Below are 54,893 nucleotides of genomic sequence, written 5' to 3' on the forward strand. Positions count from 1 at the left end.
GCGTCCAGTACGCGGCGGATGGCGCTGCAATGGTCTTTGACATAGAGCCAGTCACGGATTTGCCGGCCATCGCCGTATACGGGCAGGGGCTTGCCCGCCAGCGCATTGACGATCATCAGCGGGATGAGCTTTTCCGGGAAGTGGTAAGGGCCGTAGTTGTTGGAACAGTTAGTGGTGAGCACCGGCAAACCATAGGTGTGATGGTAAGCCCGCACCAGGTGATCACTGGCGGCTTTGCTCGCCGAGTAAGGACTGTTAGGCTCATAACGGTAGGTTTCGGTAAAAGCCGGATCGTCTTTAGCCAGAGAACCGTAGACTTCATCGGTGGAAACCTGCAGGAAGCGAAAGTTTTGCCCGGCTTCGTCCGGCAGGTTGCTCCAGTAGGCGCGCACCGCTTCCAGCAGCCGGAAGGTGCCGACGATGTTGGTTTGAATGAAGTCTTCCGGACCGTGAATGGAACGGTCTACATGGCTCTCTGCGGCGAAATTGATGATGGCGCGGGGCTGGTGTCTAGAGAGTAGACTGGCTACCAGATCAGAATCGCCGATGTCGCCCTGCACGAAAAGATGGCGCTCATCGCCTGCCAGTGAGGCCAGATTCTCGCGATTACCTGCGTAGGTGAGCACATCGAGATTAATGACCGTTTCGTCGAATTGTGCCAGCCATTCCAATACAAAATTCGCACCGATAAACCCGGCACCGCCCGTTACTAAAATCATTCACTATGCCTGAAATATCTGTTCTCTCCGCAAGGATGTTTGCCGAGACGCTTTTGCGTTTTTTATGACCTACCGAGAAGTCTGCTGCCAATCAACCACGTTAACGCTATGCCTGTTGGCGAACAGAAACATTGACACACTGACTGACCACACAGCGGGTTATTTTAACCGACGGTAAGAGAGATGGGCAAGTTTTTAAGGGTGATTGAGCTTAATGCTACAGCTTTGCAGCACATTGCCGAACAAATGCCTCAGTATTTGTTGCTACATGACTACAATGCAGCAATACCATTGAAAACAGCAACGATGATAGAAATCAAAGGTGCGGACTTAGGATTCATAGCTTTAACAATACAGGATCCATTTGCGTACCCTCTATCATCATGCGCACAACAGCGCGCATTTTAAACCTTGCCTGCCAAAGCTCTGTTGGCTGTTCAAAAGACAAGCCAACAGAGCTTTGGCAGGCAAGGTAATAAATTTCGTCGGGCTCACTGCGTGCAAGTGCCGTGAGTACGCTCCGAAAATCATTCGGAGCCATTGAAAGCAATTTCACCTGACTCTTAAACGCCAATCAAGCCTAATTACTAAATCCGGCAACTTGAGTATCTCTGGATGAGCCCCACACTTCATAGCCCTTATCCAGCAACAACCGGGCAAGATAGGCGCCATCTTGCCCACTTACGCCACAAATTAAAGCTCTTTTCACACCAGGCTCCTATAAACAGCCAGCGTTTCCTCTGCACAGCGCTTCCACGAAAACTGAGCGCTGCGTATAAACCCGGCGTCAATCAGCTCGACTCGTCTTGCCGTTGAATTTAATACGCACTCCATAGCTGCACGCATGGATTCAGTATCTTTTGGATCAAAATATTCGGCTGCGTTACCAGCCACTTCCGGAATAGAACTGTTGTTGCTACAGGCAACAGGACAACCTAGAGACATCGCCTCCAGCGGTGGGATGCCAAAGCCCTCGTAAAGAGAGGGATAAACAAACAACGCGGCACCACGATAGGCGTTAGCGAGATCACTGTCATCTCCATTCATCTGTCTCAACTGGTTATCAGAAAGCTTTAAATCATCAATCAGTTTTTTTTCAGCGTTTGAAAAAATGCCGCTACCGAAGCACACAACATTAAAATTATTACGTAACCACGGCGAACTGGCGTAAGCACGCAGGAACCCTTCAAAGTTCTTATAGTCGCTACGGTGTCCAACGTAGAGTAGATAAGGCTTTTCTTGAACAGTTTCCGAGATCGTTGGGAGCAAACTATCAAAGCCAAGATAAACTACCGACACCTTATCTTCCGGTAAATCGAAAAGCTCCAGCAAATCCCTGCGCGTGCTTTCAGAAATACAAATAACGTGATCCGCCCTTTGTGTCGCTATGCGCTTTCTCTCCGAGGTCCGATCATGTTGAGGAAACACGAAAGGAAATCGCTCGTGTATCATGTCGTAAACTGTCACTACCGTACGAGCACCCTTTGGAGCTATCGGAACTCCATTGTAGTAAGTCTCGTGCACGATCTGCGGTGCAAGTCTTGCGATAGCTCCGCGGGCTAACCACAAACCACTACGGTGAAAAACTGTCCCCATTCTCGGTATTTTGGGTATCCTGATTCCTGATACTATGCCTTTGGGTAGCTTTTCAAGGTGAGCATTGATATAGAAAGGTGCGATAATGTCAGCCTCTACCCCGTCAATACTCGCGAGTTGGGCAGCAAGACTACTGATATAACGGGAAATCCCGCCATACTCCTGCATGGTGAATATCTGTGAGTCGAAGGCGATTTTCATTTCTCTATTGCTCGTCTTTATCGATTTTATGCAATATTAAATGATGATCAGTCATCGTCTTGGAGCCCAAGCGTCTACGCACCCACCATGGGGCAACCCGTGAAATCCATCGCCCTGTAGCTATACCTAGCAATCGTTCATTTACTGCGGTTTTTGAAAGGATATGTATGCCATTCGCACTTGCAAAGTGCAACCCCAATCTGTCGGCTACTACCGCCAAAGTCCGCCGTTGAAAAAAACCGATATGCTGCCCGGTAGAAAATGCGTAATACCACCATGCCTCTGGTTCCGGGGGATCGCCTTCATACAGCTCCGTCGTAAACAGCAATGTGTTCGCACCTGAAAAGGCAAATATTTCCTCTATGAAAGAAACAGGATCCGTTACGTGCTCCAATACCTCCATTGCGGTAACTACACGACAGGTACCATACGATTGCCTATACTCAAAACCAAGAGCAAGCAAGTTATTGCAGTATTTGTCGTTCCAATAAAAATCAAAACCAATGTCACGCATCAGTCGGGTAAGCATCCCGTACCCGCCTGCTGCATCCAGATAACGACCGTTTCCTCGTTCATGCAATACCCAATACAATACACCTGCAAGTTTATTGGCAATCGTTATATTCCGCATGACCAATCCGGTATCGGCCTGAGCAATTGCGCTTGAGTAGGCTTCTTCAAGCCAATGTGGCTCATGGGCGCGCAAAAAGCCACATTTCTTACAGACTTCGTATTGAGCAAGATATTTATTAAGCACTTGTGCCGTAAAGCAGGCTTCCATTGCACTTGAACATATAGGGCATTCGATGCTTGCATCTACTCCATGAGTGGCTTCTTTCATCTAAGCGGTCCAGTATTGTTGAAAATGCGCTTCAATAAAGGCATTCGGGGGGCAGGTGTTTTCTGGAAATTCGTCAGCGCTTATACTTTCGAAAAAAATCAACGGATAAACCACAGGAAACTGAACGACATCTTTTGGCGGATTAGACAATCATTTTTCACTTCAGTTTTCATCAGGCTTTTTGTTTGTTATGCAATGTATGAAACAACATCCTGACTAACTTGTTTTTTACACGCCGAGGTAACGACGGCATAGAAAATTCTTTAAAGAATCGCCTATCCAGCGCATGACTGGCAAATATCCCCTCTGGATGATTCAGAGGAAAGTGCATTTCATCTACCTGTAGATTTGACAATGCCCCGGCCACAATGGTGTGAGTCGCATCAGGACCAAAGCCGATATTGGAGATAAGGTTGACGTTAGGCAATATAGACAATCGACCCTGCAATAGAACCGCAAATGACCACTGATAATCCCAGGTATCGACCTCGCCTTGGTACACCTTTTCAAAAATATTAGTCCAGCTTGTTTTTTCTGCCGGTGAATAAAACCAATCAGCCATCCGCCCCTGATCTCTAATACGCGGCCAGCGTTTCATCTCAACATCGTAATCATTTTGCCAACGATCGCGCCACGATGCCCAGCCCCAAATATGACTATTTTTTGAAAAATAATAGCTGTCGTCATTAATTCGATAACCTGATTGAAAATTCACGCCATTAATTTGCGAAATACGCTGATCGTGCCGATAACGCATCAGCAACTCTTCACAAAATCGAAAAAATGACGGATGCGGCAAGCAGTCATCTTCCAGAATAATCGCTTCTTCCACTTGCTCGAATATCCAGTCGATACCGCTAGATACGCGCCGCTTGCATCCGAGGTTAATGTCAGAATAATTGGTCAGTACTTCGCAATCCCAATCCACGCGATCGATAATGGAGCGGGTTGTTGCCACTTTCTCTGCTTCGCCATCTCGGTCGGCTCGTGGACCATCCCCCACCACCAACAACTTGGGTGGCTTGGCCTTGGCAATTTCGGCAAAAACTCGTTCAGTCGTATCAGGCCGATTGAAGATAATGAATGCAACAGGGGTTTTCAATTGAAACTCAGGCATTTAGTAATCTCCTGAAATATGCAATGGTTTCCTTAAGCCCATCTTCCAATTGCACCTCGGGAGTCCAGCCCAGTTTTTCTTTGGCAAGCTCGATATTGGGCTGTCGCTGTCTGGGATCGTCTGTCGGTAGCGAGTGATATGCGAGCTTTGATTTACCGCCGACCAAGCGCAATACGTTTTCGGCCAATTCCAGCATGGAAAATTCGTTTGGGTTACCCAGATTAACAGGTCCGGTGAAGCCCGCTTCAGTATTCATCATACGTACAAAGCCTTCAAGCAGATCATCTACATAGCAAAAACTACGCGTCTGGCTGCCATCGCCATAAATAGTGATATCTTCACCCTTCAGCGCCTGGACGATAAAGTTCGACACCACCCTGCCGTCATTCGGATGCATCCGAGGCCCGTAGGTATTGAATATTCGAACCACCTTAATATCCAAATTGTGTTGGGCGTGATAATCAAAAAAAAGCGTTTCAGCGCAACGCTTGCCTTCGTCATAACAAGACCGAGGGCCAATCGGATTGACATGACCCCAATAATTTTCCGGCTGCGGATGCACTGCTGGATCGCCATACACTTCGGAAGTAGACGCCTGAAAAATACGCGCTTTTACCCTTTTGGCGAGGCCCAGCATATTGATAGCACCATGCACACTGGTCTTGGTCGTCTGCACAGGGTCAAATTGGTAATGAACGGGAGATGCCGGGCAAGCCAGGTTGTATATTTGATCGACCTCCACATACAGCGGGAAAGTAACATCATGCCGCATCAATTCGAAGTAAGGGTTGCCTATCAAGTGAGCAATATTCGTTTTACTTCCGGTAAAGAAGTTGTCCACGCACAAGACGTCATGACCTTCTTTGATCAGCCGGTCGCAGAGGTGCGAGCCAAGGAAGCCTGCACCGCCGGTTACCAATATTCTTTTTTTCATGAATTTATTATTATGGCTTGAAATTATTTTGAACAAAAAAAACTGTATTCACTGATTTTGCAAACACCCTATAACTGTATTTTTCCAAGAAAAGTGCAATTTTACTGTTTTCAATCTCAAACAAACCGCTTTCTAGAATCTCGACGAGAATAATCTTCGGTTTGTATTTATTCCAATCGATTGAATGCAAAATATCCAGATCCAACCCCTCAACATCGATACTTAAAAAATCTATTTCCGTTCCGATCGGCAAATGTTTATCCAGCACTGTCGAGAGCTTTGACGTTTGCATCTTTATCTCTTGCTGAATGAAATATCCATTCGTCCCATTCCGCTCTTGCGAAAGATCTTTTGAGAAACCGTTCAATGCCGGCTCATTGAACGCATAATAAGTCAGGACTTGATCGCTATTACTGATGGGTATCTCTAAATTTATATCTCTTTGTCTAAATTTCCTAAACAGTTCCATGCTGCCCGGCATGGCATCAATATTAATACCTTTCCAACCTTGTTTATAAAAATAGTAAGTGTTTGAGAATCTGAACGGATGATGAGCGCCGACATCTACATAAAAGCCGAACTGTTGCTTCTCAAGCATTCGCCTGAGTATCATGTCCTCGCCTTCTTGCGAGTACGACTTGAGACAATATCCGCCCAAGAAATTATTTCGAATATCCCTGATAGACTTGAGAAGCCCTTTGGGGATAAACCTTTTAAATAAATCTTTCATCGTTGCCGTTCTTTATTGCGGCTACTGAATAATGCGGTTGCACGCTGTTAACCGGCTGAAGTCTAGCGCCTCTCTTAAAAAAAATACTTGTCGTCCATGTGTAAGCGTTTATTGGCCCAAAACCATGAAAATCCACCTCAAGTAGATCCAATTTCTCTCTCAGAAATTTTGAAGTTTCTTTATACCAGTCTGCATTGTCTAAAATAACAATTCCATCTTCAGCAAGATGATCTTGAACTAATTGGGCACATTTCTCCCGGTAAATTCCATCAATAATGATGACATCTATTTTTTCTGAAATTTTACTCATTGCATCAAGGTAGTGCACCTCATTTTCACACAATTCAATTGCCTGATTCTGCGCCATCTCATGCTTAACTTTTTCATACCACTCTTTATTGTGTTCGACCGAATATACAAACTTTGACTTCCTCGCCCAATAAGCGGAAGAGTTTCCGCTGCCGAACTCAAAAACCACCTTATCGCTAAAATCCATATTATTAAGATACTCAATTATTGGGTATGTATACCAAGGCAACTTGGTATTTACATGGTCAACACAATTCCACTGACTAATAGTTTTGTACTGCCCGTAATCTACAGCAAGGATAATAAAGTTCCGCAACTGTTTCTTGATGGCCTCAGGAAGCAATTTTGATCCAACTCTTTTTAATAATCGCTTAACTTCCAACTTTTACTCCTTTGAAAAAAATTGCGTTAATTTTCATAAAAAACATCTTTCTTGTTCTGACAGTTAACAAATCAAATAATAGACCGGCGACCATGTAGCTGATTACTGTTGCGATTGCAGCACCTATTAATCCAAAATCTGGAATCAGGACCAGATTTAATGCGACATTAATGATCGCACCCAATAACGTTCTATAAAATGCATACCGTTGAAGATTTTCACTGGTATACCAACTCCCGCTGGCCACGCCTAATGAAACGAAAATACCTGCCCATATATGTATCATCAGCACTTGACCGGCATCATTATAAGCTTCGCCATAAAGGAGAGTTATCAGCCAATTACTCATAAAGGTCATTGGCAAAGCAACCGCCACACCCATCCACAGCAGAAAGGTATACAACCTTTGAAGTCTTGCGAGATAAAGTGTTTCGCTCACTTTTTTTGCATTAACTATGGATGGAAATAAAGAGTTGGTAAGAAGCATTGGAATGAAGTACCAGGCTTCGCTTATCCGAGTGGCTGCTGAATATAGCCCGACTGCTTTCTCTCCCAGCATTTCTTTGATCATGATCTGGTCAATGCGCATATAAATCATGATCACTAACCCACTAAAAATAAGCGGCCAACTATTTTGAAGAAGTTGTTTGGCGGTGGTCAGATCAAAGTGACTATAAAAGCCGCCGAGTTTTTGATAGCGATAAGCCAAGTAAAGCGATAACCCAAGAATCATTTGGTCAATTAAACTAACCAACACAAACCAAAATAAATCCGCCTCTGTAAATATCAGATAAAGCTTCAGCAACGAGGAAAGCACAAGTTGCATCAACTTGCAGATTGAGACGAACTTTGAAAGAACCTGTGACTGAAAATAAAAATCGACTACCTCAAATGACTGAAAGATCGTCCCGCTCGCGATAATAAGGATATATAGATTTGTGGTGCGATCATTTGAAAAAAGTTGTGTGGAAATCGCAATAACAACAAGCGTGACAATTGCTCCAACCAACTTTAACCAAAATGCCGACCCCAAATACACATCTCTCCGACTTGGCTCACGCACCAAATCCCGAACCACAATACCATCCAACCCCAACTTTGCAATGGCGCTGAATATAGCAGCAAAAGCAATGGCATAGCTAAACACACCGAATTGCCCAGGCCCCAGATAACGCGCCACCCAAATGCCTACAAGCAGTCCGGCGATAAGGCGTAATATTTGCTCTGCAAACATCCACGAAGTATTGGCAAAATAGCGACGAAAACCTTGATGAATTAAGACGCTGCTAATAGTGTGCTTTAAGTTCGTTAGCACGATAGATTACAAACTTGGGCGCTAAGTACGGAAGTCTTCTTCGGGTCAATGTCCATGCATTGCATGTGCATTACACAAACTTACCAAACACCAAGCTGATATCGCTGCAACCGATGATGGTGATAATCATAGAGACAGGCTCTCTAAATAACTGTTATAAGCCAAAGCAATTCCTTCTTTTAAATCTATCTTTGGCACCCATCCTTGATTGCGGATTTTCGATACATCCAATACTTTGCGCATCGTGCCATCGGGTTTGGATGTGTCTTGCACGAACTTGCCATTGTAGCCTGCCACTTCGGCACACATTTCCGCCAGTGCCCGAATGGTTAAGTCTTGACCGGTACCCACATTAATCAATGGACATTGGTCGGGGTTAGTCAACACGTTATATCGCTGATCATCCAATGATGCCAAAAATACCAGCGCATTCGCCAGATCATCCACATACAAAAACTCGCGCTTGGGTGTGCCGCTGCCCCACAGTACTACCTCTGCATCACCGGTAACTTTTGCTTCGTGTATTTTACGGATCAAGGCGGGCACTACATGCGAATTGTTCAGGTCATAATTATCGCCGGGGCCATACAAATTGGTGGGCATGGCCGCCAGCCATTTGGTGCCGTATTGACGATTGTACGACCAGCACATTTCAATGCCGGCAATCTTGGCCAGTGCATAGGCGCGGTTGGTTGATTCGAGCGGTCCGGTAAGTAAATATTCTTCTTTGATCGGTTGCGGACAATCACGCGGATAGATACAGGAGCTACCTAAAAATATCAACCGATTCACGCCTGTGGCATAAGCAGCACGGCAAACATTGGATTCAACCAACAGATTGCTCATCAGGAATTCCACCGGATAACTGTTATTGGCATGTATGCCGCCGACTTTGGCAGCGGCCAAAAATACAACCTCGGGGCGCTCCTGGTCAAAAAAGTGCTGTGTGGACGTGGCATCTTCCAAATCAAGTTCGGCATGGGCGCGCCCTATCAGATTGGTGTAACCTTGTCGCTGCAACTCACGCACAATGGCGCTACCCGCTAAGCCCCGGTGTCCGGCAATATATATTTTTGTGTGCTTATTCATTACTGATTACTTATTCGTGATAATCGTAAGCAGCAAAGCCGTGCTTTTTGACCAACTCGTCGCGCTCGGCGCTTTTAAGGTCTTCTCGCACCATTTCTGCTACCAATTCATGGAAAGTGATTTTCGGTGTCCAACCGAGTTTTTCTTTTGCTTTGCCCGGATCGCCCAGCAATGTCTCGACTTCCGTAGGGCGGAAGTAACGAGCATCAACCTGAACAATGCATCGTCCTTGCGCGTCATATCCTTTTTCTTCTACGCCGCTACCTTGCCAAGTGATGGTAATACCCAGTTCTTTTGCTGCAATATCAACGAACTGGCGCACACTGTATTGCACGCCTGTCGCAATAACAAAATCCTCTGCCAGCTCTTGTTGGAGCATCAACCATTGCATTTCGACATAGTCTTTGGCATGCCCCCAATCGCGCAGGGCATCAAGATTGCCGAGGTAAAGACAATCCTGCAAGCCAAGTTTGATGCGCGCCAAAGCGCGGGTAATTTTGCGGGTAACGAAGGTCTCGCCGCGTACCGGGCTTTCATGATTAAACAGGATGCCGTTACAGGCATACATGCCATAAGCCTCGCGATAATTGACGGTGATCCAGTAGGCGTAAAGCTTGGCAACGGCATAAGGAGAGCGCGGATAAAACGGCGTGGTCTCTTTCTGCGGCGTTTCCTGAACCAGTCCGTAAAGTTCGGAAGTAGAAGCCTGATAAAAACGGGTCTTCTTTTCCATGCCGAGAATGCGGATAGCCTCAAGTAGTCGTAAGGTGCCGATACCGTCGGCATTGGCCGTATACTCGGGAGTATCAAAACTCACCGCGACATGGCTCATGGCGGCGAGATTATAAATCTCGTCCGGTTGAACTTGCTGGATGATGCGGATCAGGTTGGTCGCATCGGTTAAATCGCCAAAATGCAAAAAAAAACGCGCATTCTTGACGTGCGGGTCCTGATAGAGATGATCGATACGGTCGGTATTGAACAGCGATGAGCGCCGCTTGAGGCCATGTACCACGTAGCCTTTTTGGAGTAAAAATTCGGCCAGATAGGCGCCGTCTTGCCCGGTAATGCCGGTAATTAATGCTGTTTTATTCATTTGGATTACGTTCTGTCGTAGGTGTCATCGAAACGCACAATATCGTCTTCCCCTACATACTCGCCACATTGCACCTCGATAATTTGCAACGGAAGATGACCGGGATTTTCCAAACGATGCCGGTGAGTCTTGGGGATATAAGTTGATTGGTTGGCCTCCAATTGGATTTCCTGCGTACCATTGGTGATTTTAGCCGTACCGGATACCACCACCCAGTGCTCGGAGCGGTGTTTATGCATTTGCATGGAGAGCTTGGCGCCGGGATTGACGATAATGCACTTGATCTTGAAATTAGGGCCTTCTTCCAACACTCTGTAAATTCCCCATGGACGATGCACCGTCAAATGCGTTTCAGTCAGGTGGGGATGGGTTTTTTGTACTTGCGCGACCAGTTGCTTGATGTCCTCTGTGCGACTGCGATCGCAAATCAGCGTAGCATCCGCCGTCTGAATCACCGCAATATTTCGTACGCCCAACGTAGCCAGAAGCCCATTCGAGCTCCATAACAAGCTGTCTTGCGTATCCAACTGCAAAACATCGCCTTGCGTGATATTTCCCGATTCATCTTTGGCGCGATGCTGATAAATAGATTCCCAACTGCCGAGATCGCTCCAATCCATAGAAACAGGTACCACCGCCACTTTTTTTGCTTTTTCCGCCAGCCCGTAATCAATGGACAGATTCGGCATCTGGTCATAAGACGCTTCCACGTCGGTCTTTTCCTGCATTGAGGTCATTGCCAGATGAATTTCAGGCTGATGGCACTCCAGCATTTGCATAAAGTCATTTGCACGAAATACAAACATGCCGCTGTTCCACAAATAGCCGCTTTCGACAAAACGTTTTGCGTTTTCCAAAATCGGTTTTTCAACAAAACTGGACACATTCAAAATCGGGTCGGCTGCAGCATCAAGCGTTAGGGATGCGCCAGGCTGAATATAGCCGTAACCCGTCGCCGGCTCGGATGGCTTGATGCCCAGCAATACTAGATAACCCTCCGCCGCCGCCAGCTCGGCTGAGCGCCAGGCTGAAAGAAAACTTTGTTCGTCACCAATCGCGTGATCGGAAGGAAAAACGCCGACCATCGCCTCAGGATCCTGCTTAAAAATCTCCCAAACAGCCCATGCAATCGCAGGCAGGGTGTTGCGGGCACAAGGTTCGGCCAATACCGCAGCAGGAAGCAGGGCATCAATTTCGGCCAACTGTCCTTTTACCTCAAACTTGTGGTCCTGATGCGTCACCGTTAACAAACATCCGGCATCCACATGCTTGAGCAAGCGACATGCCGTTTGTTGCAGCAACGTTTGCTCGCCGTCGAGCGGAAGCAATTGTTTTGGGCGTAATGTACGCGAAAGCGGCCAGAGGCGACTGCCGCTACCGCCCGCAAGAATAATTGCATAACTGTTACTCATAATATTCTCAGACATGACGACTACGCGGATACAGGAGGCATGCCTCCCAAAGATGAGGTAGAGAAAGCAACGCATGGAGCGGTTGCCGTGAACAACGCATGAAGTAGACTGGCAAGGTATCGAAAGGCCAACCGCAACAGCTTCGATTGGGCAACTCGAATCGCTAAAACGCCTCTCAAAACTGTTCTCTTACATACAAGCATAATTTTGTCTTTATCAAGCTCTATTAATCTATTAATTGTTTCATACACAAGCCAATTTAGCTAGGCCTTAACACCATTGGACCGGTCTGAAACCAGTACCATCGTGAGTTTCATTAGCACAATGGTTCATCTAACCGGAATGAGAATTGCAAACTTACTCGTATGGTTATCTGCATGAATATAGGCGTAAAGTGATACAGGGAACGGACGCTTTTTAGCTATTGCCGCCGCTAAATTTAACCTTAAACGCCTCCTGCTTTACTCCAGTGAAAGAATAAACTCCCACTGATCTTTACTCACCGGCATTATGGACAATCGGTTACCGCGCCTTACCAGCGCAAGATCTGCCAACGCTTCCTTGTGCTTTAATTCTTTAAGGGTGATGGTGCGAGACAGGGTTCTGACATACTTAACGTCAACCATTATCCAGCGAGGATGTTCAGGATCGCTTTTGGGATCGAAATGCTTGTCATCCGGGTCGAAAGCAAAAAAGTCGGGATAGCCTTCTTTGACGACTTCCATGATGCCCACTACGCCCGGCAGCTCGCAATTGGAATGATAGAAGAAAACCCGGTCGCCCAACTTCATGTCATCCCGCATCATATTTCTGGCCTGATAATTACGCACACCATCCCAATGTTCGGTCTGGTTGGGCTTGCTGCACAGATCATTAATCCCGAACGTATCGGGTTCGGATTTCATTAGCCAGTAGTTCATGGGAATTTCTTTATGAGAAGCGATTGTTATGGTGCATCTCCCGCCTGCGCCGTAATGTGCTTTCGTCCTTGAACCGGAGGTTCAAGTGGGGACATGGCCGGTAAATCAGGCTTCCCGTATAAAACGGGCATGCTCACCAATACTGGTATCCGCCCCCGGGGTAAAAACAGGTTCAGGAAACACCCAGCACACTCTCGAACGCCGCAGGAGATGCAGGACAATAGTTTAGCGTGTTTACTGATTTTCTAAAACGTTTTCTATCTTGTGGGTCATTTTCGACAGACATTCGCTCAGGGTTTGATTGAGTATGGCGTTTTGACTTTTCATCAATTGTAACTCATGGGCCAAATTGAGCGCCGCCATAACCGCAATTCTGTCAGCGCCGGCTACTTTACCGGAATCCCTCATTTGACGCATTTGAGCATCGAGCTGTTGCGCCGATTGGATCAGGTCGTTTTGCTCGTCAGGTGCACAGGCAATTTTATATTCTTTACCCATAATGATCAGCGATACAGCCTGGAGTTTCTTGTTCATGATCCATTCTCCATTGCTTTAAGACGGGTAATCATGGCTTCAACCCGGGTTCTGGCCAGCGTGGTTTTTTCCAACAGCTTGGCTTTTTCCCGGACCAATGAATCCTGTTTGGTTTTAAGCGAACTGTTTTCATTTTTTACGTTAGTATACTGCTCGATGAGCTGATCCAGCTTGTGTTCGAGGTCTTTTAGCTCTAAAGATTGATTTGATTGTGTCATGGTGGTAACTAGTACTCAGTCAGTCTTGTTATGTCGTGTAAAAATTGTTTAGCTCAGCGTAAATCCGCTCATCTCATTCGACAAGCTCATGACAGGCTCAGGCCGAACGGATTTACTTTTACCCGTCAAAATAGAATTGACTGAGTACGAGGTTGTTGCAAGCAAGTAAACACGTGATATTTTGCGTCTTTACCCAGCAATTCAATATTAACAAATATTATCCAAGTTAATGATCAATGGTAGCATAAGCGATATTTTTAGTCCGCGATAGTGAAATTATTATGTGGAATTTATGACTTACCAAGTAATTAATGCAATAGTTGTACAAAGTGATGCCGAACTTTCGGCGGGGCAAGCCCACGGCATGGCGACGGGCATGTTGTGCGCCAATGAGCAGGCGCAGAGTGCCGAGTGGCTAACCGAGCTGTTTCGGCATGGCGCGCCACTGGCTGATGAAAACCGGACTACGTTGGTGCATTTGTTCGAGGATACGCGAAGCTTATTGGCTAGCGATGAATTTGAATTTGACTTACTTTTACCCAGTGATGACGCATTGTTGAGTGAGCAGGTTGAAGCACTTACTGACTGGTGCCAAGGATTTTTATTGGGCGTGGGTTTTACCCATACCGTTTCCGATTTGTCCAAGGAAGCAAGCGAAATACTAAAAGACATTGTCGAATTCACCAAGCTGGACACCGAGGCTGAAGGCGAAGAAGATGAGAGTGATTTTATGGAAATTACTGAATATATGAGATCGGCTGTTTTATTGCTGCGGAGCGAATTAAGCGACAAAGGCGAAAGGCTCTGAATCTTTTGCCCTTAGCCCTTAGCCTTTAACCTTTTACCTGATTTTAAAATGAAACAAAGCGAATTCAAAAAACGCCGCAAGCAACTAATGCAGCACATCGGCAAAGGCAATATTGCGATTATAGGCAGCGCAGCAGTGCGGGCTCGCAACCGGGATGTCAATTACCCGTTCAGGCAGGATAGCGATTTTTATTATTTGACCGGCTTTAATGAGCCGGATTCTCTGGCTGTCTTTATCCCCGGACGCAAACAAGGTGAATACATTTTATTTTGCCGCGAATTCGATGAGAAAAAAGCCTTATGGGAAGGTGCACACGCAGGTCTTGAAGGCGCTACCATTCATTATAAGGCTGATGATTCCTTTCCGATCGACGATCTGGATGATATTTTGCCGGGCATGCTGGAAGACAAAGGCAAGGTCTACTATCCGATAGGGCGGAATTCCGATCTCGATCACAACTTATTGGTCTGGATAAACCATATCCGCAGCCAGTCCAGAAGCGGCGTTACTGCGCCGGGTGAGCTGGCTTCACTGGAACATATCCTGCATGAAATGCGGCTGTTCAAAAGCCCTGAAGAACTCAAGCTGATGCGACGCGCCGCCGACGTTTCCGCCAACGCTCATGTCAAAGCCATGCAAAAATGCAAACCCGGACTGCATGAGTATCAGATAGAAGCGGAAATCATTTATCACTTTATACAGGGCGGCTTACGCGCGGTGGCTTATCCTTCAATCGTCGCAGGAGGGAAAAATGCCTGCGTACTGCATTACACCGAAAATGCCGATAAATTAAAAAGCGGCGATTTACTATTGATTGATGCCGGCGCGGAGTGTGACCATTACGCCGCCGATATTACCCGCACTTTCCCGGTTTCCGGGCGTTTTAGCGAACCGCAAAAACAGCTTTATCAACTGGTTCTGGATGCACAGACAGCGGCAATTGCACAGGTCAAGCCGGGGTTGCCCTGGCATCTGGCGCATGATGCTTCGGTTGAAGTGCTCACCAAAGGACTGGTCTCGCTGGGTCTGCTCAAAGGCAAGGTGGCCAAGCTGATCAAGGATGAAAAATACAAACAGTTTTATATGCACAGGATTGGCCACTGGCTAGGCATGGATGTGCATGATGTCGGCGACTATAAACTGGATAAGGAATGGCGCTTGCTGGAACCCGGCATGGTGCTGACCATAGAGCCGGGCTTGTATATCCCTGCGGATTGCCTGACCGTTGACGAGCAATGGCGCGGTATAGGCATACGCATTGAAGATGATGTTCTGGTCACTGCTCTGGGCCATGAGATTTTGACCGGCGGCGTGCCCAAAACCATTGCGGAAATTGAAAGCTTAATGCAGGCGAGCTGATGCAACATGATTATGACTTATTGATTGTCGGCGGCGGTCTGGCAGGTAACTGTCTGGCGCTGGCGTTACAAAAAACCGGGCTGAAGATTGCGATAGTTGAAGCCAGCACTCGCGAACAGCACCATGACTCTCCCGCCGGCGACAGGGCCTTGGCTTTGGCCGCCGGTACCGTAAAGATGCTTGAAGCGATGGGTATTTGGCAAGGAATCAGCCAGGCTGCCACCGCAATCAAAGACATCCACATTTCCGACCAAGGCCATTTCGGTAAAGTCAGGCTTTCGGCGCAAAAAGAAAATGTAGCGGCACTGGGTTATGTCATTACCGCAAGAGACATTGAAGCGCATGTCGCCAAACTAGTTAATGAAACGGATATAGAACTGATTTGCCCTACCCGACTGGTCGGTTTGATGGCCGGTAATAACGCAATCAATGTCAGCCTGAAGCGCGGTGATGAACCGTTAAACGTTTCGGTCAAACTGCTGGTCGGCGCAGACGGCGGCAACTCTTCAGTTCGTAACTTGCTGGAAATAGCCCAGCACATCACGGAGTACGGACAGACGGCGCTAGTCACTACAGTTAAATCATCCCTTCCCCATAAAAATGTCGCATTCGAGCGTTTTACAGCGTCAGGGCCGCTGGCCATGCTGCCTGTCGACAATAATCATTGCGCCGTTGTCTGGACGCGCATCAGCGAAGATGCGAATGCGCTGATGTCCGGCAGCGAAACGGACTTTTTGGCCGAACTTCAGCAGTGTTTCGGTTATAGGCTGGGCGAGCTTAGTTTGGCGGCTCCTCGGCGGGCATTTCCGTTATCCCTGATACGCGCCGAAAAAATGACAGCGGCTCGAACCGTTGTCATCGGCAATGCAGTACATCAACTGCACCCGGTCGCCGGACAGGGATTTAACCTGGGTCTGCGCGATGTGATGCAGCTGGCCGAAATGATCATCAAACAGCATCAGGCAAATCAGGACATTGGCGCTACCGATTTTTTAGCGGCTTACGCTGACTCCAGGCAGAAAGATCATGACCGCACTATCGGCTTTACCAATAGCGTGGTGCGAATTTTTTCCAATGACTGGCTGGCACTGGCTGCCGCCAGAAATATCGGCCTGGCAATGCTGGATCATATTCCTGCGGCAAAAACATGGCTCGCCCTTCACGCCATGGGACTGGCCGGGCGTTTGCCCCGCCTGCTATGATCCTGTGCAGCAGGAGATAAGATAATGACTGAACATTATGAAGTAATTGTCGTCGGCGGCGGCATGGTGGGTGCGGCAACGGCTTGCGCTCTGGCGCATGGCGGCATCAAGGTCGCGTTGCTGGAAAGGTTTAACCCGGAACGACAGTGGCCGCCGGAACCTGTTGATATTCGCGTCTCCGCTTTAACCAAGGCCTCCGAGAACATCCTGGAAATGTTGGGCGCTTGGCCGGGCATGACGCAGCGCGGCGTTTGCGCTTACCGGGATATGCGGGTGTGGGATGTCCGCGCTGGCGGAGAATTGCATTTTGATTGCGCCGATACCGTCTTCTCCGAGCTGGGACATTTGGTCGAAAACAGAGTCACCATTGCAGCTTTATGGGATGTGCTGGACACCTTGCCCTCGGCCACCTGCATTACACCGGCAAAGGTTGTCGATATGCAGCTTAACGAAAGCAGTAGGCAATTGCGACTGGACGACGGTCGAATCCTTGACGCTGATCTGGTTATTGCCGCCGACGGGCGCGATTCCGCATTAAGAGCGATGGCAGGCATTGACGTTACCGGCTGGGACTATCATCAGGATGGCCTGGTCGCTACAGTAAGTACTGAAATGAGTCATCAGTTCACCGCATGGCAACGTTTTCTGGATGAAGGGCCGTTAGCTTTTTTGCCGCTGAAAAACGGACAATGCTCAATCGTTTGGACCCTGAACTCGGAAACATCAAAAAGCCATCTGGCGCTTGCCGATCAAGACTTCCTGCAAGTTCTGGAACAAGCCTCGGGCGGCATTCTGGGCAAAATGCTGGCTGTAGGTCCGCGCGCCGCATTTCCATTGCGCTTTCAATACGCAAACCGCTATACCGATCAACGTTTCGCCGTATGCGGCGATGCCGCTCATGCCATGCATCCTCTGGCCGGACAAGGCGTAAATGCAGGGTTGTTGGATGCCGCAGCGATTGCGGAGCTGGTAATCCAGACCCGACAGGAAAAAAGACCGTTATCCAGCTCACGCTTCCTGCGTCGTTATGAGCGCTGGCGTAAAGGCGATAACCTGATGATGATGTCGAGCATGGACGTGCTCAACAGGACCTATGGCGTGACCGCGCAGCCCTTGGTCGGCTTGCGCTCGGCGGGAATGAACATGGTTAATAACTCGGCATGGGTCAAGGCTTACTTTAACCGTTACGCCATGGGCTTGCGTGATGATTTACCTAAACTGGCAAAAAGGCAGACCTGCTGGTAATCGCCGGACTTAATCTCTAAGTATCGGGCAGATTTGCGGTTTTTTCGAATTAGAGTTTTCCCTACCCACCCGCTTCTGGTATATTCCGGCACTAGCGATACGGTTTACCTGCTGACCAGCGACGCTTAATTTCCAGGCAGCGATGAAAAATTAACTTTTAAAGAGGTGGAGAGCCATTATGACTGAAGGGTTGTTTATATTAACTACTATTTTTGTTGCCTACGTTGTTTATGTGATTATCGGCGAACAAAAAGCAACTGCTAAATCCAAAACGCCGACAGCAAAACCTGAAACACAGGCCGCCGCCGTGGAACAACCAAAGCCCCAAGTTGCCGTCGCAAAAGAAAAACCTGCCGCAATAATTCCACCGGCTGCGGCTAAAACCGTTGCACCCAAAGCTGCGGCAACCAAGGCAGCCGCGCCTAAACCGGCGGCTGCTAAACCGGTAGCAGCCAAACCAGCTGCGCCTAAGGTAGCGGCTAAACCAACAGCCGCCAAGGCAACTACAACCAAACCGGCAGCCGCTAAAAAAACCGCTGTTGTCGAAGCAAAGAGCGCCGGATTAAAGGATCCAAAAACCGGAGAAGTTACCACTGCTTACAGCAATTACCGATTCACCAAACGCTGGATAAAAGACGCCTTGGTTGCAGAAGGCTTGCTGGAAAAGGTCTATACCGCTAATGAGTTGAATGCCGAAACTGACACGAAAATAAAAGAAGCCATAGGAAAACTGGAAGCCATGGATAAATATAAGGCATAAGACCTGGGTCATTGAAAATGCAAAGGGAGGCCGGATGGCCTCCCTTTTTTAATGCCCTTCAAAGCGTTATCATCTTAGCCGCTTCGTAACTCGCAGGATGGCAACTGCCTATCGGCAAACTTACCTTACGGTTATTTTTGATGGCGTTTATCTAACTTAATGACACCATGATGCGTTGCGTCACAAAGCGCAATGACTGGACCGCAGATTAATTATGCGGGCAGTTTACTCGGCATGGACTGAGATAAAGCCCGAACAACTACGCTACTACAACCGCGTTGAAATCAATCCAGGTAAAGTCTTCCTGGACATCCTGACCCAACTCTAAAATCGTATCGTCTTCTTCATCATGATGCCAGTTCAATAAAACACAATTTGGATGAGCTTTGGCATATTCGTTTAATAATTCAAACATGCTATAAAAAATTTTAGTGCTGACACTATTGAAATAAGTGAGCTGAAAATTAAATTCAATAGCATCGCCATTGAGCGCTTTTAAATGGTTTTGCAATTGCCGAAGAATAGGACGGAAAAATTCGACACCGTTTTCAGGATACGCTTCACCGGACATGCTCAGCGTATTGCTTGAAAACTTAAAGTTGATTTCAGGTGTGTCGGAAGTGGCTGGGATGTAGATGTCGGTCATGATAGCTCCTTAGATAGTAGCTTTGAGATAAAAGCAAGACAGTTCATTTTCATATCCTATTGCATCTTGGATAGCGTATTGGATAGGTTCGACTGAATCTCTTGCCAGTGTTAAAAATCCAAGACCTGCACCTTTGCTGATCGTATCGTCGCTGTGCTGATCATTTTTTAATTGGGTGCGATAAGCTTGCCTGATTTCGTCGGCGCTCATTTCCAGAATCGGATCGATTTTGTCGCGTATGCGCATTTCATGCTGTTTTTGAATAAAATTTGCACAGATAATAAAATATTTATCTTCTTTTTTGCCGACAATGATAGAGCCTTCCTTGGTGTCGTCAGAATCAAGCGTACCGGGTGAGTAATGCAGCGCATTTTGTATCATTTCGATAAAAGTGGAAAACACCTTGCGGGATCTGGCTCCCTTTTCATCCTGAATTTGCAGTTTTTGTTTTAAAGAGTCACTCATGGTTATGATGACATTCTGTGAAAGAATACCGCTGTAATAAAAAACAATCCCATTGGCATCAGCCTCTTCGCGGAAGACGGTAAACAGATCGATAAGCATAAAATTTCCCGGTTAATTAAAATCTGAATCCCATCAGGCAGACGTCGTCACGCCGTTTTTGTTTGCCCTGATAGTCATAATAGGCTTGCATGAAAATAGATTCCTGCTCCGGCATCGGTTTGAGGTAATTTTCATGGAGCAGCGTCGAAAAACGTTTTTTGCCGAAAGCGATTTTCTTTAATCCGCCAATTTGATCGATGATCCCGTCAGTGGTCAGATAAAGGCACATCCCTTTCGTTAACGGGAGTTGTTGATTGGTCCACTGATAATCCATCGGCGTGTCAATATAACCTACGCCTTTACGATCGGGGTCCAGTAAAAGTACGTCAGATGATGCGTTGCCTATATAAAATAACGGGGTTTTGGCGCCGGCATAAGTGAGCGTACCGTTTTGCGTATTGACCCAGCAGAAAGCCGTATCCATGCCGTCATCGGATTGTCCGCTCTGCGCTGAAGAAAACCTGTCTGCATCAACCTCGTCAGTGCCTGTCTCATTTATCTGACCAAGCGCCATCTTGACCTTTTTATTCATTATCGCCAGCGCACCGGCAGGGTCGTGACGGTTATCTTCGACCAGAACGTGGTCGAGGAAGGAAGCCATGATCAGTGTCATAAATGCGCCGGGAACGCCATGTCCGGTACAATCGATCAACGCAAGAAAGAAACCGTCATCGAATTTCTTGCAGAAATAATAATCGCCACCTACTTTGTCGCGCGGTTCCCAGTGCATGAAATAGTCCTGCAATACTGCGCTCATGTCTTCTCTTGACGAACGCATGAAGGATTTTTGGATGATACTTGCATAATTAATGCTTTCTGTTACCAGCCGGTTTTTTTCCGCTTGTAAGAAAGAAACCACCCTGACCAAATCCTCGCCGTTACCAAGACCCAGATAATCGCCATTTTCGTCGGTGATAATAAATCCGTCGTTAAGCGTTTTGCGGCCGGAACCCAGCACCTTAAAACTGAGCGTTTGAATGCTCATGTTTTGATCGACAATGAGAGGATCTTTGTCCATGAAGGCAATACAGCTTTTTCGGTCGAATAAATCATGGTGAAAGGGTTTGGCCATGCCTTCCATAAAAATATTACGACTAATCAACCCGATCGGCTTGCCATTTTCTACCACAGCAATAGAAATCAGATCGCGATGCTCGTCCAGCAGCGCGGTCACTTCACTATTGGTTTGTTGCGGCGATACCGTAGAACAGACTTTTAGAAGACTGCCGGCAATATATTCTGCCTCGATTTCGGACAGTCCCGCTTTCGATTGATTTAATAAGGATTGATCAAACATTGATTTGCCTTTGTGCTGGAAATTAGGCAACGATAAATTACTTTTATTACAGTATGATGAATCAGAACGTTGTTACAGCTATCCGATCAAACACCCGGTCATTATCATTTCTTACTGATATTGAAAATCAATAGGTTGCGGAAACATGCAGTGCCTGTTTGCTGAGTAAACACGTCCGGTCAAGACCTGGTATTTCGACAAAAAAGAAAAAGTGTAAATGGAATACTTGCCAACGCACTTTCAGAGGGAGGCTTATCGGTGAGGTTTTGAGGTTTTTACATTGATCCGCTATTAATTGTCCATCTTAAGCTGTTTCAATCGATAGCGTAACGATCTGAAAGACAGCCCCAGTTGCTTTGCGGTGGCTGTTTGGTTCCAATTATTGTCTTCCAGAGCAAGTGAGATGGCTTTTCTTTCAATGCTTTCCAGATGATCTTCCAATGATCCCAAGATTGGATCATATTCCGGCGATTTAGCCGTATTATGCGCATCTATCGGCAGGTTCAAATCATCACTCTCTATGCTGTTGCCGTCATACAGCGCAAGCGCTCTTTCCATGATATTTTCAAGCTCGCGCACATTGCCCGGAAAATGATACCGTTGCAATGCCGTTAATGCGGATAGCGATAAGATCGGCCTATCCTGTTTGTTGGCGCCCGTCAGTTTGGCCAATATATGCCCGACAAGGATGGGTATATCGCCCGGCCGCTCTCGCAAGGGTGGAACATGAAGATCGATGACATTGATCCGGTAATATAAATCCTGCCTGAAGCTGCCGTCCCGAACCATGTCGTTGAGGTTTCGATGGGTAGCGCTGAGCAAACGAATATCGACCGGAATTTCCTGCTGGTCACCGACCGGACGAATTTTCTTTTCCTGTATGGCGCGCAGTAGTTTGACTTGCAGGGACAGGGGCAAATCGGCAACTTCATCAAGAAATAAGGTGCCGCCTTCTGCGGCCTGGAATAAGCCCTTTTTGTCGCTGACGGCACCGGTAAAACTGCCTTTTTTATGACCGAAGAATTCACTTTCCATCAGGTCGTGCGGGATCGCACCGCAGTTAATCGCTACAAAAGCATGATCGCTACGGGAGCTTTGCTGATGAATCAGCTTTGCAACCAGCTCCTTGCCTGAACCTGACTCGCCGCTGATATAGACCGGCGCCTGACTGCGCGCGAGTTTATCTATTTTTGCCCTGATCTCCTGCATGATTATCGATTCGCCCAGCAGCGTGTGCCGGGTTCGTCTTTCTTTGCCGGCGCTTGTATCGGAAAGCTTTAAAGCATTGTTAACCAGCAGCCTCAGCGCAGGTAAATCAACCGGTTTGGAAACAAAATCGAAGGCGCCTTTTTTCATCGCCAAAATTGCCGATTCCATGTTTCCGTGTGCGGTAATAACGGCAACCGGTATCGATGCGGACAGCGTTTGTATAAAATCAACCAGCTCCAGGCCGTTGCCATCCGGCAGTTTCATGTCGGTGAGGCAAAGATCGAAGGACTTTTGCTTCAATAACGCCTTGGCTTGAGTAATATTTTCGGCGCAGCAGCTCTGGATATTCATCCTGTTAAGGGTGATCTCCAACAGCTCACGGATGTCGGGTTCGTCATCTACAATCAAGGCCAGTGGTTTATTCATAGTTCAATTAGGGTCTGTTCCGCATTCAGCAAGCAGAGCCGAAAACAGCTCCTATTATTGTCGGTTAAATAATAGCTCAATTTTGCCTGATTTAACTCGGCTAATTCTCTTGAGATATAAAGCCCTAATCCCGTGCCGCTGGAAGAGGTGGTAAAAAAGGGCTCGAACAAGTGACTCTGGTGTTCGCTGCTGATGCCGAAACCGTTATCAATGACTTCTATGCAGGCGGCCTGCTGCAGGGCAAAAGCGCGTAAAATTATTGGCCCGGCCTCAGGCTTGCCGTATTTGAGTGCATTCCGGCACAGGTTGTCGGTAATCTGCCTTAAATGACCGGGATCTATAAACGCGCAGAGGGATTCGTCAGGGCACGAAAGCTTGAATACATCCATATTGACAGCATGTTCAAGCGTGAAATTTTTCAGGTAATTGTCCAGCCAGGGCTTTAGACGAATCTTTTCCCGCCTTGAATCGGTTCGTCTGGACAACTGTAAAATATCTTCAATGATATGGTTGACCCGGACTGAGTGGGTCTGGATGATTTCTGTCAGCCGCCGATCCTGGGCAGATAACAGCGGATTTTCCGACAGTAACTGGCCTGCGTGACTGATAGCGCCTAACGGGTTGCGTATTTCGTGGGCGATACTGGCGGTGAGCCGCCCCAACGATGCGAGCTTACTTTGCTGGACCTGCTGATTATAAAACGCAATATCCTCAAGAATAATCATGTAAAAAAACTCATGCCCGGTCGGCAGGAGCATGAACCGGCTATGAATTTCGGACTGATTCGGCAGTTGCAACAATACAAGATTCTGTTCGGGATCAGCCAGCCAGGTTTGAAAAGCTTCAGCTAAATATGCCGAAATATCACCCAGCTTGACCGGCAGTGTCGATAAATTTGCCAGCCGCAATGCAGACTCATTGGCCATCTGAATGGCCTGCTGCTTGTTGGCGATAATAATGCCCGATTGCAAATGCTGGATAATGTATTTGTTGAGATCTTCCAGTTTAATGATGGTTTGTTTTTGCTGATCGGCAAGCTGGAATATTTGTTCACTGCGTTTTGCAAGGATATATGACAGTAACGCAATGGTAAAAAATGCGGCGCCGAGCATTCCTGCGTTGGCGTAAGAGGTTGAGTTAAAACTGTATCTGTAATTGGCCACAACTTGTTCGGTCAACACGGCCAAGCTGGCCATGGCGGCAAAAAGCATGGCGCAACGGCCACCGATCAATAATCCGCCTGCTGCGATGGATACGGCAAGCAAGGTACCCATGCCGCTGTTAATCCCCCCGGAGGCATGCATGATCAAGGTGAGAATGAGTATGTCCGTAAAAATCAGCAATTGCGCTTGCGTGGTGTAGCTTGTCAGTCGCCAAACTATGCAGATACCGGATATGATTGACAGTATCAAGTAGCTTTGGCTGCTGTAAACGAACAATCGGCTGTCGTAGGTACCCAGTAATGAAGAATCCGTATAACTGTAGAACAAAGCGATAAACAGGCCGGCCAGGATAAGTCGATAACCTAAAAAAACTTTTAGCAGTATCCAGGCTTGTTGAGCGGGAATGCCGTAACCTTTAGAAAAAGGACAGGGAAAGATGGTCTCGTTGGTATTTGGCGGCATGTTTATTTTTAAAATGGCGTTTTGCGGGGACTTCGTTAAAATGCTCAATAAAGCCTTTAATCGTAGCATTTAGTTGTCATCTGTGTATGAAAAATACCCCCGCCGGACTGTGCCGGTTAATCCAAGGAGTCATTAATGAATATTCATGAATATCAGGCTAAACAGTTGTTTTTGCATTACTCCATACCTGTGCCTGATGGAAAGCAGGCGACAACGCCGGAAAGCGCCGAGCAGGTTGCCAAAGAACTGGGCGGCGACGGTTGGGTGGTTAAAGCCCAGGTTCATGCCGGTGGCCGAGGCAAAGTCGGCGGCGTAAAACTGGCCAAAACTCTGGCTGAAGTAGTTGAGTTTAGCCGGGAGATGCTCGGAAAACGACTGGTTACCAAACAGACCGGCGCGGAAGGCTTGCCGATTAATTCACTGCTGATAGAAAAAACTTACCCGATCAAGCGCGAGTTATACCTGAGCGTTCTGGTTGACCGGGGCAGCGAGCGCATCATTTTTATCGCCTCGGCCGCGGGTGGCATGGACATAGAAACCGTCGCCCACGAAACGCCTGAACAGATTATCTCGGTGCCCGTGCATCCGGCTGCTGGGTTGCAAGGCTATCAATGCCGGAAGGTTGCCTACGCATTGGGACTCAAAGGAGCGCAGATCAAGGCCTTGGGAAAAATCATGCAAGGCTTGTACGACCTGTTTTTAGCCAAGGACGCCAGCCAGATTGAAATTAATCCCTTGATAGAAACCGACAGCGGTGAGTTGATGGCGCTGGATGCCAAGATCAATTTCGACGATAACGCGGTAGAAGCCCATCCCGATATTTTAGCCATGAAAGACCCCGCTCAGGAAGATGAAAAAGAAAACAAGGCCGAGCAATTCGGGCTGAACTACATTACGCTGGAAGGCAACATCGGCTGCATGGTCAACGGCGCAGGACTGGCGATGGCGACGATGGATCTGGTTAAACTCAAAGGCGGGCTTCCGGCCAATTTTCTCGATGTCGGCGGCGGCACCAGTGTTGACAAGGTCTGCGAGGCGTTCAAGCTGATCCTGTCCGATCATAGCGTAAAGGCGGTACTGGTGAATATTTTCGGCGGCATCGTCCAGTGCGACATTATCGCGGCGGGCATTTTAGCCGCTGTCGAACAGGTTCACGTTACCCTACCTGTAGTAGTGCGCCTGGAAGGCACCAATGCCGAACAGGGCCGGGCCTTGTTAAGCAACACCGGACTTAATCTTTATGCAGCGGATGATTTAGCACACGCGGCAGAACAAGTCGTAGCATTGGCGGAGGCCGCATGAGCATTTTAATCGACAAAGACACCAAAGTAATTTGCCAGGGCTTTACCGGCAAACAAGGCACTTTTCATTCCCAGCAAGCGCTGGATTACGGCACCTTATTAGTCGGCGGCGTCACCCCGGAACGCGGCGGCGAAACTCATTTGGGTTTGCCGGTGTTCAACACCGTACAGGATGCCGTCAGCGGCACCGGAGCGACCGCCAGCGTCATTTACGTGCCGCCTTTTTATGCAGCTGACGCCATTCTGGAAGCGGTCGATGCCGGAATTAAACTGATCGTCTGCATCACCGAAGGCATCCCGATATTGCAAATGCTGCGCGTTAAGGCGGCGATGGCCGGTACCGGCGCATTGCTAATCGGGCCGAACTGCCCCGGCGTGATCACCCCCGGCGCATGCAAAATCGGCATCATGCCCGGCCATATTCACCTGCCCGGATCTATCGGCATCGTGTCGCGCTCCGGCACCTTGACCTATGAATCGGTGCATCAAACCACCGCGCAAGGCTTGGGGCAAAGCACCTGCGTCGGTATCGGCGGCGACCCGATACACGGCATGAACTTCGTCGATGTCCTAAGTCGTTTTCAAGCCGACGAGCAAACCAAAGGCATCGTGATGGTCGGTGAAATCGGCGGCGGCGAAGAAGAAGATGCCGCCGAATATATTAAAGCGCACGTCACCAAACCCGTGGTTGCTTATATCGCAGGACAAACCGCGCCTCCCGGAAAGCGCATGGGGCATGCCGGTGCGATAGTCACCGGCGGCAAAGGCACTGCTGAAGGTAAAGTCGCCGCGCTTAAAGCGGCGGGGATTGAAGTGGTGAGCTCACCTACGGATATTGGCGTGGCGATGAAGGGGTGTTTGTAGAGACGCGATTTATCGCGTCTTAATCCAGCATAACTCGACCTTTCTACCTTCATCATCAAAATAGAATGAAAATAGTTACATGGAATTGTAATGGTGCATTACGCAAAAAATATCAGGTATTAACGGAATTCGATGCGGATTTATTAATTATTCAAGAATGCGAAGATCCTGATAGGTCAACGCCCGAATATAAAAAATGGGCGGATAACTTTTTATGGATTGGGGAAAATAAAAATAAAGGCATAGGTATTTTCTCAAGGAAGGCAATTAGCATTAAGGCACTGAATTGGAATCCTGAAGGACTTCAATCTTTTTTACCTTGCATTGTAAATGACTCGTTTATTTTAGTAGCGGTTTGGACTAAGCAAGCCAATTCCCCAACGTTTAAATATATCGGTCAGTTATGGAAGTATCTACAGTTACACAAAGAAAAATTTGTCGGTAATGATGTCTTGCTATGCGGCGATTTTAATAGCAACAGCATTTGGGATGTTTGGGATAGATGGTGGAACCATGCTGATGTCGTAAATGAACTGGAAGGCCACAATATAAAGAGCATTTACCATACTCTGTTAGAAGAAGATCAAGGCAAGGAAACTCAGCCAACGTTTTTTCTTCATAGAAGAAAAGAAAAACCGTATCACATTGACTATGCTTTTGTTTCAAAACACCTGATTAATCATGAAGATAGTTTTTTTATTGGTGAGCCTGAAAACTGGCTTGAATATAGCGATCATATGCCAATAGTCTTTGGAGTAAATGTTTCTTAGCCCATAAAGACAATTCCCTGCAAGGCAATGATTTAATGAGCTTAATACCAACAGGAGAACCATCATGCACATTGACGTTGAATTAGACGAAATCCATTCAGAACGTCTAATGAGATTACAGCAACGCTTGAATAAACCGCTAACCGAAATCGCCGCGGAAATTTTGGCGAGAGCGGTCGACGAAACGATCTTACCGAATGAAACAGAAGGCTCCAAGATACTGAAAATAATGGAAAAGCATGGGATTCTTGGGTGTATGGAAGGTGAAGGCACACTGTCTGTGGACTACAAAAAACATTTATGGGGTACAGATGATTAGTGCCGATACTGGCTGTTACCGCTGGAAAAACCATCTTCCATTTGTCAATTTACTGGAGGACTTATAGTTTAATAAGTCCGCATTTCCTCCAAATCGCACCTTTAAATTCATACCGTTCCTAAATGACCCTAAAAATAGCCCTAGCCCAAACCAACTTCCTGGTCGGCGACATCGCCGCCAATGTCGACAACATCGCTCAAGCCGCGATCCATGCCCGAGATGAATTAGGCGCGGATATGATCGTCTTTCCTGAACTGGCCATTACCGGCTATCCGGCGGAAGACTTGTTGTTGCGCGCCGATTTTATTACGGCTGCCAATAACGCGCTTTATCAACTGGCCGATCGCGTTGCCGGTATTGCACTGGTGGTCGGCTTTCCCGAACGCGATGGCGACAAGCTTTACAACAGTGCGGCAGTATTGCATCAGGGCGCGATACTGGCCTGCTACCGCAAACGGGCGCTACCCAATTACGGTGTGTTTGATGAGCAGCGTTATTTTACGGCAGGCAGCCAGCCGTGCGTATTTGAGTTCAACGGCACGTTTATAGGGCTGACCATTTGCGAAGATGTCTGGAGGCAAGGCATTATTGAAGACAACAAACAGGCGGGAGCTGAGTTGCTGTTGACCCTTAACGCCTCGCCATTCAATTCGGGAAAAATCCATCAACGCGAAGCTGTTATTTGCAGCCAGGTTAAAGCCGCGCAAATTCCGTTGGTTTATGTCAATCAGATCGGCGGCCAGGATGAATTGATTTTCGACGGCTCGTCTTTCGTCGTTGATACAGACGGCGACATCGTCTTCCGTGCTGCGGAATTTAAAGAGCAGATCAGCGTAGTCGAGTTTGACGGCAATAAGCCCGTAAAAACTACCTGTGCGCCGTCCTACAATGAAGTCTCCAGCGAATATCAGGCCCTCGTGCTGGGCATTAAAGATTATGTGCGCAAAAACGGTTTCCAGGGCGCCATTTTGGGCTTGTCCGGCGGCATCGATTCGGCGCTGGTTCTGGCTTTGGCCGTCGATGCGTTGGGCGCTGATAAAGTCGAAGCCGTGCTGCTGCCGTCGCGCTACACCCAAGATATGAGCAACGAAGATGCGGTACTGGAAGCGGAAGCCTTGGGCGTCAAATACCATATTATTCCGATAGAACCCGCCGTTAACGCCTTTACCGGCATGTTGGCCGATATTTTTTCCGGTACGGCTAAAGACGCTACCGAAGAAAATATTCAGGCGCGTTGCCGTGGCGTGGTTTTAATGGCGCTGTCGAACAAGCAGGGCAAGCTGTTGCTGACCACCGGCAACAAGAGCGAAATGAGCGTCGGTTACGCGACTTTGTACGGCGACATGTCCGGCGGTTTTGCGCCGATCAAAGACGTACCCAAGATGCTGGTTTACCGGTTGGCGCGTTATCGTAATTTATTATCGCCGGTGATACCGGAACGGGTTATTATTCGCCCGCCATCGGCCGAACTTGCGCCCGATCAGGTTGATGCCGACTCTTTGCCGCCTTACGACGTATTAGACCCGATACTGGAGCGCTATATCGAGAAAGACCAATCCGCCGATGAAATTATCGCCGCCGGCTTCAGGCCGGAAGATGTAGCGAGAGCCATCAGCCTGGTAGACCGCAACGAATATAAACGCAGGCAATCCCCGCCGGGAATCAGAATTACCGGCAGGGCGTTCGGTCGCGACCGACGCTATCCGATCACTTCCGGCTATAAGGGTATTTAATTATCCGCTTGAAAGCGCTTCTCCATATCTTGAAGGAATGGATTACCCTTTCTCAATTCCTGACTATTTGTAATACAATAGGCAGGTTTACAACCGTTTGTTTCGATCACCCAATGTTCCTGCCGGCGGATTATAAAAACAAAGCTATAGCTGTGTTGGCTGTCGACATTACCTATTGATCTTTTCAATAGCGATATACCGCTCTAACAATCCGCATAGCCAATAAAACATTACTGCAGCTCACAGAGTTGTTCATGAGTAGACAGTATTTAATAATTTAAAAAAGGTCAGTTATATGTGTTGGAGTGGTGAAGCGTCAGGCGTTTTAGCCGTCGCAGGTCTTAGTACCGCAGCTTATGTTGCGATTAAACAAGGGGAGTCGAAAGAACTCTGGATTCCGCTAACTTATTTTGCCTTAATGGAGTTATTACAGGCAGTCACTTACGTCTATATCGACTTATGTGACAATCCGAGCAACCAGATACTCACGCTTCTGGGCTATTTGCACGTCTCGTTCCAGCCGTTTTTCGTCAACATGGTTGCGATGTACTTCATTCCGGAAAGCGTTAAACTCAAAATCCGGACAACGGTCTATACCCTTTGTGCGATTGGCACGCTTTTCATGCTGATCAAGATGTATCCTTTTGTCTGGGCGGGTTCCTGCAACATCGGCATAGAAGGTTTTTGCGGACCGAGCGTCTGTTCCACTTCCGGCTCCTGGCATATCGCCTGGCAAATGCCGCTGAACGGCCTGATGTCAGACCCGGTCGGCTGGCTGTTCGGCTTTAACTGGGGCTTGCATGCGTTTACCTATATTGTCGTTGCCTTTTACCTGCCGCTTATGTACGGCTCATGGCGTTTCGTGGGTTTCCATTATTTAATCGGCCCGTTTATTTCCGACATTACCACTACCGATCCCAACGAATATGCCGCGGTTTGGTGTTTGTTTTCGATCGCGTTATGCGTATCGGTTATTAAATCCCCGATCAGAAAACATCTGCACGTTAAAACCTGGCCTTTTTATAAAAAATATATTGGCGATTCGCTTTGATTCAAGTGCGCAGGTCGAGTTACGCTGAAGCTAACCCGACCTGCGCAGCGTTTCGCAGCCCAACCTGCGAATTTCATTTAACATTACCCGTCCCGCTCACCCCATAACAACCGCTTTTCGCTTTGCCCCCCAGTTTCCCGGCTTTGCATTGAACACCCCCGCACACCGCTCGCCGCAAAAACGGCAATTTCCCGACGCATCCAGATTCCAGTCGGACAATTCGTACCAGTCGCGGCCTATCACTAGCTTTTTACAGCGGTGGCAATAGGTGCTCTGTTCGGACTTGTCATGTACATTGCCCACATAGGCATAATGCACACCGTTTTTTAAAGCGATTTGGCGTGCTTTTAATAAAGATGAAAGCGGCGTAGGGGACTTATTACGCATCTTCCAATCAGGGTGAAACGCGGTGAAATGCATTGGCACATCCGGTCCCAGATTCTCGACCACCCATTGGGTCATGGCTTCCAGTTCCGCTTGCGAATCATTTTCATCAGGAATAATCAGGGTGGTCAGCTCCAGCCAGACCGATGTTTCATGCTTGATATATTTAATCGTTTCCAATACCGGTTCCAGATGCCCGCCGACAATTTTGTAATAAAACTGCTCGGAAAAGGCTTTTAAATCAATATTGGCGGCATCCATCCATTGATAAAATTCGGCTCTGGGCTCCGCGCAAACATAACCTGCGGATACCGCAACCGATTTTATGCCCAGACTCCTGCAGGCTTGGGCTGTATCAATCGCATATTCATGAAAAACCACCGGATCGTTATAGGTATAAGCAACGCTGTGGCAGCCGTTATCCCGTGCCGCCTGTGCAATTGCATCGGGCGATGCCTTGCTCATCAGGGTATCCATTTCCCGCGATTTGCTGATGTCCCAATTCTGACAGAAATTGCAGGCCAAGTTGCAACCGGCGGTGCCGAAAGAAAATACCGAGGTGCCAGGCAAAAAATGGTTCAGCGGTTTCTTTTCGATAGGATCAATGGCAAAACCGCTGGAGCGTCCGTAACTGGTCATCACAATCTGGTCGTCCAGATTCTGTCTGACAAAACACAGGCCGCGCTGGCCTTTGTGCATCTTACAAAACCGCGGGCAAAGGTCGCATTGCACACGATCATCCTCAAGAGCATGCCAGTAGTGAGTTCTTACGGTATCTTTGGTAACAAAATCAGTCATGATTGTTCTCCTGTTTCTACTAATAAATAGTAAAAAGACGACACTTTATTCGTGCAACAATAGTGAATTGAGGCTTATTTAATAACTCAACCATTTTGCAGGGCGAACTGTGATGATTACAATTTGCTTTGTTCAAGTTATAAAATTTCCATTCTTTAGCATGACTTATCAACAGGGTAAAATAAATGATTTTCGCATCCTTAAGTAATGATACTTATAGATGTCAGATGGCTTTGACTCTATCATCCCATGCCATTGATAGAGTATCGATTTACGCTGCAGAACACTTGCACGTGAAGGGTTTGGTAATAACTCGTTACCAATAAGTGTTACTGCCTTGCGGACCGAGACTCCGAAACCGCCACCAGGATTTCCTCAGCAAGAGCTGCCCGCAGAGGGTATCTCCAATCTGCTCCTACTCCATGCCGTTGTATAGATCACATAAAAGGACAAGCTAATGAATAGACAGCCCGCCGTAGCAGGCTCTTTTTATCCTGCAAATCCGGAACAACTCCATCTGATGCTGGATCAGTTTTTGAGTAATGCGGCGACCGGCGAAAGAGCTCCCAAAGCCATCATCGTGCCGCATGCCGGTTATATTTATTCCGGCCCGATCGCCGCAAGCGCCTATACCCGCTTAAAAAAAGCCCATGATCGGATAACCCGTGTGGTGCTTATCGGCCCCTCTCATCGCGTAGCTTTCAGGGGGCTTGCCGTGAGCAGAGCGGAAACATTTACCACGCCTTTGGGGCGCGTCTTTGTCGATCAGGCGGCAGTGCGGACTATCGTCCAACTGCCCTTTGTCGAGTACATTGAGCAGGCCCACACCTATGAACACAGCCTGGAAGTGCATCTGCCTTTTTTACAGGAAGTGCTGGATAACTTTGAAATCGTGCCCATTGTTGCCGGCGAATCATCCGCGGAACAAGTCAGTCAGGTGCTTGATGTATTGTGGGGTGGAGATGAAACGCTGATTGTGATCAGTTCAGACCTGAGTCATTATCATGATTATGCAACCGCTCAGCAGATGGATAAATCAACCAGCCAAACCATAGAACAGCTGCAATATGAGCAACTCGCCTCAGAATCCGCCTGCGGCAAAGTGCCTGTCAGCGGCTTATTAAAACTGGCACGGAAAAAGTCATTGTCCGTTACAAACATTGATCTGCGCAACTCCGGCGACACCGCAGGGGATAAAATCAGCGTGGTCGGCTACGGTGCTTATGTCATTGAATGAGACGAGCCGTCAACTTCTGCTGGAGCTGGCAAAGCACTCCATTCGATACGGCTTGCAAACAGGTCGCCCCCTGAAAATCAACTTGGGCGATTATCCCAAAGAATTGTCAGAGCTGTGCGCCACCTTTGTTACCTTGCAGATCAATCATCACACAGCCATATTGCGCGGCTGTATAGGTACGCTGAAAGCGGCCAGACCGCTGGCCGAAGACATTGCCGAAAATGCATTTTCCGCCGCCTTTAGAGATCCTCGCTTTCCACCGCTGGAAGCCCATGAACTGGACGACCTGGAAATACATTTGTCCATACTCGCTCCCGCTGAGCTCGTATCATTTAGCTCTGAACAGGATTTGCTATCCCAATTACAGCCCAATATTGACGGCCTGATTTTAGAAGAGGGCCATTGGCGTGGCACTTTTTTGCCATCGGTATGGGAGTTACTGCCGGAGCCTCAGCAATTTTTGCGTAATTTGAAACAAAAAGCCGGGTTGCCGCCCGACTACTGGTCCCAAAATATTCGAATTTACCGCTACTATGTCGAGACAATTGACTGAGTGTAAAACGTTATACTTTACGTCGACAAATGGCGATCAGCATCCGCAAGAGACTTTCCCGTTATTGGATACTGAATTATTTTTTTAAAGCACGATCCAACTATTAACAGCTTACAAGGCTGGATTACCAGCGCGCCAGGATTTTTCGCGAAAGCTAAAACGGACTCCATACGATTTTAGCAGCGAAAAATCCTGACAGTTATTGCTTTCGGTGATCCGTATTTGTTCTGTGCCCATTACGCCGCGTACTTTGCTTCACTCGTACTCGACATAACTCCCACAATGATTTAGCGCTGTATCGGATGGTCTTGTATTTGACTACACTTCCTGCCCTTCTTCAAAGTGAATCATTAAGCCCCCACCGTGAACGGATGAAACAAGGATGATGTCGCCGTATGCAGGATGTTTGGCGCACTTGGCGGCAATCATTCCGGCGTACTCAACCCTGTCAACTTCGTGGTAGATATGTTCGGAGATCTCTGCGTATTGCTGTATTGTGAGAGGCGTTATCTTTGCGTCTTTCATTCAGATAGCCTCCAATACATAAAAAAAAGACGAGCATAATGAGTAGCCCTTATTTTGTTGTTGTTAATACCCTATTCCTTTTTCATTATTGAAATTCGAATCTAACACGCATAAATGTAAACTGTCCTTTATGATATTGAGATCCTACATTTGTAAGCCTGTTGCCAATCCCTGAAAAAGCCAGGGACCGGCTTAGCTGTATTCATAAAAAATCCAAAAATCGTGCCATCCTCTGTTAATTAGCTGTCAAGGTCAACGCAATGTAAATAAATCTTACGGTTAAAGAGCAGCACTACCATTAATGTGAGTTGAACTATGATGTTAAACATCCATACTATGTTTTTCATGATGATTTCCTCAAAGCGAATTTATTAAATTTATGCTTGCGTCAGTCATGTCGGCTATGTCGATCTAACGTTCTTGATCTCGTTATCGACTGACATTTTTATTATTAAAGGCAAAATATTAAATCCCAACCAGTCATCGCCCGATAACACCATTTTGAAAAGTTTTGTAGCGGCAAAAAGGCGTTTTGCATTTTGCCGGGCTATGTCTGCATTCCCGGACACACCCCTACGCTTACCCTTGCATTTCTCTATCTCCTGCGTCCGTGCAGTCGTCAAAAACAAGTTGGTGTTATACAAGCATCTATAGGGTAGAGCATCCAACTTATTCAATCAATAAGCCCTTTTACCTATCAGATGAGCGCTGGATGCCTTATATCACCGAGCCTCAGGTATTTTTTAATTCCGGGTGATGCCAAAAATCAAAGCATAAAAAATACCATCTATTTAATTTTCTTATAAACCAATAAATTATATTTTGTTGATATTTACCACGACTTTTTTACTTTTAAAAAGCCGGCTATTTCTTTAGGAAAGGGGAATTATTTTTCCTATTTCGGCAATACATTAAGCATATTTCTATCGGAACGCCGGCTAATAACAAGCCTCGTTTTCGGAGATTTATTTATTACTACCACCATTGCCACGCCATAATTTTCTCCGCCTTACAACAAACCATGCTCTGCAAATGAATAAGGCTGCCCGTCACCGATAATAAAATGATCCAGAACCCTTATATCGAACAAGGCCAAGGCCTGCTTAAGTTTCTCGGTGATATGTTTATCGGCCTGGCTGGGTTCGGAAATACCGGACGGATGGTTATGGGCAAAAATGACCGCCGCCGCATTATGGCGTAATGCCTGCTTGGCGACTTCCCGTGGATAAACGCTGGCACCGTCTATGGTGCCTCTGAATAATTCATCCAGCTGTATGACCCGGTGCTGGTTATCAAGAAATAAACAGGCAAACACTTCGTAGCTGTAGCCACGCAGTTGCGCGCTGAGATAGGAACGGGTGATTTCCGGACTGGTTAGCGCATCGCCGCGCTGCAAGGCTTCCTTAAAATGTCGTCGGGCCATTTCCAATACGGCCTGGAGTTGGGCATAAGTGGCCTCGCCCAAGCCTTTGCCCTCGCAAAAGCGTTGCTGGTCGGCGCCTAATAAGGCGTTCAGGGAGCCGAAATCGCTCAACAGCTCACGTGCCAAATCAACTGCGGATTTGCCGGGCGAGCCGGTGCGCAGAAAAATAGCCAGCAGTTCCGCGTCGGTTAAAGCGGCTGAGCCGCGTCGCAACAGTTTTTCTCTGGGCCGATCTTCTGCCGACCAATCTTTAATGGACATAAGCTTCTCTCTATACGATTGAAATTTAAGCATAGAAGAATTTCTTCATACTTGCCATAATGTCATTTTTGTTCAAGCGTCCGGGCATTACTATTAACAAGCATATTTTATTGGCTGTCAGCGGCGGTATTGCCGCTTACAAGTCGGCCGAATTGGTCAGGCTGTTGCGAAAACGAGGCGCCAAAGTGCGTGTGGTGATGACCCGCTCAGCCATGCAGTTTGTTAGTCCGCTGACCTTTCAGGCGCTTTCCGGCAATCCGGTGCATAGCGAATTGCTTGATGCGGATGAAGAGCATGCGATGGGGCATATCAATCTGGCGCGCTGGGCTGATGTATTGATTATTGCTCCGGCAACGGCCAATACCCTTGCAAAATGCAGTCACGGTCTGGCTGATGACTTATTGTCAACACTCTACCTGGCTGCAACCTGCCCTGTTTATGTTGCCCCGGCCATGAATCAGGCCATGTGGCATAAAACGGTCACTCAGGAAAACATTCAAAAACTCAAAAGCCACGGCGTTATTGTTATCGGCCCGGAACAGGGCGATCAGGCTTGCGGCGAAACCGGCTTCGGCAGAATGTCCGAACCTCTGGACATTTGCAACCGTTTAATGGATGAACCGGCAACACAGTGTTTAAGCGGGCTTAAGGTTTTAATCAGCGCCGGTCCCACTCGCGAACCTTTAGATCCGGTACGCTACATCACCAATCGCAGTTCAGGAAAAATGGGCTATGCGCTTGCCAACGCCGCATTAAAAGCGGGCGCCAAAGTTACGCTGGTCAGCGGCCCGGTTATGCTTTCCGCTCCTGATAATACAGACTTTTTCAGCGTAGAAACAGCGGCGCAAATGCATGCGGCGGTTATCGCCAAAGCCCCGGATCATGATATTTACATCGGTGCGGCGGCGGTTGCCGATTACAGTCCCATGCACATGGAAAAAGAAAAAATAAAAAAACAGGCCGACCAAACCACGCTGACGCTGCAAAAAACCAGAGATATTCTAGCGGAAGTTGCGCAACTCACTACCCGCCCGTTCACGGTCGGATTCGCAGCAGAAACGCATGATCTTGAAAAATACGCCCAAGACAAATTGACACAAAAAAATCTGGATATGATAGCGGCAAACTGGGTCGGTCGTGATCTGGGCGGCTTTGATAGCGAGCAAAATGCATTGCAGGTATTCTGGAAAAACGGTCAAAAAGCCCTGGCAATGACTGACAAAAATCAACTAGCCGAACAACTAATCGGTTTAATCGCAGAGAGAATGGACTATGAAAGGCACCACAAAAATACAGCTTAAAATTCTGGACGGTCGTTTAGGCAAAGACATTCCGCTACCTGAATATGCAACATCAGGATCGGCGGGTTTGGATTTACGCGCCTGCCTGGATGAGCCGGTCGAGTTAAAACCGGGAGAAACGCTGTTAATTCCAACCGGTCTGGCTATCCATATCGATGACCATCAGTTAGCTGCCGTTTTATTGCCCAGATCCGGTCTGGGGCATAAACACGGCATCGTGTTGGGTAACCTGGTCGGGCTGATCGATTCGGATTATCAAGGGCAGGTCTTCGTCTCCTGCTGGAACCGGGGCGACACCGCTTTTACCATTAATATCGGCGAGCGCATCGCCCAAATGATTTTTGTGCCGGTGGTGCAGGTGGAATTCGAACAAGTCGCCGAGTTTGATCAAAGTTTGCGCGGCTCCGGCGGCTTTGGTCATACGGGTCGCCATTAAGCCGTTTTTCTTTTATAGAGACATAAACATGATACGACTATTTTCTTTACTGTCAGCGTTTGCTGTTTTAATGGTTTTAACTGCCGGCGCCGGTGTTTACTGGATCAGTGCGACCCAAATCACGCAATCAAAGCAGGACTCAACAGCGGCTGTTGCAAAAAGCGTCGCATTGGGCATAACGGCACAGGTAAATCTGCTAATCGACACCTTGGAGAAAATGAGCCGGGATCCCGAGGTGTTGGCTGCAGTTACCAGTGCGGATACGGCTCAATTAACCACCGTGTCCGCAAAGCTTGAAAAGCATTTGTCCGGCATTCTGAAGGTCAGACTGTTATTACCCGGTGTCAGCGAACTTGATGACAAAAGCGTACCCAAAATGGGTTATGCCGATCTGGACATGGTACGGGAGACATTTACCAAAAACCAACTACCGGCAATACAAGGCGATACCGGACCTGACAGACATCTGGCGATAACCCGTAGAATTATGCAGAATGATCAGGTGGTCGGCGTTATTCTGGCCAGCTTAAACTATGATTTTATTAGTAAAATCGTACAGGCAGCGGAGCTAAAAGGCGGGCATCTTGAATTGAGACAAGCGGCATTGGTGTTAGGCGCTGCCGGTGAACCGGCCGGTGCAGAACAGCAAAACGATGATACGCAAGTACAAGTAGCCAATACCGGCTGGCAACTGCATTACCGGTATGGCGACAGTGCAAATTTCGGCGGACTGGCTGTCATTATCGGCATAGTTGTTCTCCCCGCCTTGCTGACGCTGCTGGCTTTTTTTATGGGATACCGGAAGCTTTCAACTCTGCTGTCGCAAGACCTGGGCAGTGTGCTAAAAGCCTGCAAGGACATGATGACTAATAAACGACAGGCGACCTACCCTGTTAAGTTATCTGAAATAAACCGCGTTATTTCAACGCTGGTGCAGTTTAAACGGGTTATGGATAATCAGGACAGCGACATAACCAGCGATAATGACAGTGTCGGAATGGGCGGTTTTTTTGATGACTTCGATGACGCCGTGACCACGGCTGCTCCCGACAGCCTTGCGGTATTTCCTTCATCCCTGGCGGTTAAACCAACAGCTACGCCTCCCGGAACGGAAGAAGTTATGACCCCAAGAATGGGGGAAAAAGCAGGTGCCGAGGTCGAGCGGCCGCCTAAAGCACAAACCGGCAGCGTTAATTTTAATAAACCGGCTATCATAACCAGTAAACCGGAAGTCGTTGAAAAAACCGTACCGGATTTTTTTGACATGCCCATTTCCATAAAAAAAACGGCTGACACAGGCATTATCTTCAGGGCTTATGACATCCGGGGCATAGTCGGCAAAACGCTGACTAAGGAGGTGGTTTACGATATTGGCCGTGCGCTGGGCACTCAGGCTAAAGAGTATGGCTGTAAAACAATGGTAGTCGGCCGTGATGGAAGAACCTCCAGCCCTGCGCTGGCGGAAGCCCTGTCTAAAGGAGTTATTGCAACCGGACTCAATGTGCTGGATATAGGCATGGTGCCTACGCCGGTGCTTTATTTTGTGGCAAGACACACCGAAGGGCGTTCCGGGGTGATGATTACCGGCAGCCATAACCCCCCCGATTATAACGGCCTGAAAATGGTCATCAACGGCGAAACGCTGGCCGACGAAAGAATCCAGCAACTTAAGACCTGCATTGATAATCAGGCCTATGCCGCAAGCAAACCCGGCAGTATCGAACAGAACAGCCACTTCAGCAATGAATACATCGGCGTTATTTCTGAGGATATACATATCGCCAGACCGATGACCGTTGTGCTGGACTGCGGCAACGGCGTTGCCGGCGAACTGGGGCCCATGCTGCTGAAAACACTGGGCTGCGAAGTCAAGGAACTGTTCTGCGACATCGACGGCACGTTTCCTAATCACCATCCTGATCCCAGTAATCCGAAGAACCTGAGCGAATTGATTGCAACGGTCAAACATTACAAGGCTGACATAGGCATCGCTTTTGACGGCGATGGCGACCGTTTGGGCGTTGTCGATTCAAACGGAAAAATCATCTGGCCGGACAGACAAATGATGCTGTTTGCCAAAGATGTGCTGACAGGAAAACCCGGCTCGGAAATCATTTACGATGTGAAATGTACCCGTCATCTACCCGATCAAATCATAAAATACGGCGGCAGGCCGACCCTATGGAAAACCGGGCATTCGTTGATGAAAGCAAAGCTTAAGGAAACCGGCGCCAAGTTGGCCGGCGAGATGAGCGGACATATTTTCTTTAATGATCGCTGGTTCGGTTTTGATGATGCCTTATATTCGGCTGCGCGTTTACTTGAAATACTGTCCCGCGACGCGCGCACCAGCGCCGAAATATTTGCCGATTTTCCCGATAGCATCAACACCCCGGAACTGAATGTCGCACTGGAAGACGGCGAAAATTTCGCTTTTATGGACGGCCTGTTTGCTGCCGCCCATTTTAGCGACGGCAAAATCACCGATATAGACGGAATGCGCGTCGACTTCCCGGACGGCTGGGGACTGGTGAGGGCATCAAACACAACACCGTCACTGGTTATTCGTTTTGAGGCCGATTCGGAAGCCGCAATGAACCGTATTCAGGAGCAATTCAGACAACTTATGAAAAAAATCAAACCTGACATTGTTTTGCCTTTTTAATAAACAGGCAAAATTGTATCGCCGGAAAAACCCTATAAAGACAAAGTTAAATACCGTGCCGCCCGGTTTCTTGTACAATGGTATTACTATAATAAAATAGTGGTTTATATATCCAGCTTCTTACTCCAGGAAAAAATAATGAAAAAAACAAAACTATTGCTTTCGCTATCCTTGTTGTTTGGCTTGTCAAGCACGGCCTTATTTGCCGCCCCCCTGACTTCCAATAAAGACATCATCGGCAGTTGGTTTCTGGAATATACAAAAAAATCGCCGGAAGATGCCGAGACAAAACTTATGGGCATGACTTGGGTGCTTGATAACAGCCAAGTGACCCAAAAGGACATTCCTCAAGTTAGAGGCAATCCCTATAATGCGCCCGCAGTTGACTATGTTGTTGAAGATGGCACCTTAAAAATCAGCATACTGGGCAGAGCAGGCAAATTCGATGTTTATTCGTTAGTGGAAAAAACCGATACGGCTATGGTACTTAAAGATAATAAATACGGCACCTACATGTATTTTACCAAAAAATAAGTACCTCTTCCGCCTGTCGGGACTTACGCGTCTAAGCAGACCTGTAAGTCCCGACACATCGCTACGCTGCTCCATACATTGCTCTACCTCGGCAACTGTCGCCTTCCTTTCTTATAGTCGTAACTGCTGCATTCACGCAATTGTCGGTACATCACACACTCCGTTTTCATCACGGACAGCACAGGCAAAAAGCCGCGTTGATCACTGCGTTAGCCGGCGAATTGGCATTGATTTTGTTTGGATGGATAATCGAATGATTTTAATGGATAATGCACGTCTGTTTACTTGATCTAACCTACGCAGTGAAGCAATGAAAAAAAAGATAGAGGAACTTATCCTGCAAGCCGTTGAAACACTCAAATCAGACGGTGTTCTCGCTCAGGAAATTATCCCAAATATTACTATTGACCGCACCCGTGACGCACAACACGGCGATTTCGCGTCGAATCTGGCATTAATGCTGGCGAAACAGGTCAATACAAACCCGCGCCAGCTGGCTGAAAAGCTGATTGCCGCACTGCCCCAAGACGCCGCAATTATTAAAGTTGAACTGGCCGGCCCCGGCTTTATCAATTTCTTTATCGATCCCAACTCCCAATATCGGATTATCAAGCAAATTCACGACGAAGGCCGGAAGTTTGGCTTAAGCAATATCGGTGCCGGTAAAAAAGTTCAGGTCGAGTTCGTTTCCGCCAATCCTACCGGGCCTTTGCATGTGGGCCATGGCCGTGGAGCCGCCTACGGCTCTGCGGTTGCCGATTTATTGCAGGCAGTCGGCTTTGACGTGTATCGCGAATATTATGTCAATGATGCCGGTCGGCAGATGGATATACTCGCCACTAGTATCTGGCTGAGATACCTGGAAGAATGCGGCGAAGTCGTGCATTTTCCCTGCAACGGTTATCGAGGCGAATATGTACGCGAAATTGCCAACGACATTCATAACAACGCCAACAATGAATATCGCAGACCGGTAGAGCTGGTATTTGAAGACATTCCGCTCGATGAACCCGTGGGCGGCGATAAGGAAGAACATATCGATGCGCTGATAGCTCGCGCCAAGACCTTGCTGGGAGCCTCGTTATATCAGGACTTTTTTCAAATCGGCTTGAACAACATCCTGGAAGACATCAAGATCGACTTAAGCGAGTTTGGCGTTGACTATCAGGAATGGTTTTCAGAACGCCGGCTGATGGACGACGGGTCGGTGGAAAAAGCCCTGGAACGCTTACGTGTCGGTGGTCATCTTTATCAAAAGGATGGCGCGACCTGGTTTGCCTGCGCCGATTTAGGCGACGAGAAAGACCGGGTGGTTGTCCGCGAGAATGGTCAATCCACCTATTTTGCGTCCGATATTGCCTACCACATGAACAAGCTGGATCGCGGTTTTGACCAGATTATCAACATTTGGGGAGCCGATCATCATGGCTACATTCCCCGAGTCAGAGCCGCCATTCAGGCCTTAGGCGCTGATGTATCCAAATTAAAAGTGCTGCTGGTACAGTTTGCCTCGCTTTATCGCGGCGAAGAAAAAGTACAAATGTCGACCCGATCCGGTGAATTTGTCACCTTGCGGCAATTGCGTAATGAAGTCGGTAAAGACGCAGCACGCTTCTTTTATGTGATGCGCAGATCCGAACAGCACATGGATTTCGACCTGAAACTGGCGACCTCCAAATCCAACGAAAACCCGGTCTTTTATGTGCAGTATGCTTACGCCAGAGTATGCAGCGTATTGCGTCAACTGGATGAAAAAAACGGGGTAAGGGATTTGCTGCTGGGCATGGAAAATCTGGCACTGTTAACCGAAGAGCACGAAACCAATCTGCTGGGAACACTGGCGCGCTACCCTGAAGTGCTGGAGCGTGCTGCGTTACAGTACGAGCCGCATCAGCTGATTCAATACCTGCGCGAATTGGCAAACGAGTTTCATACTTACTACAACGCGCATCAATTTCTTGTCGATGATGCAAAAATTCGTAATGCAAGGCTCAATTTGATTTGCGCAGTGAAACAGATATTGGCAAACGGCTTGGGCTTGCTGAATATCAACACACCTGAAGCAATGTAAAATGGCTAAAGACTACAAACATAGAACGCAGAATAAGAACGCCGCGTCGTACAGACAAAACTCAGGCCAACAAAAAAGCCTGGGGCTGTGGCGATGGATGCTGATTACCGCATCGATTATTTCGTTTGTAGTCTTTCTGGTTTATTTGCGCAGCACCGGATCGAAACAAATAACGCCTCAGCCGAACATGCCGACCAAGACTGAAGAAGTCAAAGTTGAAGCGCCCACGCAGGAGAAAAAGCCCGATCTGGGGCCGGTGCTGCCGCAATTTGATTTTTATACCATCCTGCCGGAAAAAGAAGTCATCGTGCCGGATTACGAAATTAATACCCGCGCCAGAGAAGAACGGGTAGGTCAGGCAAAAACCGCCAGTTATATTTTGCAGGCCGGTTCGTTCCGGGAATTTAAAGATGCCGACAGCTTAAGAGCCAAGCTGGCTTTAATGGGGATTGAATCCAAAGTTGAGAAGGCAAAAATCGGCAATGTGATCTGGAATCGGGTCAAGATGGGCCCTTACACCCAAATGACCAGCGTTAGCACCATTAGAAGTCGATTAAGGGAAAACGGCATAGATGCGGTCGTTATGGAAATTAACCATAAATAAAAACCCGGTAGACCTATCTATTTTATTCTGTTGTTTTACCATCAAAATGTTCGTTGTCGGCCTCTGCGTCGTCGCGGGTATGATGGACAACGCCGTCCCGATGATGCGGCGGCGCATACAGCGTATAAAGCTTTAGCGGAACACTGCCGGTATTAATGATATTGTGATTCATCCCGGCCGGAACGATTATCGCGAAACCCTCCCGAATGGGGGTCCGAACGCCATCGAGAACCACCTCGCCGGTCCCCTCCTCTACGCGAAAAAACTGGTCGAGCTTGTGGACTTCCGCACCGATCTCTTCCTTCGGCTTTAACGCCATCACCACGAGCTGGCAGTGTTTTGCCGTATAAAGCACTTGGCGAAACTCCTCATTCTTGACAGTAATATCTTCGATATTCTGCACAAATCCTTTCATAACGAATCCTCTTTTGTTTTGTCTGATAGGTGGTAATACTGCGGCCTTAACCGCGCACTGAGCGAGAGCCGAAACAAACAACAGAGTAGGCTCGCGGGCTTCGGCTTCGCTCAGCCAAACGTTATTTTGACAGCCCTTTCGTTAAGTCAAAGCATGGAGCTGACGCATTTGTTTATCACATGGGTGGAGTTGTCGTCCATTCCTTCATCGCTTGATCGCCCGGGCGATCTACTTTAACCTTGCCTCCTTCGGTTGAGGTTACCCAGCTTAGCGGAATGTAATGGTGCTGCCCGGTCTTATCTTTAGTCAACTTGATGGCATCTTCCCCTTCCATATGATCGACAGTGGCAAACTGACCGTCTTGAGAACAGACAACAGGCATATCAGGTTTAATTGTGTCGGTGTTAATCATTGTGTTGGTAGTCATAGTCTTGCTCCTGTTAGCTCAATCTGAGCGGGTTGTAGGGTTCATTATTGGTCAGCGATTCAGCCAAGATTATCGGATTTATTGTTAGCGTTTAATAGATAAGCTAACTATCTCTAATCTCCTTGCCTGTATTTTAAATTTATACCTCTAACCAAAATCCGTCTGTGCGATTACACACATAGAAAATCACTCTCGCCCTATTTGCTCCCCATATTTTATTCAGGCCTTTCCCGGTAAGATGGCCCGTCGCGCTCTTTTCGAAGCCTAATAAAGAAGCAAACAGTTTGAAGCCCCAAAATAGTGCCTGGAGCATATAGGCTGTGTTATGCTTTTTTAATCGCTACCGGTCCGCATAAAATACACGAGGAAACTGATATGGGTTTGGCATTAAAAGATAATCAACACCATTGTTACGGCGATTATCTGACCTGGCCTGATGATAGCCGCTACGAGCTGATTGATGGCAGCGCCTATGCGATGTCTCCGGCTCCCGATCTGGCGCATCAGGATGTGGCAGGAGAAATTTATCGGCAGGCGGCTAATATTCTAAACGGGAAACCGTGCCGTGCTTTCATTGCGCCGGTCGATGTCCGACTGCCTAAACAGAATGAAGCGGATGAAAGCATCGATACCGTCGTGCAGCCTGACGTATTGGTGGTCTGCGACAGCAGCAAACTGGATAGGCGCGGCGTGCGCGGTGCGCCGGACTGGATCGTGGAAGTGTTGTCGCCGTCCACGGCCGGTCACGATCAAATCAAAAAACGCAGTCTTTACGAACACCATGGCGTCAAAGAATACTGGTTGATTCACCCGATTGATCGGGTGCTGACCGTTTACCGGTTGATCGACGGCGAATACGGCAAACCCGAACTGTACGAACTAACCGGCGAAACCCAGGTCGGCGTGTTGCCGGATATCGTGATTCGATGGGATGAATTAGTTACGCGCTTGCCGGTTGATTATTGATGATTGACCGCCACGGTACATACAGCGTACCAGCTTGAGTTATTCCCCATAAGTATCCCCCTCCTCAACTCCCGGAAGCGCCTCCCAATTTGGCGGATAAAACCCAAGGCGAAGAAAGCGGTGAAAGCTTGAATGAGGCCACGCACCGGGATCGGATGCCAAGCCATGTTTCACCGGATTCCAATGGATGTAATCGCAATGTTTTTCGAAGTCACGGTCATCCCTGATTTGGTGTTCCCAATAGCGCGGCTGCCAAATGGTTTGCGCCCGTTTACGTCGTTGTGCCGGAGAGGGCGGTGATTTCAAAGCATCCGGGCAACGGCGAGTGAAGTAGTTTTTGATTGCATTCCAGCGCATCGGATAATCATGGTCGTCCGGCGGCAATGTCCAAATGCAATGCAGGTGTTCCGGCAGCAGCACAAAGGCATCAATGGTGAAAGGATGAGCCGATTTAACGGTTCGGAACGCCGTCCGCAACAATTCGACATTGTCCGGTTCAGAGAGACATTTACGCCGACGAAAAGTCACGACAGTGAAAAAATAAGTGCCGCCGGGAGTTTTAGCGCGACGATATTGCATGATAACGATTCCCAAATGTAGGTCGGGCAACAGCTTTTTCGTTGCCCGACATTTTAGCACCCGAAATGCAGAGGCGGGGGTCAAATCCGAAGTTCGTCATTCCCTTGAAGCTCGGAATTGTCGGGCATAAACAGCATGCCCGACCTACCGGCCTTACGCGTTGGTCCCATGCTTTTTTGTATGCATTTGTTATAGCTTTTCTTGAACATCTAATTCAATTATTTGTTTTTTCTTAGTTTCTAGTTCTTCACAAATAAAACTAATTTCAACACTATGTTTTCCTATTTTCAAAGGCACAATTAAGTATTCTTCATCCAAATCAAAACATCTTGTGTGAAGCAGGCTATTGATTTTAAGTGTTAATTTATTTCCATCCAGTTTTGTCCACCATTGTTGATTGATGGGTCTTATTTTTGGCATATTAAATCTAGGTTGAAGTATTGTTCCGATACCGCCATAACCGGGATTAAGTAATGAATTTAACATCGAATTCGTATTTTTGTCTTTCTGTAATGTTTTTTCGTATCTTGTTTCCGCCCACTTTATAGGGGTATATGGGATTGGGTTTTGTGGCTCTTCCATTCTTTTGTCATCATCAATAACAAGAACTTCATCTGGGAATTTTATATCAATATACAAATTGTTGGCTTTCACTGTTCCTGTATTAAAAACTGTCAAAACCAAATAGGATGAATAACCTTTTATTTTATAAAATTGTTCGTACTTACTGTTATATTCGTCAATCTCACTCTGGCTCGGAATACTGTCATTATATTGTCTTATTTCCTCTTCTGAAATGTGCTCTTTTAAATGTTCGTCTACATCATTGATATTGATTTTTTCAGGTACGGCTAGTCTTTTATAAGTATTAAATTTACTATCAACAACCAAAGCATTTATAGATAACTCGATTTTTGGATATTTTGGAATTATTTTTGATTCTAATTCTTTAATTGTATCTCTTAAGCTTCTATTTTCTTTACTTAAACTAGTCAGCTCGTGTGATAGCGCTTCTGCCGATATAGCTTTGTCTCCTCTCACCCATCCTATACCAGGTTTTTGCATAATTTGTTTCATTAAAGAAATTGACACATTTTTTATTAACTCGTCTTTTTTTTTCCAAAATTGAGCCATTTTTGAATTCTTGAGCACCATTTCTCTAAATGTATTTATTTCTGTTAAATCATCATCTCTCTTATCTTTTGATAAAGACACACTGTCATTCATTATAAACGCAAGGACAGGTATATTTTTTTCTAGAGCATATTCATATTCTTTTTGTGTAAAACTGATATTCTCGGTTGTTTTTGATCCATATCTTAATCCCAAGACAAGGATGTAATAATCACTAACTTCGATGGTTCTTCGTATTATTTCCCATTGATCTTCATCTTCAGCACTAAACATTTCCATTCCAATAGGAATATGGTACATCTCCAATATAGCTTTAATTATGTTTTCTCTTTCTTCAATTAAATCAGTATATGTTGAACTTACAAAAACTTGGTATTTTATTTCTGTCAAAATAACTCCTTGAGCTTAAAATGTAAGGCTATAACTACTAACGCGGCCCTTAATAATATTAGACATCCTAATAGACGAAAATTGCGTCACTTGTTTACCTAATACCTTATAAAAATTAAAAATAATTGTAATTTCATTTGGTTTCATATATTTAGCGCCACCTAAAATAAACCCTGATAACGTCAAATAGAAGTACAAGCAATCTACATATAAATACTTGTAGAAAAAGCAGAAATAAACCTACCCCTCCTCCTTATCATCCTCATCCGTAGCCATATCCGAAATCTCCTTCAACCTTGAGATAGCTTTGCAATTAATACTGCCTTCCGGATAAAAGCCGTCGCTATCTAACGCGCCGGCCGGTTCCCCGGTCAATAATTCCAGCGTTTCATCGACGCAACACACCGCGTAAATCGCAAACTTGCCTTCGGCCACCGCATCAATCACTTCCTGTTTCAGCATCAGGTTGCGCTTGTTGGCGGCGGGGATAATGGCGGCATGCTCGCCGTTAAGGCCGCGTGCCTTGCACAGCCTGAAGAAACCTTCTATTTTCTCGTTAACACCGCCTACCGCCTGCACTTCGCCATACTGGTTGATGGAACCGGTCACCGCAAAACTGTGTTTAATCGGCGTCCGTGTCAGCGCCGAAATAAGACAGCACAGTTCGGCCAGCGAGGCGCTGTCGCCGTCGATATAGCCGTAGGATTGTTCAATCGCGATGCTGCCCGATATGGCGAGCGGAAATTGCTGGGCATAGGTGTGGCCCAGATAGCCGGTCAAGATCATTACGCCTTTGGAATGAATCGCTTGGCCCAGTTCCACCTCCCGCTCGACATCGACGATGCCTCTGGAACCGGGGTAAACGCTGGCGGTGATGCGCACCGGCGCGCCAAAGCTGCTGCCGCCGACTTCCAGCACGGTTAAACCGTTGACTTTGCCTATCGCTTCGCCTTCGGTATCGATCAGGATGGTGCCGGCCAGCATTTCTTCGAGTATGTTTTCTGGCATTCTGCCGTTACGATGCTCTCTTGCGGCCAAGGCCTGCTCTATGTGAGAGCGGTCGCAAATCGGCAGATTGTCGCGCTTGCAAAACAGGTTGGCTTCGGCAATGATTTCCAGCGAATCTTTGATGCGGGCGGAAAAATGATGCTGGTTTTCCGCAATCCGACAGCTGTGCTCAATCAGGCATTCAATAGCCGTCCGCGTTAACGGCTTGGCGCCGGAATCTGCTGCCTGCTTGATCATCAGCAGTATAAAACGCTGCATCGACTCATCATTGCGCGGAATATAATCGTCAAAATCGGCAAGAATTTTAAACATCTCGTTAAATTCATCATCCAATTCTTCCAGCAAATAATACACATCCCTGGAACCGACCAGAATCACTTTAATGTTTAGCGGGATGACTTCGGGCTTGAGGGTGATGGTGTTAATGCCCAAATCGGAATAAGGCGATTCGATTTCAATCAGACCGGATTGCAGTGCGCGTTTAAGGCCTTCCCAAACGAACGGGTAAGTCAGCATTTTTTCGGCATCGAGAATCAAATAACCGCCATTGGCCTTATGCAGCGAGCCTGCGCAAATACGGCGATAGTTGGTGACCAATGTGCCCTGGTCGCTGACGTATTCAATACGCCCGAACAGGTTTTGATAAATCGGGTGCGGCTCGTAAATAACCGGCGCGCCGCTTTCCTGTTTGTTATCGACCAGGATATTGGGCGCATACAGCTCGGTCAACAGCTGCCGTTTTGCAGTCGTATTATCTTGCTGTTCCGGCGCCCGGCTCGGCATCAGGTAATCGGCAATGGTGCTGCAGAGGTTCTTTTTGATTTCCGCCAAATAGGTGATGACGTCATCGATATTCTGGTAGCTGTCGTTCAGTTCCGAAAACAACGGATCTATCGCCAGACTGATGGTGTCATTATCCAGCTGCTTGATTTTTTCGACCATCGCCCTGCGCCACTGGGGCAATTCCAGCAAGACATCGCTCAGGTATAGTTCCAGCTCCTCGACATGCTTATGAAAGATTTCCCGTTCCGGCAGCGGCAATTGGGTAAATTGATCTTCATTCAGCGCCTTATTGTCCCGAATAGGCGCAAAAGAAATCGTTTCGCCTTCCCTGAATAAAGCAATATCCAGGGACTGGGACTTTTTATCGACCAGATCGATGGCGTTGTTATAGTACTGGTTAAAATGGCGTTCGATAGCGCTCTTTTTTTGTTGGTAAGTTGGGCTTTCGAAAGCGGCGGGAAAGGTCGCCAGCAGGTTATCGATTAATTTTTCAATGTCTTTGCTGAGCGTTTGGCCATACTCTGCGGGCAGCTCAACGGCCACCGGCTCTCTCGGGTTATCGAAATTATCGACATAAGCATAGGATGGCGGCGCGGGCAGCGTTTTTGCCTGGGCATCCAGATGGTTGGTAATCATCGACAACCGACCCAGTCCCGGCTCGCCCATCACAAAAATATTGTAGCCGGGGTTACTCATCGCAACGCCGAACTCCAGTGCCGACTGGGCTCTGGACTGGCCCAAAATGGTGTCCGGCAATTTAGGTGCGGCGGGGAACTCAAAGCCAGTCAAATCGACATTTAGTTTCAGTGATTCAAGGGGGAGCTTTGAGTGGTTCGACATGATTAGGAGAAGTTCTCGGATTACATAAAAACGGCAATTCTACCATTTTTTACTGCATTGTCCGATTTGAACCAAGCGGCGCCAAAAGACAGGACGTTTTTTCAACATAGGCCGGAACGATGCAGAAAATCGATGACTTGCTCCCGAGGCTTTAACAACATGACAGCCTGACTTAAATTTAGAATTGCTGTCGTTGCAATACCATTGAAACAGCGGCTGCACGGGTGGCGACGCCCAGCTTTTCAAAAATATGTTCGAGATGTTTATTGATTGTGCGTGGACTACTGCCCAGAATAATACCCACTTCTTTATTGGTCTTGCCTCTGGAGATCCACATCAGTATTTCCGCTTCACGAAAAGTAAGCCCCAGGGAATTTCTTACCAGATCCAGGTCCCACTCTCCTGAATGCCTGTCCAAAACCAGAAGGTATTCGCCTGTACTTTGACACGGTGTTATTTTTACCAAAAAACCGACTCCGGTCCGATAGCTTTCAAAAGATTCGGATTTATCGGCAAAATCTAAATACTGTTTAACCCATTCGAGTATCGGTTTGGGCAGCGGCGAACCGACTTCATGTTTACCTGTTAATGCGTGTTTTTGCAGAAATTCATCCAGCCACAAGATGCCGCCCGGCGTTAACCAGGTAATGTTGCCGGATGAATCGATTGCCAACGCAGAAAAAGGGCTATTGTTTAAAGCATTTTCAACGCGACGCAGATTTCGGGCCTGAGTCAGTTGCAAATCCACTCGGGCCAGCACTTCGGGCGGACGAATCGGTTTGACAATATAATCGACCGCGCCTTCGTCGAAGCCGCGTAACAGGTTGTCGAGTTCGCTTAACGCGGTCATAAATAAAACAGGAATATCGGCCGTTTCGGGTGAGGATTTGAGCCGGTTACAGGTTTCAAACCCGTCAATACCCGGCATCATAATATCCAGCAAAATAATATCCGGTTTCAGGTAAGCAATTTGCTCCAATGCCGATATGCCATCGGTGGCGACAAGCACCCGGTAACCGGCTTCCGAGAGCGTATCGGATAACAAGGCCAGATTGCCGGGCGTATCGTCGACAATCATCGCGATACCGTTAAATTTACGGGTCATTGCCGCTTAGTTCTTCGCTGGCAATATGTAAAAGTTTTTTGATTTCAAGCATATGAAACTCGCTGGCCAGCGTCATGATTCTTTGTGCAAAATAGGTATATTCCGGATGGTACTGAATAAGCTGGGTCAGATATAGATTAAGCCCCTGCAAATCGCCGATTCTTACATAGCCGGTTAACTCCTGAATAATATCTAATGAAGGCGGCTGGTCGGCACTTTGCAATTCAGCTTCATCTTCCTGATAAAGCCATTCCAAGGCCAAGTGCAGCTTAAGTTTGTAGAGTAGCTCGCTGACTTGTATAGGCTTGACCAAAAAGTCGTTGCAACCGGCATTAATGGCATTGAGTCGGTCGGAAGGATAGGCGTTGGCGCTTAAGACAACAATAGGCGCTGCATAGCCGTTTTGACGGAGTCGATGCGCTGTTGCGGAGCCATCCAATCCGGGCATGGATAAATCCAGCAGAACAAGGTCCGGCGCTTCTTTTTCAATTTTATCCAGGCATTCTTCACCGCATCCGGCCTCGATCAAACCGAAACCTAACGGTTCTAAAATAGACACAATCAATTGTCGATGATCCGGCTGATCGTCGACAATAAGAATTTTCCGGCGCTTTCCCCGGTAACCGATAATGTCTTCTTCCTGAATGTATTGCTGTTCGCCGCCCAGATTGGGCAGCAGCAGCCTTACGGTAAAGGTGGAACCTTTATGCTGATCGCTGGAGACAACCAGTTCGCCGCCCATGATCTCGCATAGAATTTTACTGATGGTTAACCCCAAGCCGCTGCCGGCGTCTAAATTCTCATTCGGTAATTGCGTAAACGGCTGGAAAATATTTTGCAGTTGATCTTTATGTATGCCGGGACCGGTATCGACGACCTGAAAAGTGGTGACTCCGCAGCTGTAACCGATGCGAAAGACGATCTCGCCCGTGGCGGTAAATTTGACCGCATTGCCGAGCAGGTTAATCAATATTTGTCCGACCCGTTTTTCATCGCCGCGCACCCGCTGAGGTAGGGTGTTGACAATTTGACAGTAAAAAGACAGGCCCTTTTGTTCGGCTTGCGGCTTAAAAACGCTGACCAGATGTTCAATAAAACCCGGAAAATCGATAGCTTCCTGACGCAGTTCGAATTTGCGCGCTTCGATACGGGCAATATCCAGAATATCCTCGATCAGCGCGGATAAATGTTCGCCGTTACGCTTTAAAATATCCACCGCCTGCCGTCTATGCGCAGGTATGGTCGGGTCTTTCTGCAAAATATACGCGTAACCGACAATACTGTTTAACGGCGTGCGTATTTCGTGGCTCATGCTGCTAAGAAAACGGCTTTTCGCACTGTTAGCGCGATCCGCCATTTTGGTGGCTTGCTGTAACTTGGCGTCGGTTTTTTTATGTTCATCGATTTCCATCAGCAAACGCTGAGTCTGCTTGGCAATTTCTTCATGGGCAACGCGTCGGCTCTCGTCGTTCAGGATCAGCCACCAGGTGCATAAACCGATGAAGACCAGTAATGAGGCATAAACCTTAACAAAATTTGCCAGTAACAGGTTGAACGAAGGCAAGTAATGCTCGGCAACCAATAAATCCTGATAGTAAATAATCCCGACAAATACGCTGGTTAAAACGGCCAAAAACAAAAACAACAGACTAAAGCGTATCAAGCGCAGCCTGACGCTCAAATTCACCCAACCCGGCAGACAGCATTCCGCAAAGCTTTGAAGATAATCATCCAGGCGCAAGCCCGGCTTGCAGGCGTCCATGCAACGCGAGTCCAGCGTGCAACAGAGCGAACAAATACAGCCCTCATAGACGGGGCAATACGCCATATCTTCGCGCTCGAAATGATTCTCGCAAATACTGCAGCGACTGACTTGAGCCTGATTATTAAAGTGGATGTCACGCGCAAGATAACGCTGGCTCCCGTACAGCAGGGCGATACACGGAACCAACAGAAAGGCCAGACTCAAGGCAATAAACGCTGAAAATGCCTGTGCGAACGCGCCGAAAAATCCCAGATAGGCCAATATCGAAACTATCGAGGCGCATAAGGTGGACAGTATGCCGACCGGATTGAGATCCGGCAGGTAAGCGCGTTTGAACTCAACGGCTTTAGTGCTCAAGCCCAAAGGTTTGTTGATCAGTAATTCTGCGGCAACCGCGCTGATCCAGGCTATCGACATATTGGAAAACAACCCCAATACCTTTTCCAAAGCGCCGAATACGCCGAATTCCATCAGCAAAAGGGCGATCGAAACATTAAACACCAGCCATACCACCCGACCGGGATGACTGTGGGTCAGCCGCGAAAAAAAATTCGACCAGGCCAGCGAACCGGCGTAAGCATTGGTGACATTGATTTTGATCTGGGAAACCACCACAAACAAGGTAGTGACCGCTAAGGCTAACTCAGTATTGCCGAATAAGTCGCCGTAAGCCACCAGATACATTTGCGTAGGCTCATGCGCATGGATCGGCGCTATACCGTGACGAATGGCAAGATGGGCAAGCAAGGCTCCGCCCAGCTGCCTGGCCATGCCGAACAAAATCCATCCGGGGCCGGCGGTAATCGTAGCCAGCCACCAGCGTACCCGGTTTTTTTCGGTCAGCTCCGGCATAAAGCGCAAAAAATCCACTTGCTCGCCGATTTGCGCAACCATCGAAAAGGCGATGGTGGTCGCGCTGCCGAACATCAACCAGTTAAAACCCTGGCCGCTGCCGGCAATCCAAAAGTAGGTTTGCACCGTCAGCATCGCGTCCGGCTCACGAATGAATACCGCAATATAGGGCGTAATCAATAAAACCAGCCATAGCGGTTGGGTCCACATTTGCAAGCGGCTGATAGTGGTAATCCCAAAAGTCACCAAGGGAATGACGGTAACCGCGCTGATAATATGCGCGATGGCAATAGGGATATGAAAATACAGCTCGATAGCCAGAGACATGATCGAGGCTTCGAGCGCAAACAACGTGAACGTAAACGAGGCATAAATCAGTGAAGTGACTGTCGACCCGATATAGCCGAAACCTGCGCTACGGGTCATCAGGTCGATATCTATGTTGTAGCGGGCGGCGTAATAACTGATCGGGAAACTGGTGATAAAAATAATCAAGCCAACGGCCAGAATGGCCCAGAACGCATTGGTAAAACCGTAATTGATGGTTAGAAAACCGCCTATTGCTTCCAGAACCAGGAATGACGTAGAGCCGAACGCGGTATTGGCTACCTGAAATTCCGACCATTTGCGAAACGTGCGTGGTGCAAATCTAAGCGCATAGTCTTCCAGCGTTTCGTTGGCAACCCAGGCGTTATAGTCGCGACGAATTTTTGAGACACTTTGTCGGATACCGGTTTCCTCAATGGGTTTTATATGAATTCTGTGCTGTATAGGGCGTTCCGTGCGCACATTGGGAGCTTAGGTGCACACGGCACGCCCTATTACGCTCAATCACCGTTCCATGAAGCAATAACTACACCAGAGACCCTTAGCAATGGCCAATGCGCTAAACAGCACGTAGCAACAAAATCATCGATCCAATTTGGTGCAATAAGCTGTAACCATGCCCGATAACGACCGCTTGGCTCATAGCCGTTCATGGCCGAATTTTAAAATCACCGGCGTCCCCTAATTGTGAACTCCTCGTTCCCACGCGTTGCGCTCGTCGTTATACACAAGTCTGTTCAAGACCGCCATTTAGGCATGAAAGCTGAAATGGCGGCCCTGGATGTAGGCCGGAATGAGTCCGCCCGGCGTCAGCAAGGGCGGATGTTTCCGGCAATCGGAGCGCCGGAAACACCAGTCCTGCGCTTAACGCGCGGACAGGCTTATTCCGGCCTACGTCGAGATGTGTATAACGACGAG

Annotated in this window: 50 protein-coding genes, 1 other RNA gene and 1 pseudogene; 21 read left to right on the forward strand and 31 right to left on the reverse strand. The window is 47.6% G+C overall.

What is annotated here, in order from left to right; all coding sequences use genetic code 11:
• Positions 1-719 (reverse strand): dTDP-glucose 4,6-dehydratase (gene rfbB / locus Q8L79_RS15270; protein ID WP_305272861.1); only part of this gene is annotated, 719 nt, incomplete at its 3' end.
• 183 nt (positions 720-902) lie between these two features.
• Between rfbB and Q8L79_RS15275 the strand changes: the two genes are divergently transcribed.
• Positions 903-1,127: a hypothetical protein gene (locus Q8L79_RS15275; RefSeq protein WP_305273002.1), complete on the forward strand. Its 225-nt coding sequence runs from the start codon at positions 903-905 to the stop codon at positions 1,125-1,127.
• Here Q8L79_RS15275 and Q8L79_RS15280 read toward each other — a convergent pair.
• The 15 genes and pseudogenes from Q8L79_RS15280 to Q8L79_RS15350 all read right to left on the reverse strand — a co-directional run bounded on the left by Q8L79_RS15280 (position 1,057) and on the right by Q8L79_RS15350 (position 13,413).
• A pseudogene (locus Q8L79_RS15280) lies at positions 1,057-1,428 on the reverse strand (GDP-mannose 4,6-dehydratase). The gene Q8L79_RS15275 and the pseudogene Q8L79_RS15280 overlap by 71 nt on opposite strands.
• A complete protein-coding gene (locus tag Q8L79_RS15285) occupies positions 1,425-2,516 on the reverse strand; it encodes a glycosyltransferase family 1 protein (protein ID WP_305272863.1) in 1,092 nt (363 codons plus the stop codon). Before Q8L79_RS15285 ends, Q8L79_RS15280 begins: the two are co-directional and overlap by 4 nt.
• A gap of 4 nt (positions 2,517-2,520) precedes the next feature.
• A complete protein-coding gene (locus Q8L79_RS15290) occupies positions 2,521-3,357 on the reverse strand; it encodes a class I SAM-dependent methyltransferase (RefSeq protein WP_305272865.1) in 837 nt (278 codons plus the stop codon).
• A 172-nt stretch (positions 3,358-3,529) separates the two neighbouring features.
• Positions 3,530-4,474: a nucleotide-diphospho-sugar transferase gene (locus Q8L79_RS15295; protein WP_305272867.1), complete on the reverse strand. Its 945-nt coding sequence runs from the start codon at positions 4,472-4,474 to the stop codon at positions 3,530-3,532.
• A complete protein-coding gene (locus Q8L79_RS15300) occupies positions 4,467-5,408 on the reverse strand; it encodes a UDP-glucuronic acid decarboxylase family protein (RefSeq protein WP_305272869.1) in 942 nt (313 codons plus the stop codon). Before Q8L79_RS15300 ends, Q8L79_RS15295 begins: the two co-directional genes overlap by 8 nt.
• Positions 5,409-5,418: 10 nt before the next feature.
• Complete coding sequence (locus tag Q8L79_RS15305) at positions 5,419-6,138, reverse strand: FkbM family methyltransferase (protein ID WP_305272872.1); 720 nt, start codon at positions 6,136-6,138, stop codon at positions 5,419-5,421.
• Entirely contained in the window at positions 6,122-6,829 is a 708-nt protein-coding gene (locus Q8L79_RS15310) for an SAM-dependent methyltransferase (RefSeq protein WP_305272875.1), read from the reverse strand. The genes Q8L79_RS15305 and Q8L79_RS15310 overlap by 17 nt, the downstream gene beginning before the upstream one ends.
• Positions 6,819-8,144, reverse strand: coding sequence for a flippase (locus Q8L79_RS15315; protein ID WP_305272878.1), 1,326 nt, complete (start codon positions 8,142-8,144; stop codon positions 6,819-6,821). The genes Q8L79_RS15310 and Q8L79_RS15315 overlap by 11 nt, the downstream gene beginning before the upstream one ends.
• A 126-nt stretch (positions 8,145-8,270) precedes the next feature.
• Positions 8,271-9,233, reverse strand: a complete 963-nt coding sequence (locus tag Q8L79_RS15320) for a GDP-L-fucose synthase (protein WP_305272881.1) — start codon at positions 9,231-9,233, stop codon at positions 8,271-8,273.
• A gap of 10 nt (positions 9,234-9,243) precedes the next feature.
• Complete coding sequence (gene gmd, locus Q8L79_RS15325; RefSeq protein ID WP_305272884.1) at positions 9,244-10,329, reverse strand: GDP-mannose 4,6-dehydratase; 1,086 nt, start codon at positions 10,327-10,329, stop codon at positions 9,244-9,246.
• Between the two features lie 5 nt (positions 10,330-10,334).
• Positions 10,335-11,756: a mannose-1-phosphate guanylyltransferase/mannose-6-phosphate isomerase gene (locus Q8L79_RS15330; RefSeq protein WP_305272887.1), complete on the reverse strand. Its 1,422-nt coding sequence runs from the start codon at positions 11,754-11,756 to the stop codon at positions 10,335-10,337.
• 446 nt (positions 11,757-12,202) lie between these two features.
• Entirely contained in the window at positions 12,203-12,661 is a 459-nt protein-coding gene (locus Q8L79_RS15335; RefSeq protein ID WP_305272890.1) for an EVE domain-containing protein, read from the reverse strand.
• Positions 12,662-12,694: 33 nt separating this feature from the next.
• Positions 12,695-12,874: non-coding RNA, 6S RNA (gene ssrS, locus Q8L79_RS15340), on the reverse strand.
• A 21-nt stretch (positions 12,875-12,895) separates the two neighbouring features.
• Positions 12,896-13,195 (reverse strand): cell division protein ZapA, encoded by a 300-nt coding sequence (locus tag Q8L79_RS15345; RefSeq protein WP_305272893.1) that lies wholly within the window; start codon positions 13,193-13,195, stop codon positions 12,896-12,898.
• Positions 13,192-13,413, reverse strand: coding sequence for a TIGR02449 family protein (locus Q8L79_RS15350; protein WP_305272896.1), 222 nt, complete (start codon positions 13,411-13,413; stop codon positions 13,192-13,194). The genes Q8L79_RS15345 and Q8L79_RS15350 overlap by 4 nt, the downstream gene beginning before the upstream one ends.
• A 292-nt stretch (positions 13,414-13,705) precedes the next feature.
• On the opposite strand from Q8L79_RS15350, the gene Q8L79_RS15355 reads away from it, so the two are divergent.
• The 5 genes from Q8L79_RS15355 (at position 13,706) to Q8L79_RS15375 (ending at position 18,787) form a co-directional block, all read left to right on the forward strand.
• Positions 13,706-14,221, forward strand: coding sequence for a UPF0149 family protein (locus Q8L79_RS15355; protein ID WP_305272899.1), 516 nt, complete (start codon positions 13,706-13,708; stop codon positions 14,219-14,221).
• Between the two features lie 48 nt (positions 14,222-14,269).
• Entirely contained in the window at positions 14,270-15,580 is a 1,311-nt protein-coding gene (gene pepP, locus Q8L79_RS15360; RefSeq protein WP_305272902.1) for a Xaa-Pro aminopeptidase, read from the forward strand.
• Positions 15,580-16,782 carry a 2-octaprenyl-6-methoxyphenyl hydroxylase gene (gene ubiH, locus Q8L79_RS15365; RefSeq protein WP_305272905.1) on the forward strand — a complete coding sequence of 401 codons (1,203 nt, stop codon included), beginning with the start codon at positions 15,580-15,582 and terminating at the stop codon, positions 16,780-16,782. The genes pepP and ubiH overlap by 1 nt, the downstream gene beginning before the upstream one ends.
• A 24-nt stretch (positions 16,783-16,806) precedes the next feature.
• Positions 16,807-18,027 carry a UbiH/UbiF/VisC/COQ6 family ubiquinone biosynthesis hydroxylase gene (locus Q8L79_RS15370; protein ID WP_305272910.1) on the forward strand — a complete coding sequence of 407 codons (1,221 nt, stop codon included), beginning with the start codon at positions 16,807-16,809 and terminating at the stop codon, positions 18,025-18,027.
• 178 nt (positions 18,028-18,205) lie between these two features.
• Positions 18,206-18,787, forward strand: a complete 582-nt coding sequence (locus Q8L79_RS15375; RefSeq protein WP_305272912.1) for a hypothetical protein — start codon at positions 18,206-18,208, stop codon at positions 18,785-18,787.
• A 259-nt stretch (positions 18,788-19,046) separates the two neighbouring features.
• On the opposite strand, the gene Q8L79_RS15380 is transcribed toward Q8L79_RS15375, so the two are convergent.
• The 5 genes from Q8L79_RS15380 to Q8L79_RS15400 all read right to left on the reverse strand — a co-directional run bounded on the left by Q8L79_RS15380 (position 19,047) and on the right by Q8L79_RS15400 (position 24,623).
• A complete protein-coding gene (locus Q8L79_RS15380) occupies positions 19,047-19,433 on the reverse strand; it encodes a DUF1987 domain-containing protein (RefSeq protein ID WP_305272915.1) in 387 nt (128 codons plus the stop codon).
• A 9-nt stretch (positions 19,434-19,442) separates the two neighbouring features.
• Positions 19,443-19,997 carry a SiaB family protein kinase gene (locus tag Q8L79_RS15385; protein WP_305272917.1) on the reverse strand — a complete coding sequence of 185 codons (555 nt, stop codon included), beginning with the start codon at positions 19,995-19,997 and terminating at the stop codon, positions 19,443-19,445.
• A 16-nt stretch (positions 19,998-20,013) separates the two neighbouring features.
• Positions 20,014-21,294, reverse strand: a complete 1,281-nt coding sequence (locus tag Q8L79_RS15390; protein ID WP_305272920.1) for a SpoIIE family protein phosphatase — start codon at positions 21,292-21,294, stop codon at positions 20,014-20,016.
• Positions 21,295-21,585: 291 nt separating this feature from the next.
• Positions 21,586-22,929, reverse strand: a complete 1,344-nt coding sequence (locus tag Q8L79_RS15395) for a sigma-54 dependent transcriptional regulator (RefSeq protein WP_305272923.1) — start codon at positions 22,927-22,929, stop codon at positions 21,586-21,588.
• On the reverse strand, positions 22,926-24,623 hold the full coding sequence (locus Q8L79_RS15400) for a PAS domain-containing sensor histidine kinase (protein ID WP_305272925.1): 1,698 nt from the start codon (positions 24,621-24,623) through the stop codon (positions 22,926-22,928). The genes Q8L79_RS15395 and Q8L79_RS15400 overlap by 4 nt, the downstream gene beginning before the upstream one ends.
• A gap of 66 nt (positions 24,624-24,689) precedes the next feature.
• On the opposite strand from Q8L79_RS15400, the gene sucC reads away from it, so the two are divergent.
• The 6 genes from sucC (at position 24,690) to Q8L79_RS15430 (ending at position 30,592) form a co-directional block, all read left to right on the forward strand.
• Complete coding sequence (gene sucC, locus Q8L79_RS15405) at positions 24,690-25,856, forward strand: ADP-forming succinate--CoA ligase subunit beta (protein ID WP_305272928.1); 1,167 nt, start codon at positions 24,690-24,692, stop codon at positions 25,854-25,856.
• Positions 25,853-26,719, forward strand: a complete 867-nt coding sequence (gene sucD / locus Q8L79_RS15410; RefSeq protein WP_305272931.1) for a succinate--CoA ligase subunit alpha — start codon at positions 25,853-25,855, stop codon at positions 26,717-26,719. The genes sucC and sucD overlap by 4 nt, the downstream gene beginning before the upstream one ends.
• Before the next feature lie 65 nt (positions 26,720-26,784).
• Positions 26,785-27,489 carry an endonuclease/exonuclease/phosphatase family protein gene (locus Q8L79_RS15415; protein WP_305272935.1) on the forward strand — a complete coding sequence of 235 codons (705 nt, stop codon included), beginning with the start codon at positions 26,785-26,787 and terminating at the stop codon, positions 27,487-27,489.
• 64 nt (positions 27,490-27,553) lie between these two features.
• Positions 27,554-27,808, forward strand: coding sequence for a hypothetical protein (locus Q8L79_RS15420; RefSeq protein ID WP_305272938.1), 255 nt, complete (start codon positions 27,554-27,556; stop codon positions 27,806-27,808).
• A 122-nt stretch (positions 27,809-27,930) separates the two neighbouring features.
• Complete coding sequence (locus tag Q8L79_RS15425; RefSeq protein WP_305272940.1) at positions 27,931-29,541, forward strand: NAD+ synthase; 1,611 nt, start codon at positions 27,931-27,933, stop codon at positions 29,539-29,541.
• Positions 29,542-29,836: 295 nt separating this feature from the next.
• Entirely contained in the window at positions 29,837-30,592 is a 756-nt protein-coding gene (locus Q8L79_RS15430) for a DUF5765 domain-containing protein (RefSeq protein WP_305272943.1), read from the forward strand.
• Between the two features lie 96 nt (positions 30,593-30,688).
• Here the strand turns inward: Q8L79_RS15430 and amrS are convergent, their stop codons facing one another.
• Complete coding sequence (gene amrS / locus Q8L79_RS15435; RefSeq protein WP_305272947.1) at positions 30,689-31,774, reverse strand: AmmeMemoRadiSam system radical SAM enzyme; 1,086 nt, start codon at positions 31,772-31,774, stop codon at positions 30,689-30,691.
• 457 nt (positions 31,775-32,231) lie between these two features.
• Between amrS and amrB the strand changes: the two genes are divergently transcribed.
• Both amrB and amrA read left to right on the forward strand, forming a co-directional pair.
• Positions 32,232-33,011 (forward strand): AmmeMemoRadiSam system protein B, encoded by a 780-nt coding sequence (gene amrB / locus Q8L79_RS15440; protein ID WP_305272950.1) that lies wholly within the window; start codon positions 32,232-32,234, stop codon positions 33,009-33,011.
• Positions 32,998-33,564, forward strand: a complete 567-nt coding sequence (gene amrA, locus Q8L79_RS15445) for an AmmeMemoRadiSam system protein A (protein WP_305272953.1) — start codon at positions 32,998-33,000, stop codon at positions 33,562-33,564. Before amrB ends, amrA begins: the two co-directional genes overlap by 14 nt.
• Positions 33,565-33,882: 318 nt before the next feature.
• Here amrA and Q8L79_RS15450 read toward each other — a convergent pair whose 3' ends face one another.
• The gene (locus Q8L79_RS15450) at positions 33,883-34,089 is read right to left on the reverse strand and encodes a hypothetical protein (protein WP_305272955.1); all 207 of its coding nucleotides are present in this window, start codon (positions 34,087-34,089) and stop codon (positions 33,883-33,885) included.
• 1,009 nt (positions 34,090-35,098) lie between these two features.
• Positions 35,099-35,773, reverse strand: a complete 675-nt coding sequence (gene radC, locus Q8L79_RS15455) for a DNA repair protein RadC (protein WP_305272958.1) — start codon at positions 35,771-35,773, stop codon at positions 35,099-35,101.
• Between the two features lie 59 nt (positions 35,774-35,832).
• Here radC and coaBC point away from each other — a divergent pair, with 59 nt between their 5' ends.
• The 6 genes from coaBC (at position 35,833) to Q8L79_RS15485 (ending at position 43,384) form a co-directional block, all read left to right on the forward strand.
• Positions 35,833-37,074, forward strand: a complete 1,242-nt coding sequence (gene coaBC / locus Q8L79_RS15460) for a bifunctional phosphopantothenoylcysteine decarboxylase/phosphopantothenate--cysteine ligase CoaBC (RefSeq protein WP_305272961.1) — start codon at positions 35,833-35,835, stop codon at positions 37,072-37,074.
• Entirely contained in the window at positions 37,046-37,510 is a 465-nt protein-coding gene (gene dut, locus Q8L79_RS15465; protein ID WP_305272964.1) for a dUTP diphosphatase, read from the forward strand. Before coaBC ends, dut begins: the two co-directional genes overlap by 29 nt.
• 28 nt (positions 37,511-37,538) lie before the next feature.
• Positions 37,539-40,175: a phosphomannomutase/phosphoglucomutase gene (locus Q8L79_RS15470; protein WP_305272967.1), complete on the forward strand. Its 2,637-nt coding sequence runs from the start codon at positions 37,539-37,541 to the stop codon at positions 40,173-40,175.
• 138 nt (positions 40,176-40,313) lie between these two features.
• The gene (locus Q8L79_RS15475) at positions 40,314-40,709 is read left to right on the forward strand and encodes a hypothetical protein (protein ID WP_305272970.1); all 396 of its coding nucleotides are present in this window, start codon (positions 40,314-40,316) and stop codon (positions 40,707-40,709) included.
• 310 nt (positions 40,710-41,019) lie between these two features.
• A complete protein-coding gene (argS, locus tag Q8L79_RS15480; RefSeq protein ID WP_305272973.1) occupies positions 41,020-42,780 on the forward strand; it encodes an arginine--tRNA ligase in 1,761 nt (586 codons plus the stop codon).
• 1 nt (position 42,781) lies between these two features.
• A complete protein-coding gene (locus Q8L79_RS15485) occupies positions 42,782-43,384 on the forward strand; it encodes an SPOR domain-containing protein (protein ID WP_305272976.1) in 603 nt (200 codons plus the stop codon).
• 22 nt (positions 43,385-43,406) lie between these two features.
• Here Q8L79_RS15485 and Q8L79_RS15490 read toward each other — a convergent pair whose 3' ends face one another.
• Positions 43,407-43,799: a cupin domain-containing protein gene (locus Q8L79_RS15490; RefSeq protein ID WP_305272979.1), complete on the reverse strand. Its 393-nt coding sequence runs from the start codon at positions 43,797-43,799 to the stop codon at positions 43,407-43,409.
• Positions 43,800-43,974: 175 nt separating this feature from the next.
• Positions 43,975-44,226 carry a DUF2171 domain-containing protein gene (locus Q8L79_RS15495; protein WP_305272983.1) on the reverse strand — a complete coding sequence of 84 codons (252 nt, stop codon included), beginning with the start codon at positions 44,224-44,226 and terminating at the stop codon, positions 43,975-43,977.
• 375 nt (positions 44,227-44,601) lie between these two features.
• Here Q8L79_RS15495 and Q8L79_RS15500 point away from each other — a divergent pair, with 375 nt between their 5' ends.
• A complete protein-coding gene (locus Q8L79_RS15500) occupies positions 44,602-45,192 on the forward strand; it encodes a Uma2 family endonuclease (protein WP_305272985.1) in 591 nt (196 codons plus the stop codon).
• A gap of 39 nt (positions 45,193-45,231) precedes the next feature.
• On the opposite strand, the gene Q8L79_RS15505 is transcribed toward Q8L79_RS15500, so the two are convergent.
• From Q8L79_RS15505 to Q8L79_RS15525, 5 genes are all read right to left on the reverse strand, one after another.
• Complete coding sequence (locus Q8L79_RS15505; protein ID WP_305272988.1) at positions 45,232-45,771, reverse strand: transposase; 540 nt, start codon at positions 45,769-45,771, stop codon at positions 45,232-45,234.
• A gap of 189 nt (positions 45,772-45,960) precedes the next feature.
• Positions 45,961-47,295: a DUF4062 domain-containing protein gene (locus Q8L79_RS15510; RefSeq protein ID WP_305272990.1), complete on the reverse strand. Its 1,335-nt coding sequence runs from the start codon at positions 47,293-47,295 to the stop codon at positions 45,961-45,963.
• A gap of 240 nt (positions 47,296-47,535) precedes the next feature.
• A complete protein-coding gene (locus tag Q8L79_RS15515) occupies positions 47,536-49,926 on the reverse strand; it encodes a Lon protease family protein (protein WP_305272993.1) in 2,391 nt (796 codons plus the stop codon).
• A gap of 178 nt (positions 49,927-50,104) precedes the next feature.
• Complete coding sequence (locus tag Q8L79_RS15520; protein WP_305272996.1) at positions 50,105-51,031, reverse strand: response regulator transcription factor; 927 nt, start codon at positions 51,029-51,031, stop codon at positions 50,105-50,107.
• Positions 51,021-54,437, reverse strand: a complete 3,417-nt coding sequence (locus Q8L79_RS15525; RefSeq protein ID WP_370869997.1) for a response regulator — start codon at positions 54,435-54,437, stop codon at positions 51,021-51,023. Before Q8L79_RS15525 ends, Q8L79_RS15520 begins: the two co-directional genes overlap by 11 nt.
• Positions 54,438-54,893 lie beyond the last annotated feature (456 nt).

Source organism: Methylobacter sp. (assembly GCF_030680395.1).
Classification (GTDB): Bacteria; Pseudomonadota; Gammaproteobacteria; order Methylococcales; family Methylomonadaceae; genus Methylobacter_A.

What these genes read in the sequence shown, in the direction of transcription:
- Q8L79_RS15295 (WP_305272867.1), bottom strand. Translation starts at nt 4,474, where the DNA reads ATGCCTGAGTTTCAATTGAAAACCCCTGTTGCATTCATTATCTTCAAT.
- Q8L79_RS15385 (WP_305272917.1), bottom strand. Translation starts at nt 19,997, where the DNA reads ATGCTTATCGATCTGTTTACCGTCTTCCGCGAAGAGGCTGATGCCAAT.
- sucC (WP_305272928.1), top strand. Translation starts at nt 24,690, where the DNA reads ATGAATATTCATGAATATCAGGCTAAACAGTTGTTTTTGCATTACTCC.
- Q8L79_RS15285 (WP_305272863.1), bottom strand. Translation starts at nt 2,516, where the DNA reads ATGAAAATCGCCTTCGACTCACAGATATTCACCATGCAGGAGTATGGC.
- Q8L79_RS15395 (WP_305272923.1), bottom strand. Translation starts at nt 22,929, where the DNA reads ATGAATAAACCACTGGCCTTGATTGTAGATGACGAACCCGACATCCGT.
- Q8L79_RS15415 (WP_305272935.1), top strand. Translation starts at nt 26,785, where the DNA reads ATGAAAATAGTTACATGGAATTGTAATGGTGCATTACGCAAAAAATAT.
- Q8L79_RS15520 (WP_305272996.1), bottom strand. Translation starts at nt 51,031, where the DNA reads ATGACCCGTAAATTTAACGGTATCGCGATGATTGTCGACGATACGCCC.
- amrA (WP_305272953.1), top strand. Translation starts at nt 32,998, where the DNA reads ATGTCATTGAATGAGACGAGCCGTCAACTTCTGCTGGAGCTGGCAAAG.
- Q8L79_RS15290 (WP_305272865.1), bottom strand. Translation starts at nt 3,357, where the DNA reads ATGAAAGAAGCCACTCATGGAGTAGATGCAAGCATCGAATGCCCTATA.
- Q8L79_RS15420 (WP_305272938.1), top strand. Translation starts at nt 27,554, where the DNA reads ATGCACATTGACGTTGAATTAGACGAAATCCATTCAGAACGTCTAATG.
- radC (WP_305272958.1), bottom strand. Translation starts at nt 35,773, where the DNA reads ATGTCCATTAAAGATTGGTCGGCAGAAGATCGGCCCAGAGAAAAACTG.
- Q8L79_RS15500 (WP_305272985.1), top strand. Translation starts at nt 44,602, where the DNA reads ATGGGTTTGGCATTAAAAGATAATCAACACCATTGTTACGGCGATTAT.
- Q8L79_RS15335 (WP_305272890.1), bottom strand. Translation starts at nt 12,661, where the DNA reads ATGAACTACTGGCTAATGAAATCCGAACCCGATACGTTCGGGATTAAT.
- Q8L79_RS15370 (WP_305272910.1), top strand. Translation starts at nt 16,807, where the DNA reads ATGACTGAACATTATGAAGTAATTGTCGTCGGCGGCGGCATGGTGGGT.
- Q8L79_RS15485 (WP_305272976.1), top strand. Translation starts at nt 42,782, where the DNA reads ATGGCTAAAGACTACAAACATAGAACGCAGAATAAGAACGCCGCGTCG.
- gmd (WP_305272884.1), bottom strand. Translation starts at nt 10,329, where the DNA reads ATGAATAAAACAGCATTAATTACCGGCATTACCGGGCAAGACGGCGCC.
- Q8L79_RS15490 (WP_305272979.1), bottom strand. Translation starts at nt 43,799, where the DNA reads ATGAAAGGATTTGTGCAGAATATCGAAGATATTACTGTCAAGAATGAG.
- pepP (WP_305272902.1), top strand. Translation starts at nt 14,270, where the DNA reads ATGAAACAAAGCGAATTCAAAAAACGCCGCAAGCAACTAATGCAGCAC.
- Q8L79_RS15305 (WP_305272872.1), bottom strand. Translation starts at nt 6,138, where the DNA reads ATGAAAGATTTATTTAAAAGGTTTATCCCCAAAGGGCTTCTCAAGTCT.
- Q8L79_RS15300 (WP_305272869.1), bottom strand. Translation starts at nt 5,408, where the DNA reads ATGAAAAAAAGAATATTGGTAACCGGCGGTGCAGGCTTCCTTGGCTCG.
- Q8L79_RS15425 (WP_305272940.1), top strand. Translation starts at nt 27,931, where the DNA reads ATGACCCTAAAAATAGCCCTAGCCCAAACCAACTTCCTGGTCGGCGAC.
- Q8L79_RS15345 (WP_305272893.1), bottom strand. Translation starts at nt 13,195, where the DNA reads ATGAACAAGAAACTCCAGGCTGTATCGCTGATCATTATGGGTAAAGAA.
- Q8L79_RS15390 (WP_305272920.1), bottom strand. Translation starts at nt 21,294, where the DNA reads ATGTTTGATCAATCCTTATTAAATCAATCGAAAGCGGGACTGTCCGAA.
- Q8L79_RS15495 (WP_305272983.1), bottom strand. Translation starts at nt 44,226, where the DNA reads ATGACTACCAACACAATGATTAACACCGACACAATTAAACCTGATATG.
- amrS (WP_305272947.1), bottom strand. Translation starts at nt 31,774, where the DNA reads ATGACTGATTTTGTTACCAAAGATACCGTAAGAACTCACTACTGGCAT.
- Q8L79_RS15320 (WP_305272881.1), bottom strand. Translation starts at nt 9,233, where the DNA reads ATGAATAAGCACACAAAAATATATATTGCCGGACACCGGGGCTTAGCG.
- Q8L79_RS15380 (WP_305272915.1), bottom strand. Translation starts at nt 19,433, where the DNA reads ATGACCGACATCTACATCCCAGCCACTTCCGACACACCTGAAATCAAC.
- Q8L79_RS15450 (WP_305272955.1), bottom strand. Translation starts at nt 34,089, where the DNA reads ATGAAAGACGCAAAGATAACGCCTCTCACAATACAGCAATACGCAGAG.
- Q8L79_RS15400 (WP_305272925.1), bottom strand. Translation starts at nt 24,623, where the DNA reads ATGCTACGATTAAAGGCTTTATTGAGCATTTTAACGAAGTCCCCGCAA.
- Q8L79_RS15430 (WP_305272943.1), top strand. Translation starts at nt 29,837, where the DNA reads ATGTGTTGGAGTGGTGAAGCGTCAGGCGTTTTAGCCGTCGCAGGTCTT.
- coaBC (WP_305272961.1), top strand. Translation starts at nt 35,833, where the DNA reads ATGTCATTTTTGTTCAAGCGTCCGGGCATTACTATTAACAAGCATATT.
- Q8L79_RS15505 (WP_305272988.1), bottom strand. Translation starts at nt 45,771, where the DNA reads ATGCAATATCGTCGCGCTAAAACTCCCGGCGGCACTTATTTTTTCACT.
- argS (WP_305272973.1), top strand. Translation starts at nt 41,020, where the DNA reads ATGAAAAAAAAGATAGAGGAACTTATCCTGCAAGCCGTTGAAACACTC.
- ubiH (WP_305272905.1), top strand. Translation starts at nt 15,580, where the DNA reads ATGCAACATGATTATGACTTATTGATTGTCGGCGGCGGTCTGGCAGGT.
- Q8L79_RS15350 (WP_305272896.1), bottom strand. Translation starts at nt 13,413, where the DNA reads ATGACACAATCAAATCAATCTTTAGAGCTAAAAGACCTCGAACACAAG.
- Q8L79_RS15355 (WP_305272899.1), top strand. Translation starts at nt 13,706, where the DNA reads ATGACTTACCAAGTAATTAATGCAATAGTTGTACAAAGTGATGCCGAA.
- Q8L79_RS15470 (WP_305272967.1), top strand. Translation starts at nt 37,539, where the DNA reads ATGATACGACTATTTTCTTTACTGTCAGCGTTTGCTGTTTTAATGGTT.
- Q8L79_RS15475 (WP_305272970.1), top strand. Translation starts at nt 40,314, where the DNA reads ATGAAAAAAACAAAACTATTGCTTTCGCTATCCTTGTTGTTTGGCTTG.
- dut (WP_305272964.1), top strand. Translation starts at nt 37,046, where the DNA reads ATGAAAGGCACCACAAAAATACAGCTTAAAATTCTGGACGGTCGTTTA.
- Q8L79_RS15275 (WP_305273002.1), top strand. Translation starts at nt 903, where the DNA reads ATGGGCAAGTTTTTAAGGGTGATTGAGCTTAATGCTACAGCTTTGCAG.
- amrB (WP_305272950.1), top strand. Translation starts at nt 32,232, where the DNA reads ATGAATAGACAGCCCGCCGTAGCAGGCTCTTTTTATCCTGCAAATCCG.
- Q8L79_RS15375 (WP_305272912.1), top strand. Translation starts at nt 18,206, where the DNA reads ATGACTGAAGGGTTGTTTATATTAACTACTATTTTTGTTGCCTACGTT.
- Q8L79_RS15330 (WP_305272887.1), bottom strand. Translation starts at nt 11,756, where the DNA reads ATGTCTGAGAATATTATGAGTAACAGTTATGCAATTATTCTTGCGGGC.
- sucD (WP_305272931.1), top strand. Translation starts at nt 25,853, where the DNA reads ATGAGCATTTTAATCGACAAAGACACCAAAGTAATTTGCCAGGGCTTT.
- Q8L79_RS15515 (WP_305272993.1), bottom strand. Translation starts at nt 49,926, where the DNA reads ATGTCGAACCACTCAAAGCTCCCCCTTGAATCACTGAAACTAAATGTC.